At 60.0% G+C, this 57,671-nt stretch carries 37 protein-coding genes (1 of these 37 running past the window's edge); 17 read left to right on the forward strand and 20 right to left on the reverse strand.

The features are described 5' to 3' along the window. Positions 1–178 precede the first annotated feature (178 nt). From L6R21_20555 to L6R21_20575, 5 genes are all read left to right on the forward strand, one after another. A complete protein-coding gene (locus L6R21_20555) occupies positions 179–2,959 on the forward strand; it encodes a T9SS type A sorting domain-containing protein (protein MCK6561596.1) in 2,781 nt (926 codons plus the stop codon). Positions 2,960–3,173: 214 nt separating this feature from the next. Next, positions 3,174–5,501: a discoidin domain-containing protein gene (locus L6R21_20560; protein MCK6561597.1), complete on the forward strand. Its 2,328-nt coding sequence runs from the start codon at positions 3,174–3,176 to the stop codon at positions 5,499–5,501. A 584-nt stretch (positions 5,502–6,085) separates the two neighbouring features. Beyond that, positions 6,086–7,381, forward strand: a complete 1,296-nt coding sequence (locus tag L6R21_20565) for a hypothetical protein (GenBank protein MCK6561598.1) — start codon at positions 6,086–6,088, stop codon at positions 7,379–7,381. A gap of 20 nt (positions 7,382–7,401) precedes the next feature. After that, entirely contained in the window at positions 7,402–8,616 is a 1,215-nt protein-coding gene (locus L6R21_20570) for a cytochrome c3 family protein (protein MCK6561599.1), read from the forward strand. 278 nt (positions 8,617–8,894) lie between these two features. Then, the gene (locus tag L6R21_20575; protein ID MCK6561600.1) at positions 8,895–10,577 is read left to right on the forward strand and encodes a hypothetical protein; all 1,683 of its coding nucleotides are present in this window, start codon (positions 8,895–8,897) and stop codon (positions 10,575–10,577) included. 229 nt (positions 10,578–10,806) lie between these two features. Here the strand turns inward: L6R21_20575 and L6R21_20580 are convergent, their stop codons facing one another. The 6 genes from L6R21_20580 to L6R21_20605 form a co-directional block, all read right to left on the reverse strand. Further along, a complete protein-coding gene (locus L6R21_20580) occupies positions 10,807–11,355 on the reverse strand; it encodes a protocatechuate 3,4-dioxygenase (GenBank protein ID MCK6561601.1) in 549 nt (182 codons plus the stop codon). A gap of 182 nt (positions 11,356–11,537) precedes the next feature. Then, positions 11,538–13,001 carry a pyridoxal-dependent decarboxylase gene (locus L6R21_20585; GenBank protein MCK6561602.1) on the reverse strand — a complete coding sequence of 488 codons (1,464 nt, stop codon included), beginning with the start codon at positions 12,999–13,001 and terminating at the stop codon, positions 11,538–11,540. Between the two features lie 18 nt (positions 13,002–13,019). Next, positions 13,020–13,655 (reverse strand): FMN-binding negative transcriptional regulator, encoded by a 636-nt coding sequence (locus L6R21_20590; protein MCK6561603.1) that lies wholly within the window; start codon positions 13,653–13,655, stop codon positions 13,020–13,022. A 54-nt stretch (positions 13,656–13,709) separates the two neighbouring features. Continuing rightward, positions 13,710–14,240, reverse strand: coding sequence for a DinB family protein (locus L6R21_20595; protein MCK6561604.1), 531 nt, complete (start codon positions 14,238–14,240; stop codon positions 13,710–13,712). Between the two features lie 315 nt (positions 14,241–14,555). Beyond that, positions 14,556–15,119 (reverse strand): hypothetical protein, encoded by a 564-nt coding sequence (locus tag L6R21_20600; protein ID MCK6561605.1) that lies wholly within the window; start codon positions 15,117–15,119, stop codon positions 14,556–14,558. A 49-nt stretch (positions 15,120–15,168) separates the two neighbouring features. Next, entirely contained in the window at positions 15,169–18,639 is a 3,471-nt protein-coding gene (locus L6R21_20605; protein ID MCK6561606.1) for an FG-GAP-like repeat-containing protein, read from the reverse strand. 291 nt (positions 18,640–18,930) lie between these two features. Here L6R21_20605 and L6R21_20610 point away from each other — a divergent pair, with 291 nt between their 5' ends. The 4 genes from L6R21_20610 to L6R21_20625 all read left to right on the forward strand — a co-directional run bounded on the left by L6R21_20610 (position 18,931) and on the right by L6R21_20625 (position 23,413). Beyond that, positions 18,931–20,118: a dipeptidase gene (locus L6R21_20610; protein ID MCK6561607.1), complete on the forward strand. Its 1,188-nt coding sequence runs from the start codon at positions 18,931–18,933 to the stop codon at positions 20,116–20,118. A gap of 217 nt (positions 20,119–20,335) precedes the next feature. Further along, positions 20,336–20,827, forward strand: coding sequence for a response regulator transcription factor (locus L6R21_20615; protein ID MCK6561608.1), 492 nt, complete (start codon positions 20,336–20,338; stop codon positions 20,825–20,827). Between the two features lie 502 nt (positions 20,828–21,329). After that, positions 21,330–22,271: an outer membrane beta-barrel protein gene (locus tag L6R21_20620; protein ID MCK6561609.1), complete on the forward strand. Its 942-nt coding sequence runs from the start codon at positions 21,330–21,332 to the stop codon at positions 22,269–22,271. A 284-nt stretch (positions 22,272–22,555) separates the two neighbouring features. Continuing rightward, positions 22,556–23,413 carry a DUF4394 domain-containing protein gene (locus L6R21_20625; GenBank protein ID MCK6561610.1) on the forward strand — a complete coding sequence of 286 codons (858 nt, stop codon included), beginning with the start codon at positions 22,556–22,558 and terminating at the stop codon, positions 23,411–23,413. Positions 23,414–23,745: 332 nt separating this feature from the next. Here the strand turns inward: L6R21_20625 and L6R21_20630 are convergent, their stop codons facing one another. From L6R21_20630 to L6R21_20665, 8 genes are all read right to left on the reverse strand, one after another. Further along, entirely contained in the window at positions 23,746–24,012 is a 267-nt protein-coding gene (locus L6R21_20630; GenBank protein MCK6561611.1) for a DUF2442 domain-containing protein, read from the reverse strand. Continuing rightward, entirely contained in the window at positions 24,012–24,719 is a 708-nt protein-coding gene (locus L6R21_20635; GenBank protein MCK6561612.1) for a response regulator, read from the reverse strand. Before L6R21_20635 ends, L6R21_20630 begins: the two co-directional genes overlap by 1 nt. Positions 24,720–24,987: 268 nt before the next feature. Continuing rightward, the gene (locus tag L6R21_20640; GenBank protein MCK6561613.1) at positions 24,988–27,642 is read right to left on the reverse strand and encodes a sensor histidine kinase KdpD; all 2,655 of its coding nucleotides are present in this window, start codon (positions 27,640–27,642) and stop codon (positions 24,988–24,990) included. A 37-nt stretch (positions 27,643–27,679) separates the two neighbouring features. Beyond that, a complete protein-coding gene (gene kdpC, locus L6R21_20645; protein ID MCK6561614.1) occupies positions 27,680–28,249 on the reverse strand; it encodes a potassium-transporting ATPase subunit KdpC in 570 nt (189 codons plus the stop codon). 113 nt (positions 28,250–28,362) lie between these two features. After that, positions 28,363–30,435 (reverse strand): potassium-transporting ATPase subunit KdpB, encoded by a 2,073-nt coding sequence (gene kdpB, locus L6R21_20650; protein MCK6561615.1) that lies wholly within the window; start codon positions 30,433–30,435, stop codon positions 28,363–28,365. Between the two features lie 170 nt (positions 30,436–30,605). Further along, on the reverse strand, positions 30,606–32,342 hold the full coding sequence (gene kdpA, locus L6R21_20655; protein MCK6561616.1) for a potassium-transporting ATPase subunit KdpA: 1,737 nt from the start codon (positions 32,340–32,342) through the stop codon (positions 30,606–30,608). Further along, positions 32,342–32,431 (reverse strand): K(+)-transporting ATPase subunit F, encoded by a 90-nt coding sequence (gene kdpF / locus L6R21_20660; GenBank protein MCK6561617.1) that lies wholly within the window; start codon positions 32,429–32,431, stop codon positions 32,342–32,344. Before kdpF ends, kdpA begins: the two co-directional genes overlap by 1 nt. 488 nt (positions 32,432–32,919) lie before the next feature. Next, positions 32,920–33,873 (reverse strand): pyridoxal-phosphate dependent enzyme, encoded by a 954-nt coding sequence (locus L6R21_20665; GenBank protein MCK6561618.1) that lies wholly within the window; start codon positions 33,871–33,873, stop codon positions 32,920–32,922. Between the two features lie 246 nt (positions 33,874–34,119). Here L6R21_20665 and L6R21_20670 point away from each other — a divergent pair, with 246 nt between their 5' ends. Together L6R21_20670 and L6R21_20675 are read left to right on the forward strand one after the other, a co-directional pair. Continuing rightward, positions 34,120–36,504 carry a DUF5110 domain-containing protein gene (locus tag L6R21_20670; protein MCK6561619.1) on the forward strand — a complete coding sequence of 795 codons (2,385 nt, stop codon included), beginning with the start codon at positions 34,120–34,122 and terminating at the stop codon, positions 36,502–36,504. Positions 36,505–36,987: 483 nt separating this feature from the next. After that, positions 36,988–37,284 carry a hypothetical protein gene (locus tag L6R21_20675; GenBank protein ID MCK6561620.1) on the forward strand — a complete coding sequence of 99 codons (297 nt, stop codon included), beginning with the start codon at positions 36,988–36,990 and terminating at the stop codon, positions 37,282–37,284. A 694-nt stretch (positions 37,285–37,978) separates the two neighbouring features. Here the strand turns inward: L6R21_20675 and L6R21_20680 are convergent. The 4 genes from L6R21_20680 to L6R21_20695 all read right to left on the reverse strand — a co-directional run bounded on the left by L6R21_20680 (position 37,979) and on the right by L6R21_20695 (position 49,303). Continuing rightward, on the reverse strand, positions 37,979–38,746 hold the full coding sequence (locus tag L6R21_20680; GenBank protein MCK6561621.1) for a response regulator: 768 nt from the start codon (positions 38,744–38,746) through the stop codon (positions 37,979–37,981). Next, complete coding sequence (locus L6R21_20685) at positions 38,712–43,850, reverse strand: PAS domain S-box protein (protein ID MCK6561622.1); 5,139 nt, start codon at positions 43,848–43,850, stop codon at positions 38,712–38,714. Before L6R21_20685 ends, L6R21_20680 begins: the two co-directional genes overlap by 35 nt. A 521-nt stretch (positions 43,851–44,371) precedes the next feature. Further along, positions 44,372–45,166: a carbon-nitrogen hydrolase family protein gene (locus tag L6R21_20690; GenBank protein ID MCK6561623.1), complete on the reverse strand. Its 795-nt coding sequence runs from the start codon at positions 45,164–45,166 to the stop codon at positions 44,372–44,374. A gap of 90 nt (positions 45,167–45,256) precedes the next feature. Beyond that, positions 45,257–49,303, reverse strand: a complete 4,047-nt coding sequence (locus L6R21_20695) for an ATP-binding protein (protein MCK6561624.1) — start codon at positions 49,301–49,303, stop codon at positions 45,257–45,259. Between the two features lie 219 nt (positions 49,304–49,522). On the opposite strand from L6R21_20695, the gene L6R21_20700 reads away from it, so the two are divergent. The 5 genes from L6R21_20700 to L6R21_20720 all read left to right on the forward strand — a co-directional run bounded on the left by L6R21_20700 (position 49,523) and on the right by L6R21_20720 (position 54,382). Next, positions 49,523–50,026, forward strand: a complete 504-nt coding sequence (locus L6R21_20700) for a hypothetical protein (protein ID MCK6561625.1) — start codon at positions 49,523–49,525, stop codon at positions 50,024–50,026. Next, positions 50,023–51,354, forward strand: a complete 1,332-nt coding sequence (locus tag L6R21_20705) for a DUF4115 domain-containing protein (GenBank protein MCK6561626.1) — start codon at positions 50,023–50,025, stop codon at positions 51,352–51,354. Before L6R21_20700 ends, L6R21_20705 begins: the two co-directional genes overlap by 4 nt. A 593-nt stretch (positions 51,355–51,947) precedes the next feature. Beyond that, positions 51,948–53,399 carry an OmpA family protein gene (locus L6R21_20710; GenBank protein ID MCK6561627.1) on the forward strand — a complete coding sequence of 484 codons (1,452 nt, stop codon included), beginning with the start codon at positions 51,948–51,950 and terminating at the stop codon, positions 53,397–53,399. 131 nt (positions 53,400–53,530) lie between these two features. After that, entirely contained in the window at positions 53,531–53,776 is a 246-nt protein-coding gene (locus L6R21_20715) for a GlsB/YeaQ/YmgE family stress response membrane protein (protein ID MCK6561628.1), read from the forward strand. A 159-nt stretch (positions 53,777–53,935) separates the two neighbouring features. Further along, entirely contained in the window at positions 53,936–54,382 is a 447-nt protein-coding gene (locus L6R21_20720; GenBank protein MCK6561629.1) for a DUF6524 family protein, read from the forward strand. Between the two features lie 126 nt (positions 54,383–54,508). Here L6R21_20720 and L6R21_20725 read toward each other — a convergent pair whose 3' ends face one another. Together L6R21_20725 and L6R21_20730 are read right to left on the reverse strand one after the other, a co-directional pair. Next, positions 54,509–55,102, reverse strand: a complete 594-nt coding sequence (locus L6R21_20725) for a DUF937 domain-containing protein (protein ID MCK6561630.1) — start codon at positions 55,100–55,102, stop codon at positions 54,509–54,511. Positions 55,103–55,321: 219 nt separating this feature from the next. Then, complete coding sequence (locus tag L6R21_20730; GenBank protein MCK6561631.1) at positions 55,322–55,708, reverse strand: hypothetical protein; 387 nt, start codon at positions 55,706–55,708, stop codon at positions 55,322–55,324. A gap of 797 nt (positions 55,709–56,505) precedes the next feature. On the opposite strand from L6R21_20730, the gene L6R21_20735 reads away from it, so the two are divergent. Next, positions 56,506–57,671: the 5' end (the start) of a CHAT domain-containing protein gene (locus L6R21_20735; protein MCK6561632.1), read on the forward strand. 1,918 nt of this gene lie beyond the right edge of the window; 1,166 of the gene's 3,084 nt are visible here — the first part of the coding sequence; its start codon is at positions 56,506–56,508; its stop codon lies off the right edge, out of view.

Below are 57,671 nucleotides of genomic sequence, written 5' to 3' on the forward strand. Positions count from 1 at the left end.
GGTTCAGATACATTTGCGGGCACAAGTGTTGCCTATATGTCAACGTCAAATCGTCTAGAATCCAGGTCAAACCATCTCTGAAAGGAGGTGTGCGGCTCGCACATATATTCCCCAACCACAGTCGTGGTGCATGGTTTCTAACCGAAGGTGTAGTGAGATGTTTTAACTGGAGGTGGTTATGAGAAGAGTGCTAAAGATTAGCGCCGAACTCTCAGTCGTCCTGATGATATTGGCCCAGGTTGCCTTTGGACAGGCGCCGACGGCAACCATCAAGGTCGAAGGCTACAGCCTGCAGGAGATTCAAAATCTGGGCTGGACCTCGCCGCGCTCGACCGGCCTCTCGGTCGTGGGAGTGGGGCAGGTTGTCTATTTGCTGGGTAACGCCGAGGCGACCACCTGGGCCTGGACGTTGAAGTCCAAGCCGGCAGGATCTGCCGCGACGCTCGACAGCACCAACAAGCGGCAAACCACATTCAAACCGGATGTGGTTGGGAAGTTTACCGTTGAGCTGGTGATCACGACCTCGGCCGGCACGAGCGCGCCCGCCAGCAAAACGATTACCTCCGCCAAGTTTGTCGGCGTGGGTGCGATGGATGGGCTGCCGCGCGAGTTCCCGCAGTGCGCCCTCTGCCACAACGACAATTTCATGGCGTGGAGCAAGACCGGCCATGCCTCCTCGCTGAAAGACGGCTTGGACGGCCTGTACGGCACGCATTTCAACGAATCTTGCTTGGAATGCCACAGCACGGGTTATGACAATACCGCCTCTGCCGTGAATGACGGCTTTGATGACGTGCAAAAAGAACTCGGCTGGGTTTTCCCGAGTACTTTGCAGGCCGGCAACTACGATGCGCTGAAGGCCAACTATCCGAAACTGGCGGCCCGCGCCAATACGCAATGCGAAAGCTGCCATGGCCCGGGCAGCGAGCACAAGGGTGACAAGACCGGCACGGCCATGACTCTTGATGAAGCCTCGTGTGGCTATTGCCATGAGCAGGAGCCGTTCAATATCGTCACCATCCAGTGGAAAAACTCGGTGCACGGCATCTTCAGCGAGGAATTCGAGTCGGTGGCGAACCGTCCCGCTTCTTCGGGCTGCGCCAAGTGTCACTCGGGCTGGGGCTTCATTCGCCGCATCGACCCCAAGTCGCCGGACACCCGTCCGGAGATCGGCGCCTCGCAGATAAGCTGTGCGGTCTGCCATGATCCGCATCGCTCGGAGGTACTGCCGCACATGGTGCGCAGCCTGAGCGACGTGCAGCTTGGCGACACCACGACTGTGGTCAATTACGGCGGCATGGGCAAGGTTTGTATGCAGTGCCATATTGCCCGCCGCGATGCCAATGACTACGTAAGCGACCCGAACAACCTGTCCACGCGTTTTGGCCCGCATTACAGCAACCAGGCTGACATGCTGGATGGCTCCAATGCCATCGAGTACGGTCTCCCGATCGGCAGCTCGGGCCACAAGTTTGCGCTCACCGACGCTTGTGTGACTTGCCATATGGCGGAGACGCCGGCCGTGGGTCAACCCGGGCACAATAAGATCGGCGCCCATACTTTTGCGATGGAAGCCGAGGGCGTTCAGAGTGTGGCCGTGTGCTCGCAATGCCATGGCCCGATCACGTCCTTCGACGACATCATGGCCAAGGCTGACTATGACGAAGACGGCACCATCGAAAGCACCCGCCATGAGATCGAGGGCCTGGTTCACAAGCTGGATACACTGCTGCCGCCGCGAGCCACCACCGCGCAAGTCAACGCCAACTACAAGTGGGATGCCAGCATGACGCCGGCAGAGATTCTCAGACGGCAGAACCTGGCCAAAGCCTGGTACAACTTCCTGTTTGTCGAGGAAGACCGCAGCTTCGGCGCGCACAATGCGGCTTACTCCATCGCCATCTTGCGGCGTTCGATTGAAACGCTGACCACGGGCGATATTGGGGCCGGCAAGATCGTGTCGATCAAAGACATCCCGCAAGATCAAGGCAAGCAAGTGCGCGTGTCCTGGTCGAAGTTTGCCGCGGATGCCGCTTCCGCCAACAATGCAGTTGCGAACTACTCGGTCTGGCGGCGGGTGGACAACCCGGGCAATGCGCTGGGCACGAAGGTTGGCTCCAAGCAGGATATGATTGCCGCGGCCTCGGCGGGCACGCTGGGCAGCCGCTACACCGTCAACCAATTCGGCACCTGGGATTTTGTGGCGTGGCTGCCGGCCACCGGCTACGAGATGTACAGTGTGGTGGCGCCGACGCTGTATGACAGCACCGCCGCGGGCATGCACTGGTCCGTGTTCTTCATCTCCGGCCAGGCCCGCAATATCGTCTATGAAACCGCGCCCGACAGCGGCTATTCCATCGACAACCTGGCGCCGTTCGCGCCCGGCAATGTGATGGCCAACGTGGTGGATCGGAAAGTCAACCTGAAGTGGGACGATCCCATCGACGCCGATTTCAAGTATTTTGCGATCTATCGCAGCACCCTTCCGGGCTTTGACCCGAAGGGCACCGCGCCGATCAAGACGCTGACCACTGCCAGCTATCTCGATACCGAAGTCACCGGCGGCCAGAACTACTACTATCGCCTCTCCGCCTACGACTTCTCCGGCAACGAGAGCGCTTTCTCCGCGGAGCTGCCGGTGTCGATCACCGATGTCAACGATCGCAGCGGTGGCATTCCCACGGTGTTTGCGCTGCAGCAGAATTATCCCAACCCGTTCAATCCCGAGACCTCGATCCAGTATCAACTGCCGACGCCCGGCCACGTGACGTTGGTCATCTACTCCTCGCTGGGCCAGGAGGTGCGGCGCTTGGTGGATCGTTCCCAACCGGCGGCCTACCACGTCGTCGTGTGGGACGGCCGGGATGACAGCGGGAACCTGCTGCCTTCCGGTGTCTACTTCTATCGCATTGAATCCGGCAAATTCACGGCGATGAAGAAGCTGGTCATGATGAAGTAACCCTGCCTCCAAATTGATCGCCGGCATGGGCGCCATGGCCGGGAAGAGTCGCGCCGCCGGCTGATCAGTGGTAGTTTGATCCAGTGGCTGCGTTCTTGTGGCAAACAAGGGCGCAGCCATTTTGTTCTGGCCACTTGCCGTGCAGTATGCCAAGGTGACATTTGCATAGGACCCACAAAGACCTTGCGTGCATGGCATTACTGGGGAATACCTCATGAATACGAAACACTCCACCTGCCAGTGTGCAGCCGCAATCAGACTCAGCGTAGTTTTGGTGTTACTGCCCTTGTTTTCGCTGCTCGCGCAATCCAACACTCAAACACCACCGAATTTCAAGATCGCGATCATGGCAGATGGCGGCCTGGGAGAGAGTGACCGGGCTGTCCTGCAAATGATCAAGAACGAAGGCGCACAGGCTGTGATCCATTCCGGCGACATCGACCAGAAGGGCAGTGTCGCGGAATGGGATGCCCAAGTCACGGAGATACTCGGCCTCAATTTTCCCTACTTCGCGGCCATTGGCGACGATGATGGCGACTACTGGGACGGCGCCGGCGGCCTGCAGCAAGCCCTCATCAACCGCCTCAATCGCGCCGGTATCACGTGGAGCGGCGACTTGGGCGTCAAATCTTCACTGAATTTTCAAGGCCTGTTCATCCTGCTGGTGGCGCCGGGCATTCGCGGCACCGGCCATGATGTTTTCATTCGCGAACAGTTGGCCGCCGACAATTCCATTTGGAGCATTTGCAGTTGGCACAAGAACATGCACGCGCTGCAAGTTTGCGAAAAACCCAACGGCACGGGCTATGGCGTGTATGAAGAAGCGCGGCTGGGCGGCTCCTTGATCGCCAATGGCCATTGTCACTCTTATGCCCGTACCCATTTGCTCAGCAGCATGACGAATCAAACCATCGCCAGCACCTCGAACACACTGCAGCTCGAAAAAGCCAAATCTTTCGTGATGATTTCGGGATTGGGAGGAGAGGGCAAAGGCGTGAGCCAGTCAGTTTTTGGGGACTACTGGGCCAAGGTCTACACGCAATCACAAAACTCGCAATACGGCGCGCTGTTCGCCACTTTCAACGTTGACGGCCAGCCCAATAAGGCCACTTTCTATTTCAAGAACATCAACGGCCAGATCATCGAGAGCTTCACGGTTGTCAGCAACATCGCGCCCACTTCGCCAACTTTGACAGTGACCTCGCCCAACGGTAACGAGGCCTGGCCCGCCGGTTCGATGCAGAACCTCACGTGGAACAGCTTCAGTTTTGCCGATCCCGTGAGAATCGAATACTCTGGTGACGCAGGCGCGAGTTGGCAGGAACTGGCAGGCAGCGTGCCCAATTCCGGTTCCTTTGCCTGGACGATCAACGTGCCCGCCACGACCCAGGGTCGCATTCGCGTTTCAGATGCGGCTGACGGCAATCCAACCGATGTCAGTGATGGCAATTTCAAGATCATCGGACCGGCGACGCACTTGGTCAAGGTTTCGGGAGATGGGCAAACCGGCACGGTGAACACCGCCCTGGCAGCGCCGTTTGTCGTGCGCACAACCGATGCGGCTGGCAATCCGGTCAGCGGCGTCGCGGTATCGTTTGAAGTTACAGCCGGCGGTGGTTCTCTTTCCAATAGTCAGCCGCAATTCACCAACAGCAATGGCGAGGCTGCCACTGTGTTGACGCTCGGTGCCAGCGCCGGCGCCAACACCGTTACCGCCACTGCCGCCGGCCTGAGCGGCTCTCCGCAAACGTTTGCTGCCACGGCTTCGAGTCAGCCGCCTGCCAGTGGCAATCTTGCGCGCAATCACCCGGCGACCGCCTCGAGCACGAATGGGTCCTACGCTCCCAGCCGCGCGGTGGATGGCAACACCAGCACCTACTGGCGCAGCGCCAGCGTGAGCAAGACCAGTCCCAATACCTGGCTGCGCGTGGATTTGGATGCGGCCTACATGCTCACCCGCGGCGTGGTGAAATGGCGGGAGAACTATTACGCGCGGCGGTTTCGGTTTCAGATCTCCAACACCGGCGGCAGCAATGACAGTGAATGGACCACAGTCGCGACGATTACGACTGGCGCAGTTGGCACACAGGATGTTCCGCTGAGCGGCGCGTTTGCGGCGCGCTATTTTCGCATTCGCATGGATCAAAACAACAAGGACAACAACCGCATCACTGAGCTGGAGTGTTACGCCGGCGCTGGTGCGGCCTCGCCCCCGGTCACCGAATCGAGTTCAGCGGGACAGCCCGGCAGCTTGCGGCTGCGGCAGAATTATCCGAATCCGTTCAATCCCAGCACAACCATCTCCTTTGATCTGCCGCAAGCCGGCAGCGTGACCGTGCAGGTCTATTCTGAAACCGGCGCTTTGGTGCGCACGCTACTGGATCAGCAAATGCCAGCGGGCGGACAAACCGTGAGTTGGAACGGCCGGGATGATGCCGGCCTGCTCGTGGCCGGTGGCGTGTATTTCTATCGCATCGTCATGAGGGCGGAAGATGGCAGCGCGGTCTTCACCGAAGCCAGGCGGATGACGTACTTGAAGTGATCGATTGCGTCACCTTGAGCTATGACTGTGGAGTTGGAGAAAGGGGACAGGAGGGAGAGTCCCAGGGCGCTCCGGAGAACCGCGGGGCGAGGGGCATTGTCTTGCCCGGCATGGCCTGGATCGCCAGCAAGCACTTGCTTTCGGCGGGAAAATTTGTTATCATTCGCCCGAATTCTTGGCTGTCGGCCTGCAATGTAACAATCAGTTCCTGCGTGCACGTCTCTGCGCTGCAGGCACTGATTGCCCACCCACGAGTCAGGAAGGCGAGGTGCTGATGCGTCAAGGCATAAGCAGCGTACGGTGTGCGGCTGAGGTTCGCCACGGTCCCGCGACCTGCGTGGCACGGCAGGGAAGTGCAAAACTTGCCGGGAGCCGCAAGTCACACCGCCCGGAGGCACTCGTTCCGCCGGGAGTCACTGCTGGAGTGCCTGCCGTCTCTGCTTTCGCATTCGCCGGTGCAGTCAACGCTTTCCCCCAAGGTTGTTCCCAGACACTTCGTATTTCTCACACTGCAGTTTTCACCGCTCGCGCACCGCGGGCGGCTGGGCGATTTTGAAGTCTCACCAGACGAGAAAGGCGGCTTCATGATTCGACGAAAACAGTTGTGGAGGTTGATGCTGGCCGCAATTTTACCCGCCGCGCTGAGCGCGCAGTCCCTCTCCGGGCGCCTGACCAGTTCATTCTATGCCTATGAGCGCAGCGATTCGCTGGCGGTGGACTCCGGACACGCGCGGGCCTATCAAGCGTTTCAGTTTGATCTGGGCGGGAAGAATGTGGCGTTGCGCACCTTCGGCCAGCTCGACCGGGATTTCAACACGCGCCTGGCCGGTGACGGCAAGGTGCGGATGTACAACCTCGCGCTGGAATTCAAGAACCTGGGCAAGCGCGTCGATGTGCAGTTGGGACGGCAGCCGGTGTTCAGCGGCGTGGCCGTGGGTACCATCGACGGCGCTCAAATCAAAGTGCGCGCCGGCCGCCAGTTGCGCTTCAAAGCCTTTGGCGGCGGCTTGTTGCCGGCTGATCAGCGCCTGCAACTCAGCGATGATCTCGACAAGAACTACATGGCCGGCGGCCAGGCCGTGTGGCAGCCCAAAGCCGATCTCAACCTGGGCCTGAGCTTTTTCGAGAAGCGGCAACTGCGGCCCGGCTACGATGCCCTGCGCGCCGACTCGATCGGCAATGTTTTCACGCAATACATCTCCCCGGCTGACCGCGCCTATCGCATGGCCTCGCTCGACGGCTCCTGGTTCGTCGATGCCAAGACCTCACTTTGTGCCCGCAGCGATTTCGATTTTCACGGCAAGGAAGTCACCCGCGCCGAACTCTCCGGCCGCTCGCAGGTCACACCCAAGCTGTCGATCACGGGGAATTACATCTTTCGCTCACCGCATCTGCCGTGGAACTCGCTGTTCGCGGTTTTCAATGTCAAAGACAATCATGAACTCGAAGGCGGGTTCTATTATCAGCATCAGCCGGCGTTGCGGTTCTATGGCAATCTTGCCGGCATCTTCTATGATGGCGATCAATCCTTCCGCGTGACGGCCGGCACAGATTTAAAATACGGCGGCCTGAATTACGTGCATCGCAGCGGTTATGCCGGCAATCTCGACGGGCTGAATGCCTCGTTGTACTATCCCACCCGCACCGGCCTGTTCCTGCCCAGCCTGCAGCTTTCTTGGGCCTCCTACAAGGTGGATGCCGGCGCCGGCGCGCGCGAATCGCTGTATTCCGGCGCGGCCGGACTGTTGGTGCGGCCCTGGAATCGCCTGACGCTCGACAGCCAGGTGCAGATGCTGCACAATCGCTACTATTCCAACGACGTCCGTTTTCTGTTTCGCATGCAATATTGGTTCTTTACCAAGCTGGGGGCGTCATCATGAGGAGGAAGGAGAATTCACTTATGCGCGGGCGCACGTTTCCTATTTTGCTGTTGTCGCTGGCGGGAGCCTTGGGCGGGTTGACGCTGGCATGGGCCTGGGGTGGGCCGTCTTCATCATGGGATGATCCCGTCGAGCAATGGGGCAAGATCAAATTCTCGCACAAGAAACACGTCGAAGAAGCGGGCGCGGAATGCAGCGCCTGCCATGCCGCGGCCACCACCAGCGAGAAAGCCGCTGACCTGCTGTTTCCGAAACACGCGGAATGCGGCGCCTGTCACGCCGAGGTGGAAAGCGAGAACACCGAAGACTGCAAATTCTGCCATACCGATATCGACAACCTCGAAGCCTATGCCGCACCGCAGCGGCTCGACCTCGTTTTCAGCCACCAGCAACACGTTACCGGCCAAAAGCTCGAATGTGCTGCCTGTCATGCCGGCATTGAAAAATCCGAGAAACCGAGTGTCGCCTACCTGCCGGCCATGGCCTCCTGCTACTCCTGCCACAACGACGTGACCGCGAGCAATGCCTGCGAGTCATGTCATCCGCGGGTGGAAACGATGCTGCCGCTGACCCATCGCGCGCCGGATTGGGCCAAGCAACACAAACGCTTGATCCGCGCCGATCACACCAGCAGCGATTGCGCGGTTTGCCACACCGACAATTTCTGCCAGACCTGCCACGCCGAGGCCACGCTGCAGCTCACGCGCGGCGATCTGCGCCGCAGCCTGGCGGAGAATCGTCCGGCGCCTTCCGGCAAGAACCCGCAGGTCAAGCAGAACGTGCACGAGCTGAATTACCTCTTCGTGCACAGTCTCGATCTGCGCGCGAAGCAATCCGATTGCTATTCGTGCCACAATCAGCAAACCTTCTGTGCCGACTGTCACAGCCGCAATCAAGACGCGGGCTTTGCCGCGCCGTTTCCGCTCTCCCACCGCTCGCCTGACTTTGCGCGCATCGGCGTGGGCAGCGGCGGCGGCCAGCACGCCACCCTGGCGCGCCGAGATATCGAGTCCTGCGCCGCCTGTCATGATCTCGAAGGCCGCGATCCGGTTTGCCTCACCTGCCACGTCGACCGCACCCCGGGCCGCGGCAATGATCCCAAAACGCATCCGGCCAATTTTCGCAACGAGAATGGCGAGTGGCATTCCAATGCCGGTTCCACCTGCTACAACTGCCACACCAACACCCAGAAGGCGGGAATTGGTTTCTGTGGTTATTGTCATGGCATGAAGTGAAACGCCGCGAGCGACCGCAGCGCCGGCCGCGTTGAGCTGGCTATCGGTGTCTGTCCCAACATGTTCCAGCCACGGCTGAGCCGGGGTCTCCGGAATCTCGAGTATCGTGACAACTCCGAGGAGATTGATGCAACGGCCAAGCCGTCGCAGGAACATTCTTTCAGCAGTTCTCGCTTTCGCGCGGACGTTATTCAGCGGCCCTCTGTGGCTGGCCGGCGAGGCGCCCGAGGGAAACAAGTTGGTCATTTGAAAAAAGCCTGATGACTATGAAAGCCAAGATGAAGCAACTTCTCTTACCGCTCTTGGGAATGTCACTGCTGCTGCTCAATGCCTGCAGTGATCCGCAAGAGGCGCCGACGGCGGCGCAAAACGAAGTCGACGTTCATGGCGAAGGCTGGCGCGATCCGACCTCCCCGAATTTTCACGGCAAGGTGCTGGCAGCGCAGAGCTATGATGCCAAATCCTGCCGGCCCTGCCACGGCAGCCAATTCGACGGCGGTCTGGCGGAATCCTCCTGCCGGAAATGCCACGTCACTTATCCGCACCCGCCGGGCTGGGTGAATGCCTCCTCGCCGAACTTTCACGGCGAAACGCTGGCAGGCGTGAACTACAATCTCAACCTGTGCAACAGTTGCCACGGCAACCAGTTCGACGGCGGCACCTCCGGCGTCTCGTGTCGTTCTTGCCATGCGACTTATCCGCATCTGGCGGGCTGGGTGAATCCCACTGCCGCGGAATTTCACGGCAAGGCGCTGGCGGCGCAAAATTACGACGCGACCGCCTGTCAGGCTTGTCACGGCGCACAATATGATGGCGGCACTTCCGGCGTGTCCTGCAAAGGCTGCCACGCCACTTATCCGCATCCGCAGGGTTGGGTGAATGCCTCCTCGCCCAGCTTTCACGGCGAAACGCTGGCCGGCACCAACTACGATCTCAACCTCTGCAGCAGTTGCCACGGCAGCCAGTTCGACGGCGGCACCTCCGGCGTCTCATGCCGCACGTGCCATGCGACCTACCCGCATCTGGCGGACTGGATGAATCCCGCGGCCGCGGCATTTCACGGCAAGGCGCTGGCGGCGCAGAATTACGACGCGACCGCCTGCCAGGCTTGTCACGGCGCACAATATGACGGCGGCAGCTCCGGCGTGTCCTGCAAAGGTTGTCACGCCAGTTATCCGCACCCGCAGAATTGGATTGCCGGAGCGGCCTCGCATTATACCTTCTTGAAAAGCAACAGCTATGACCTCAATTCCTGCCAAATCTGTCACGGCCAGGATTATGCGCTGGTGAAAGTCAATAACTCGTGCTTGACCTGCCATACCCAGCAAAACGGTCCCGAGGCCTGCAACACCTGCCACGGCAATCCTGCTGCCAGCGCGGCCGATTTGAAGAATTCTGCGCCGCCCAAAGGCCTGGATGATGAAACCGAGGCCACCACGCCGGCAGTGGGCGCGCACCAGGCGCATCTCGGGTATTTCACCCAATTGACCACGGCCGCGGTGTGCCAGGAATGCCATGCGGTGCCCACCAGCTTTGCGCTTCCCAATCACATCGATGACAATACCCGCGCCGAAGCGGTTTTTGTCGGCCCGCTGGGCGCGCGCCAAACCGAAGGCGGGGCGCGTGTGCCGCAGGTGGTGTATGATTTCAACACCAACACCTGCAGCAACAGTTACTGTCACGGCAATTGGGCCTTGCGCAAGGCGCAGTCACCGAATGATTTCGGTTTTGCCGCCGAGGTGATGACCGGCAGCAACGCAGCGCCCAGTTGGGTCAATAGCGGCTCTGCGCCTTGTGGTTCCTGCCATGGCTTGCCGCCGACCGGTCACACGCCGTTTGCCCTCACCGCCTGCACCATTTGCCATCAGGGGGTGGTGGATGGTTTCGGCAACATCACCGACAGGACCAAGCACATCAACGGCAAAGTGAATGTGCTCGGCCTGGAGTACGACATGTATTGATCTGCGCGGCGCCAGGCCGAGTTGCCGGCGCAATGCCAGAGGAGTTTTGTTCGGCAGTCTGAGTTTCGTTGCGAGAATACCTCGCCGCAAAACACAAAAGCCCAAACCGGAGTTTGGGCTTTTGTGTTTGAGAGTGCAAAGAACCACCGCATTGAGACTGCGGCAGAGCGACCGCGGGCCGTAGCAACTGGGCCGCGACCCCCTCCTGCGCGCCGCGTGCTGGCGGGGATCACTCCTTTTGCAGCGTCACGTCCTGCACGCAGGTCCAGAGGTTGTGCGCGTCCTTCTGCAAATGCTGCAACGAGTAGATGCTGCCCGGCCGGCGCGCTTGCGCCTCGATATTGGGCGTCACGAAGGGATCGCCGGCAAACACGATCTCGAACACGCGGCGCTGGTGGCCGGGCGCCGTCACCACGTAGTGAATGTGCGCCGGCACGCGGCTGCCGGGATAAGGCCCGGGTTTGATCGTGCGATATTCATACCGGCCGTTGGAATCGGTGCTCATCGTCCCTTGCAGCCGAGGATCTTGATTGCTGTTGCGCTGGTCGCGCGAATAATTGCCGTGTCTGTCCGTGTGATAAACGTAGACCGTGGCGCCGGCCACCGGAGTCTTGCCGTCTTCACTGAAAACGGTTCCGGAAACGCGCAGAGGCTCGCCTGGTTCATCCGGCGGCGCGAGCACAGCCTGCCAGGAGGGACGGGAAGCGGCTTGATCGTCCGGCTGCGCCCAGGCGAGCGCGGCAAGCAACAGCAGCAGGGGGAATTGCAATCGTCTCACGAATCTCTCTCCACGGAAATGAAAAACGCCGATGAACATTGATTGCGGCTGCAGCCAGGATTTGAGGCTGAGGACAGGATAGCCGGCAGCGGCGTTCAAGCCATTCGGTCCAATGGCAAATCCGCCGATGCGGAGCAGGCTGCCGGAATCGAGCAGAGATGGTGAAAACTGGCGGAAGGAAATCAGCTCAACGCCCGCAGCTGTTGCCGTAAAACTTCCCACACCCGCTGAATGTCCGCCGCGGTGACGCGCAGATGGCTGATCACCAGCCGGATCACGAAGCGGCCGTCGAGCTTGGTATGTGAGAGAAAGGCCTCGCCGGTTTGGTTGACCGCGTGCATCAGCCTTTCGTTGAGTTGATTGAGCCGGCTCTCCTCGTTCAGGCCGGCGGGATGGGCGCGAAAACAGATCGTGCTCATCGGCACCGGCGCCAGGCGCTCGAAATCCGGGTGTTGATCGATCCAATTTGCAAACTCGCGGGCGAGGCGCAGATGTTCGCGAATGCGCGCCTGCAATCCCACCACGCCGAAATAGCGCAGCACGAACCACAGCTTGAGCGCGCGAAAACGCCGCCCCAGCGGAATGCCGTAATCCATGTAGTTGATCACCTCGCCGCCCGGTGCCGTGCGCAGATATTCGGGCACCAGGCTGAAGGCGCGGCGCAACACTTCCGGCTTGCGCGTGTAAAGCACGCTCAGGCCCATCGGCACGAACAGCCATTTGTGGGGATTGACCACGAAAGAATCCGCGAATTCGCAGCCGGAGAGCACGTGCCGCATTTCCGGAACGATTGCCGCGGTGCCGCCGTGCGCCGCATCGACGTGCAGCCAGAGGTTTTCGGCGGCGCACACGCGCGCGATGCCGGCCACGGGGTCGATGCTGGTACAGGAGGTGGTGCCCACCGTTGCCACGACACAAAACGGCCGCCAGCCTGCGCGACGATCGTCTTGAATCGCCTGCGCCAAAGCCGCGGGCTGCATGCGAAATTCCTCATCCACCGGAATGCGGCGAATGCCCTCCTGGCCCACGCCGATCAACAGCGCGGCCTTGTCGATGGAAGAATGGGTATAGTCCGACACGTAGAGCCGCAGCCGCGGCAGCTCATGCCGGCCAGCCATGCCGCGTTCGCGAATCTGCAGGTCGCTGAGTTGCTCGCGCGCGGCGGCCAGCCCATGCAGCGTGCTGTTGGAGGCGCCGTCAAAGATGATGCCCCAGAAATCAGTGGGCAGCCCCAGCATTTGCCGCAGCCAATCGAGCGTCACGGTTTCGAGTTCGGTGGCGGCGGGGCCGGATTGCCACAGCATGTTGTTGTTGTTGAAAGCCGCGGCCAGCACTTCGGCGAGAATGCCGGGCCCGCTGGCGGAGGAAGTGAAGTAGGCAAAGAAGCGCGGGTGATTCCAGTGCGTCATGCCGGGCATGATGACCCGGTCGAGATCGGCCAGAATGGCGGCCATGTCTTCGCCGTGTTGTGGCGGTGTTGCCGGCAGGCCACGGCGCACCTCACCGGGCTGCACCGCGGCCAGCGCCGGAAGACGCCCAACTTCATGCAAGTAGTCCGCAATCCAATCGATCACTTGATGGCCAACGCGGCGAAACTCTTCAACCGGCATGTCGCCGCATGCGAGTTCTGTTCTGTCGGTGTTCATGTGCTCTCTCATTTGAACTCATCGCCAAGCGGGCCGCTGCTCGCGCATGGCCGCGGCCACGGCCCGGGCATTCTGCTCCTGCGTTTTCTCCAATTCAACTATCACGCTGTCATAGTCCTGCTGCTCGCGATTTTGGCTCAGTTTGAACTTCGCCTCCAGGCGCGTGATCCGCATCTCCACGCCCACCACGCCTCGCATTTCGCGAGCCACGAAATCCGGCGGTAAATGCTCCAGGCGATAGGGCCGCTCAGCCGCATGGCCGGATTCGTATTTGTCCACTTGCCTTTTCAGCAGTGCATACAACTCCTCACCGGCCTCGATCACCCGCAGCCGGCCATAGGCATGCACCGCAATGTAGTTCCACGTCGGCACATTGAGCTCATGATACCAGCGTGGTGAAATGTAGGCGTGCGGGCCGCTGAAGATCGCCAGCGCCTCTGCTTCCGGTTGCAAGGTGCGCCACTGGGAATTGGCGCGGGCAAGATGGCCGCGCAGATATTTTTCGTCCGCCGCGCCCGTTTCCAGCTCCAGCGGCAGATGCGTCGCCACCGGCGTTCCGCCTTCCACGCTGACGAGCACGGCAAAGCTGTTCTGCTGCATGAAGCGCTCGATCCGGCCGCGGTCGGTTTCTTGAAAGCGCTTGGGAAGGTACATGGCGTTATTCATCCGGTTGGTTGCGAAACTCGTGCAGGGCAGGGGACTTCGCTTTCATGGCCGCTCTTTCAGGATCGAGAGATACTCGATCCACGGGCCGACGGCGTGCGCGTATTGCTTGGCGAGCACGCGCGCGATCTGCCCGAGATGATCCAAGTCATGCACCACCCAGGTGGCGAGGAGCTGGCGCAACGTGACCGCGCCGAAAGCAGGGTGGGTGCCCCGGCGGTCGAGATGCTGCTCCGTCAACTGCCACTGCTGCAGCGTGGCGAGACTCTGCTGCCGCAGCAGCGTGAAAGTATCGAGCAGCTCGGCCAGCGTTTTGCCTTTGCTTTCGGAGAATTGCGCCAGGCGGTCGAACGGATCGAATGGCCGGGCCTCGCCCTGTTCGAGAATGATGCGGGCGCGCGGAATCCAATCGGTGCGTTCGCCGTGAAGCAGATGGCCGACCACATCGAACGGGCTCCAGGTGCTTCCGCCTTCATTGTGGTTGATCCAGGGCTCTGGCAAATCCTGCAGCAGAGTGTGCAGAACCGCGGGCGTGCGGCGCAGCAGCGTCACCGCATGAGGGAGTGAAAATTCCATGGCAAGATCCATCTCGAGTTGAGTCACGGCAATGCGCAGCGCCTTGAGGGGCAGCCGTGGCATATGATATCACACACAACTGTGATTGTCCAGGTCAACTTTGGGTATGACGATTCGAGGTGGGCAGTTGTTCAACCGCGGCGGAGACCACGGCAGGAAGGCAACGAGTAGCAAAATGAAAAACTTCTTGACTGTGCTTGCCGCCAACGCCGAAGGCGGTGCAGAAGAAAACCCAGTGTGCCCGGCTTCCGGGCACACTGGGTAAATCTGATCAGCATGGATCCAGAGTGATTCGCGGCATTGCTTTGGCGCAGGTCAACTTTTGCGGCGATAGTGAATTTGCCATTTGAGCTGCCAGGTTTTCCCCTCATCATGTGAAGCCTCCCAGTTCCAATCCAATTCCGTGGGCGTGAGGTTGTGCCACACCATACGCTGCAGGAATTCGCTGCCCTCCGGCGTCGTGGCCTGGCGCACGAGAATCATCTTGCCGTCGCGGAAACCGCCGGTGAAATCGAGATAACTGCCTTCATTGTCAACCCAGGTTTGCTGCCACTCGCCGGTGTGCCGGTTGTAAACGGAGAAACTGAGGCCGCGCAGCGAAACCGGTGATTCAGCGCTGAAACTTTCCTCGATCACACAACTGTCGAGAATCGCGCGGATCCGGTTGGTGCCGCGGCCGGTTTGCCCGGCAGGCAGACCGGTGTGTTCGCCCGGCCAGGTCAGTTCCCATTCTCCCAGCCAAAAGTCAAACTGCCGCGCTGCAGGAATTGCCGCGCCACAGCGGGTTTCTTGCCACACACAATCCGGCACCAGGGCAGCGCTTGCCAGACTGCTGCTCACCAGCACGCAGGTCAACGAAAACATCAAACCAGCTTGCATATGCTCTCCCGATTTTGAGGTTGCCATGCCAGCCCTGCACCGTGCGATTTCACTTCAGCAACAACAGCCGCTTCGTTTGCATCTCAGCACCGGCCGTGAGGCGGTAGAAATAAACGCCGGCCGGCAGCAGGCGGCCATTGGCATCCCTGCCCTCCCAGGCCACGCGGTAGCTGCCGGCGTCTTGCACATGATCCACCAGCGTCGCGACTTTTTCACCGAGAAGGTTGTAGAGACTCAGGTTCACTTTCACGCTTCCGCGCAACTGGTAGCCGATGGTCGTGGCCGGATTGAAGGGATTGGGATAATTCTGCTGCAGCGCGAACGCTGCGGGCCGATCGGCGGAATTGTCCTCCACGCGCGTGAGGCCTCCGGTTTCGTCAATGGTCACGAACTGATTCGCCGCGAGCTGGTGCAGCCGCGTGCGCTTGCCGGAGGGCCAAAATACCTGCAGTGAATCCACCTGCGTTGCGCCGCCCAGACCAAAATGCGCCACCAGCCCGGTTTGACTGCCAAACCCGGTCTGCCCGGAAATCTCGCGGGTTTGCAGAACCGCCTTGCCGTTGATGGTCGCGAATGCCCTGAGCTTGGCGCCGATGGCCGTCGTGTTCGAGGTGGTGCCGATCAATTTGACCTGCAGCCAGTGCTTGTCGTTGCCGGCATTGAAGTAGAGCAAGCTGTTCAAGTTGTTGACGGTCACGAACAGATCCAAATCGCCGTCGCGATCATAATCGACCCAGGAGGCGCTGGTGGCGAAGTTGTTGTCCGCGGCAAAGGGATTGTCGGCGAGCCGCGCGAAAGTGCCGTCGCCTTCGTTGCGATACAACGCGCTGGGCCGGTCGGTGTTGGTAACGAACAAATCGAGATCGCCGTCATTGTCGAAATCGCCCCAGCTCGAGCCTTGCGAAGACTCGGCCTCGGTCACGAGCGCGCCGCTGGTGACTTTCACAAAAGCGCCGTTGCCCTGGTTTTGATAGAGAGAATTCGCCTGTTGCTGGCCATTGGCGACGAACAAGTCAAAGTCGCCGTCGTTGTCATAGTCGGCCCAGCTCGCGCCACGCGACTCGCCGTGGTCATTGACGAGATCGCCGCTGGTGATGCGGGTGAAGCTGCCGTTGCCGGCATTGACATAGAGAAAGTTGTTCTCGTTGCGGCTGTTGGCGACGAACAGATCGAGATCGCCGTCGTTGTCGAAATCCGACCAGGCGGCAGCTTGCGAAAAGCCGCGATCGTTCACCGGCGCGCCGTCCGTCTGTTTGGTGAAAGAATCGCCCGCATTCACATAAAGTGAGTTGTTGGTGCCGACATTGGCCACGAACATGTCCAGGTCGCCGTCATTTTCAATATCGACCCAACTGCAGCTCGAGGAAAGCTCGCGGTCGGTCACGAGCGCGCCGCTGGTGATTTTTTCGAATGTGCCGCCGCCCTGGTTTTGGTAAAGGGCGTTGGCCTGGTTGAAATTGACCACATACAGATCGAGATCGCCATCGTGGTCGTAATCGCCCCAACTCGCGCTCTGCGAATTGCCGCCGTCCGTGACCGGCGCGCCTGCGGTGATCCGGGCAAAACTGCCGTTGCCGAGATTGGCGAACAGCGCGTTGTTCTGGCTTTGGGCGTTGGCGAGGAAGACATCGAGATCGCCATCGGCATCGAAATCCGCCCAGCTCGCAGCCAGCGCGGCACTGGTCACGTTCGCCAGCTCGCCGGTGCTCGCGCGGCCGAATTGCAGCGCGCGAATCAAATCCGGCTGGGTGATGGTCTTTGTCGCAACGCCGTTGGCGACGGTGAGGCTTACAGTGTAGCGGCCGGCGGCGGTAAAGGTCCAAACCGGATTCGGCTCGCGGCTGTCGATGGCGCCGTCATTGTTGAAATCCCACGCCCAGCTCGTGACCGGCGCCTGTGGGTCTGCCAGCGACAAATCCGTGAACTGCACGGTAAAAGGCACGACGGCCTCGATGACATCCGTATTGAAAGCGGGCCGCAACGTTCCGGCGCTGACTTGCTCGGTCACCGGCAGAATCTGATTCGCGGCCACCTCAGTTAGATATTCGACATTGCCCGACGGCCAGATGATAATCAGCGAATCGATGCGGGTGGCCTCAGCCAGACCGAAATGCACCCGCAGGCTGTTGTGGCCGTTGAAGGCGTTCTGCGCCGAGATTTCTCGTCGTTGCCAGACGCTGCGGCCGTGCACGGTCGCCTTGATCTGCACCTTTGCGCCGATGGCCGCGCGATTGGATTGCGTGCCGGCGCAGACCACTTGCAGCCAGTTGTTGCCGTTGGCGAGATCGTTGCGATACAGCGCCTGGGCCGTGCCGGTGCCGGCGATGAAGAGATCAAGATCACCATCATCGTCGTAGTCGCCGGCAGAGGCGCCGGCGGCATTGCTGTTCACGGGTTTGTCGAGAATGGCCAGGCCGGTAACGCGGGTGAAAGTGCCGTCGCCCTCGTTGCGATAATAGCGATTGGGGAAGCCGCTCTCGTTGGTCACGAAGCAATCGAGATCGCCGTCATTGTCGAAGTCCGCCCAGATGTTGCCCAGGGAGATATCGCTGTCCGTCACGATCGCGCCCGAGGTGATTTTGGTGAAGGTGCCGCCGTCGTTGCGATAGAGTTGATTCACCAAGCCGTTGGTGTTGCCGCGGTAGTTGGTGACAAAGGCATCAAGGTCGCGATCATTGTCATAATCGATCCAGTTGAAGTTCTGGCCGTCCCGCGCATCGCTGGCCAGCGGGCCGGTGCTGAGGCGGATCAAATCCGCAGTTCCGGTCTCGCTGAGCCGGTTTTGGTAGAGAAAATCCGGGGCCGTCGAGCCGTTGGCGGGGCCGGCGCCGATGAAGAGATCACTGTCGCCATCGTCGTCATAGTCCGACCAGATGGCAATCGTGTAAGGCGCCTGGCCGGTGGTGACGTCGCTGTCGGTGATGCGGCTGAAAATGCCGGCCCCCTGATTGCGAAAGAGGTGGTTGGTGAGCGGTGCACCGACGAAATTGGCGGGGTGGGTGATGACCAGATCGACCCAGCCGTCGTTGTCATAGTCCGACCAGGCACACGACCAGCCGCGATTCTCGAAGGCTTTGCCGATCTCGCCGGCAGTGACGGCGGTGAAGCGGCCATTGCCCTCGTTGCGATAGAGAACGGAACGCGCGTCGGAGAAGAAGCAATCGAGGTCGCCGTCGTTGTCGTAGTCTGCCCAGCTCGTGCCGCTGCCCAAGCCGCGCACCAGGCCGGCGCCGAGGCCGTGATCGTTGACCCGCGTGAACTGGCCATTGCCCTCATTGCGATAGAGCTTGTCGCGATTCGCAAACAAGTCGAGATCACCGTCATTGTCGAAGTCGATCCAACTGCATCCGTTGTAGCCATTGGCACCCTGATCCACGGCAATGGGGTTGGCGGGATCGGTGAGGCGCACGAAGTTTTGTGACCAAACCGGGTGGGTGCAAACGATGGTGAGCAGCACGGCCAGCAGTTGCGTGCCATGACGCTGCGACCAAGCCGGCAGCAAGGGTAGACGTGAGTGCATGTTTGTCTCCTAAGAATTGACCTGCGCAGAGAATTTCGACTGGGGCAGAGGATACTGAGATTCGTCACGGCTTGCAATCACCCGATCAGGTGGTTTTGGGGTAGGCGGGAGCAGGACATGCCGGCGAAGTGTCGCCTCGTTTTCCACACCAGAAATGCTGTTGCATCTCGTGGGCAAATGGAATACTTTCGGCGAGCTTTTTGTCCCGGTGCCGGCGCCGGCCGTGCGAAGATTGCGGCGCCATGCTGCGTTCGCTTCTTCACCTGATGCCAGAGAGAACAGACTTCCGAAATGAAACGCAACCGGCCGCACTCGCCACGCCCGCGAGCTGCTCGTGATCACAAAACCAGGCTGTGGGAAAAAGCCCTGACGCTGCATCGCGAGATCCTGACCCTAGATACGCACGCCGACACACCGCTGGTCTTCCTGAAACAGCCGTTTGATTTGGCCGAGCGCCAAGCTGCAGGCCATGTCGATCTGCCGCGGTTGCGCGCTGGCATGTTGCGGGCGCAGTTTTTCGCCGCCTACACGCCTCCCCGTTTTCGCATGGGCGAAGGCGCCCTGAACTTCGGCATGCGCATGCTCGATGCCATTCATCAAATGATCGAACGCCATCCCGCGGACCTGGAGCTGGCGCGGCATTCCTCCGACTTCAGCCGCATTGCGGCGCAGGGCAAAATCGCGATTGCCATCGGCATGGAAAACGGCGAACCCATCGAGCGCAATCTGGCCAACCTGCGCAACTTCCACCGGCTGGGTGTGCGCTATCTCACGCTCACGCATTGGTTCAACAATCATCTCGGCGACAGCTCGACCGATGAGGCGCCGTTGTGGCACGGCCTGAGCGATTTCGGCAGGGAGGTGGTGCGGGAGTGCAACCGGCTGGGCATCATGATCGATGTTTCCCACGTGCACGACGAGGTGGTGAAGGAGTGTTTGGAACTCAGCACGGCACCGCTGGTGGCGACGCACTCGAATGCGCGCGCGTTGTGTGATCATCCCCGCAATCTCAGCGACGAACTGTTGCGGCAAATCGCCGAGGCCGGCGGCGTGATTCAGGTCAATTTCTGCAATGACTTTCTCAGTCAGCCGCATTGCGACAACAGCCGCGCCTATGAGGCGGAAGACCGGCGGCTGCGTCACCTGCTCCACGATGAGGCTGAAATCGCCGAGCGCATGCAGGCCTGGCGGGCGGCCTGGCCACCACCGCCGCGGCCACCGCTCTCCGTGGTCGGCGATCACATTGCGCACATCGTGCGGATCACCGGCAGCGTCGAGCATGTGGGAATCGGCTCCGACTTTGACGGCGTCAAATCCACGCCGCAGGGTCTCGACGACGTGAGCGCCATGCCGAAGTTGACCTGCCATCTGCTCGAGCGCGGCTTTGCGGCAGACGATTTGCGCAAGATTTGGGGCGAAAATCTGCTGCGGGTGATGGCCGCCGCCGAGAGGACGGCCGGCGTCCGCGCAGACGGATAAGCGCGCGCGTCTTTCGCCGGCAGACCTGCCATTTCCAAAACTATCACTTTCGATAGGTTTATCCGTTGCTGCAAAGCCTTAAATTTGACCGCGTAAAGTGCCGCCCGGCGAGGGCCGGCCATGCCACCCGGCGCGCCGCCCTTGTGCGTTTACGGCCACCCCGCGCGGCACGGGTGTGCGCCAAAATTGACAGCGTGCTTCAGTATGAGAAGAGCAAATGGTTGACGCCGAAACGAAAGACAAAAGCATCCGCATTGCCGTGGTCGATGATGATGCTCATGTGCGCCAGGGCCTGTGGTGGTTGCTGAACAATGTGATGGGGTTGAGCTGCGCCGGCACGTACGCAAGCTGGGGCGAGTTGCTGGCGGCCAATGCACCGCCGCCGGACGTTCTGCTGTTGGATGTCAATTTGCCCGAGGCCTCCGGCCTCAGCGGCATTCCGCCGCTACGGGCGAAGTTCCCCGGCCTCAAGATCATCATGCATTCCAATTTTGATGACGAGGACAAGATTCTGGCGGCGCAAGCGGCCGGTGCGAATGGGTACGTCTTGAAGAACGCCTCCGCGCCTCAGTTGTATCAATCCGTCATGCAGATCTATCGCGGCGAGGCTGTCTGGCCGCCGGGCTTCGAGCCGAACGGCAATTCCGCCGCCGGGCACGGACACGGCTCGCTGTTCAAAGCGCTGGCGCGAAAATTCCGCCGCCATTGAATTGCCGCAACGCGTGTGATCCGGGGAAAAGGTACGGCGCAGAATCGCCGACGTCGTGGCTGCGCCGGCCGGTTCAGCACACGCTGCCAGGCATACCCGACTGGCGGTTCCGCTGCAAAAGTGCAGGGTATCGCTACTCTGACTTGTTTGGGTGGCTCATTTGACTTGTGCCCGCTTCGGGATCAAGCGCCTGGGCGGTTTTTCCAGTTCCGGACAGACACACCGTCATTGTACAAAAGCTTGACTGCCCACCTGGCTTTCTGACACTTCCCGCGTTTCTCTTCCGCAATTCCTCCCTCAACCTATCATATCTCACAGGCGGCCGCGCGATTTTGACACGCAAAACCACTAGTTCTGATAGGCGAAATCGCCGGCGCGATTTCGTAGATTATGGCCGTGCACCGCGCAATTTCTGCTGCGCGCGAGCGCAGCCCGCGGGCACGAGAGTACGGCAAATCCTGTGGTCCGGTCTCATTCAATTTTCAAGCAAAGGAGAGTTCTCATGAAGAAAACGATGGTGTTGTTGGCGCTGCCCGTTGCCCTGGCGGTGAGTCAGCCGGCGCAGTCGCAAACCCGAGTCGGTGGGCTGTTCGGCGTCAACTTCGCCGGCCAGAGCATCGCGGCCACCTACGACGCCTCCGAGCTTTCCAGCCGCACGGTTTTCGGTTTGGGCGCGGTGGTGGATGTGCCGCTGCGCGAGAAAATGACGCTGCATCTGGAGCCGATGTATCTGCAAAAAGGCGCGAAGGCCGAGCATGATGACTACGAAACCAGAACCGAAATGACCTACCTTGAAATCCCGGTGCTGGCGAAGTACACCCTGGGCAACAGCCTCTATCAGCCGTATGTCATGGCCGGCCCCTCCCTCGGCTTTCGCCTGGGCGCCAATTACGTGCGCGATTGGCAGGAGGGCGAGGATGACAAAACCGACATCAAGGATCGAACCACCGGCATGGATTTCGGCCTGGCCCTGGGCGGCGGCGTGAGCTATCCGCTCGGCGACAAGTCGCTCTTCGCCGAAGCGCGTTACAGCATGGGCCTGAAGGATATCGACACTTCTGAGCGCTCCAGCTTGAAGAATAAGGGCCTGCAGTTCATGGTCGGCGCCACCGTGCCGTTCGGCAACAAGGGCGGCAACGCCAAAGGCGCAATCGGTGCGAAGAAGTCCGAGCCTTTGCCGCGCGCCGCGGTGGAGCAGAAGCCCCAAGTCGCGGAAAAATCCGCCGTGGCAGAAGCCGCAGCGCCCCGGCCTGCGCAAGTGACGGCTGCTTCCGGCAATGCCGGCACCAACGCAGCTCCCGCGAAAACCGCCACCACCAAGAAATCGGCGGCTGCGAAGAAGACCACGAGCACCGCGAAACCTGCCGCCGCGTCGACTTCCACGAACTCGAAGCCGGCAACGACGGCTGCGACCAGCACGCAGAAGACGGCACCGAAGAAGTAACACCTGCGGCACAGATTCCTCTCCAAAAACTGCAGGGGCAGCGCGCCGGCGCGCTGCCCCTGTTTGTTTTGTGTGGCAGCCATTTTGTCCAGTGAATCCCTGCGCTCGCGGACAATGGCACCTGAATTGCCGTTTGGGCACCACCACGCCCCGATGTTTTCCCGGCGTGACGCGTAACCAGTTGTGATCAGTGAATTGGCGCGGCGCTCGGCGCCGCACGTCATGCTGCGATTTCGAATTACAGGATCGTAAAGAACGCAAACTTTCAGGCGCAGGAGAAGACAATGTTTGCAGCAGCAGAAGCAAGGGCAGGGAGGAGCGCGAGCAATCCGGTGGTCCGCTGGGGCATTGCCATGCTGGCCTTGTTGGCCGTCGCTTGCGAAGAGCAGGTGATGCAACCGCAAGTAAAAGGCCGGCCGCTCTACGCGGTGGACAGCGGAAACAACTTGATCCGGTTCGGCAGCCTCAGCCCGGACACGGTGAGCAGCAAAGCCCTTTCCGGCCTGCAGCCCGGCGAGGTAATTCTCGGTATTGATTTCCGGCCGGTTGACGGCAGGCTGTATGGCATCAGCAACCTCAGCCGCGTTTACACCATCGACACGGTCTCGGCCGCGGCGCTGCCGGTGCGCTCGACCCCGCTCAGCGCTGCACTCACCGGTTCGTTCTTCGGATTCGGCTTCAATCCCGTTCCCGACAAAATGCGCGTGCACAGCAATGCCGAACAGGATTTGCGGGTGGATCCGGTGACCGGCGCGCTCGCCCGGGATTCAACGCTCGCCTATGATAACGGCGATCTCTATTTTGGCGCCAATCCCAACATCGTCGGTACCGCCTACACCAACAGCGTTGCCGGCGCGACCACGACTGTCCTCTACGCGATCGATTCCAATTGGGACGTGCTGGTCTATTTGCCCAGTCCGAACAACGGCAGGATGCTCACCATCGGCGCTCTCGGCGTCAACACCAATGACTTTGTGGGCTTTGACATTTCGGCGCCGGACGGCCTGGCCTACGCCGCGCTGACGCCTTCTGTCAACGGCAATTCAGGCTTGTACCTCGTCAATCTCTCGACCGGCGTGGCCAGCTTTCAGGGCAATATCGGCGGCAGTTTTCCCGTGCACACGCTGGCGATCGCGCCCTAGTGCGAGGACCGAGAATCGGGTTACAATTTGTGTATCCCAATTACACGAGTGATTTCGAAAATGTACTTCTGCTTGCAGGTGATACAGATTCTTCCACGCCGCGTCTTGGAGGTTGGGTAGTTACGAGCAGAGCAAAAGCAATGAAGTCAACAGCTTGTTGCGGGGAGGCGCGGGCGGGGTATTGATCCGCGGCTGCATAACGCACGCGGCACGGCGATTGCTAATGATTCGGGCAGAGTGAATTTAGGAATGTACTGACACGGAATGTCGGTTCACAGACTGTGGCTCCCCCTCACAGCCAAGAGGCTCGGGTCGAATGACTCGGGCCTTTTTTATTGGGAATTTACCTCCAAAATCCCCATTCCCAAAGTTTCGGCATGTTGGAGTAATGGCGAAATTGCCAGGTCTTCGTCGATCTCCGGCCAGTGAATGCCATAGCCGGAGGGTGCAACCTCAAAACGCTTTCGTTGAGCCAGGTTAGCATTTGCCAGTCTCAACGAACAATCTTCCCATCGGATGCGATACGATTTGCCGTCAACGTCGAGGTACAAAAAATTCTCGTCCGCTTCAATCGACTGGATGTCATGGATTCTGGCCATTATTTCACTCCTTCATCTCTTAGTCTGTAACCCACCCCCGGCTCGGTGAGCAAATAGCGCGGCCGCGCCGTGTCGGCCTCGAGTTTGCGCCGTAACTGCGCAACATGAACGCGCAGATTGTGGCTTTCCTGGCTGTAGGTTTGTCCCCACACTTCTTTGAGCAATTGTTGATGCGTCAAAACTCTGCCGGCGTGTTTTGCCAGCGTTGCCAGCAGTTTGAATTCGATGGGCGTGAGGTGAATTTCGTTTTCCGCCAGCAATACTTGCCGCCGCGCGAGATCGACGCGCAATTCGCCCAGCGCAATCAAAGGATCTTCAGGCTCGCCGGCCGCGCGCGCGGCATGGCGCAGCGCCACCCGCAGCCGCGCCAGCAACTCGCCCACGCCGAACGGTTTGGTGAGATAGTCATCCGCGCCGGCATCGAGCGCGGCGATCTTGTCCTGCTCCTGGCCGCGCGCGGAGAGCACAAGAATCGGCATCTTCGCCCACTCGCGCAGGCGCTTCGTCACCTCGAGACCGTCAATGTCGGGCAATCCCAAATCGAGAATGATGACTTCCGGCTGCTGCGAGGCGGCGAGCTGCAAGCCTTCGTTCCCGGTGGTCGCTTCGAGCAGACGAAATTGATGCGCCGTCAGCGTTGCGCGCAGAAAGCGCCGGATTTGCTCTTCATCTTCAATCAGAAGGATGAGGGTGCTTGATTGGGGCATGATTAAAGCGCAATCTTTGCTTTTTCAGCAAACATCTTCAACCGCGAATCTACGCGAATGAACGCTAATATTCTATTCGCGTTCATTCGCGGTTGTTCCCACGTTTGGTTGTGGCTTGTTCATGTTGGGGAATTAGCTTTCAAAGTTAGGATAAAATTTTGAAAGTGTTTCGCCTATTGAAATGAAATCCCACTGAAAAGGCTTTTTTTCTGTGGCAGTTCTCCTTTTGTGGGCGAAGTCCTCAAAGCTGCTCGAAGAACTCCCATTTTCAGCCTTTCAGCGGCAGCGTAAAGCGAAACGCGGCGCCGCCCTCCGGCCGATTCTCCGCCCAGATGCGGCCGTTGTGCGCTTCGATGATGCTTTTGCAGATCGTCAATCCCAAGCCCACGCCGCCCCGGCCTTCGGCGGCGCGGCTGCGATAGAATTTATCGAACACGCGCTCGATCTCCGCCGGCGGCAAGCCCGGGCCGCGATCCGCAATTTCTATCACGACATTTTCATTCATGACGCGCGCAGAAATTGCGATGGAACTTGCGGCCGGCGTGTATTTGATGGCGTTTTCCAGAAGATTGATGAAAACTTGCTCGAGCAAAACGCTGTCAAAAGCGACGAAAGGCAAATCTGGCGGTAAATGAGTTGTCACTTGCCGTCCAGTTAACTGTTCGTCCAAACGCGTGAGCGCCGCGCCGATGACTTCTTCCAGCGGCTGCCATTCTTTGTTCAATTTGACGGCGCCGGATTCCAGGCGCGTCATGTCCAACAAATTTCTCACCAGGCGATTCAAGCGCGCCGCCTCGTCATGAATCGTTTGCGTCAATTCGCGCCGCGTTACGGCCGGCAGCGCGTTCTCCGGTTCCAGCAGGCTGCTGGCCGCGCCGGTGATGGAAGCGAGCGGCGTGCGTAAATCATGCGAAACCGAGCTGAGCAGGGTGTTGCGCAGTTTCTCCGTTTCGATCATGATCTGAGTGCGCTGCGCTTCCTCCGACAAACGTGCACTTTCCACGGCCAGTGCAATTTGATTGGCAAAGGTCTCCAGCAGTTGCAGAAGTTCGGGGTTCTGCATGTTGCCGGCGTTCTGCGGGCGCACACCCAGCACGCCGACAATGCCGCGCGAGGCAAACAGTGGCAGATACAAGGCATTCGCGCCCGGCAGGGTCGCCGTGCCGAGTCCGGCCTTTTGGCGAAGATCATAAACCCATTGCGCCACGCTTTGCTCTTTCGCTTCCGCAGCGAAGTTCGCGCCCGCCGGCGTAGTCAAACGGCCGTTTTCATCCGGCAACAACAAGGCGATTTCGCTTTCGAAAACTTCCTGCATGTGCCGCAAAACGATTTCGCGCACCTGGTCGAGGCTTTTAGCGGTGACCAGCTCGCGGCTCATGTCGTAGAGCTCGGCGGTGCGCTGCTCGCGTCGGCGCGCCGCCTCCGCGGCATGGCGCAAACGCAGCGTCAGCGTGCTGATGATCAACGCCACGACGAACATCACGCCAAAGGTAATGAAATATTCGGGATCGGCAACATTGAAAGTGAGAATCGGCGGGACGAAAAAGAAATTGAAGGCGATGACGCTGAGCAGCGAAGCAAGCAGCGCCGGCCCGCGCCCAAAGCGCGCCGCGATAAAAACGACGCCGAGCAGATAAATCATGATCAAATTCGGCGGCGAGAGGTAAGACGACAAGAGCTTACCCACGCCGCTGCACAAAGCAACGATGAGCAGGCTCAAGAGATAAGACCACCCGCTCTGCGCGCTGCGAAAGGCAAGCGGCAGAGCAGAAGTTTCTTCCTCCGTTTCGCCGCGAATGACGTAGACATCGATGTCGCCGCTGTGCCGTACGATGTCGCCGACCAGCGAACCGAAGAACGCCTCGCGCCAGCGCGCATCCGTTGGTTTGCCGACCACGATCTTGCTGATGTTGCGGCGGCGCGCGAAATTAATGATTTCTTCACTCATGCGCTGCCCGCTGAGCATGAGGGTTTTCGCGCCCAGGCTTTCGGCCAGTCGCAGATTTTGGTGCAAACGGTCGCGATCCGTTTGCGAGAGCCGGGCATGTTGCGGCGTTTCCACATGCACCGCGATCCACTCGGCTCGCAGACTGTGCGCCAGCCGCCGCGCCGCGCGCACCAATCGCGCCGAAGACGGACTTGGTCCCACGCACACCAGAATGCGCTCCGCGGTCGGCCAGGTGGTGATGATGTCGTGTTCATGCCGGTAGGTTTGCATTTGCGCATGCACGCGCTCGGCCGTGCGCCGCAACGCCAAATCGCGCAGCGCGATGAGATTGCCTTTGCGGAAGAAATTCTCGATGGCAGCCGCGGCCTGCTTCGGCACGTAGACTTTGCCCTCTTTCAAACGCAGCAAGAGATCATCCGGCGGCAAATCGACCAACTCGACTTCAGCGGCAGCCTCGAAGATCGCATCCGGCACCGTCTCGCGTACGCGCACCCCGGTGATTTGCGCGATAATGTCGTTCAGGCTTTCGAGGTGTTGGACGTTGACGGTGGTGTAGACATCAATGCCCAGACTGAGCAGTTCTTCCACGTCTTGCCAGCGCTTGGCGTGACGCATTCCTTGGGCGTTGGTGTGCGCCAATTCATCCACCAAGATGAGCGCCGGCTTGCGCGCGAGCGCTGCGTCGAGATCGAATTCACGCAGTTTTGCGCCGCGATAATCGATCACGCGCGCGGGCAGAACCTCCAGGCCGAGCAACAACACTTCGGTTTCTTTGCGGCCGTGCGGCTCGACGTATCCCACCACTAAATCGATGCCTTCTGCCGCGGCTTTGCGCGCGGCTTCGAGCATGGCATAGGTTTTACCGACGCCGGCGCTGGCGCCAAAAAAGATTTTGAGTTTCCCGCGCGCTGCCTGCGCTTCTTGTGATTTGAGGTGGGCAAGCAGCTTGTCGGGATCAGGGCGAGGTTCGATCATGGCGGAATATACGAAAAAGTCGTCGGAATATCAGGGTTCAATACTGCCGCAGCGCCAAATTCAAGCGCAAGACATTTACTCGCGGCTCACCGAGAAACCCCAGTTGCCGTCCTTTAATGTGTTTTTCGACGAGTTGACGAACGAAATTTTCATCAAGATGGCGCGCGTGTGCAACGCGGGAAACTTGATAGTAAGCCGCCGTGGGGCTGATATGCGGATCGAGTCCGCTGCCCGAGGCTGTCACCAAATCAACCGGAATGGGTTGGGTATTGCTCGAATCAGCTTGCTGCAAGGCTTGCACACGCGCTGCGACTGCTTGTAGCAAGGCCTCGTTCGTCGGGCCAAGATTCGAGCCGGCAGAAGCCGCAGCATTGTAGGCAAATGGGCCGGTGGCTGATGGGCGGCTCCAAAAATACTTGGGATCATCGAACGGCTGGCCGATGAGTTCGGAGCCGACGAGTTTTCCATCTTCATAGAGCAAGCTGCCGTTCGCTTGTTGGGGAAAAATGAGCTGGGCGATGCCTGTGACGAGCAGGGGATACGCCACGCCGGTGATGAGTGTCAGCGTGAGCAGAATGAGTAATGAAGTTTTGATCAATGGGCGCATATTATGTCCCGTAGTTTTTATGAAAATTGAAATCATGCTTGTAGTCGCTCCTTCAGGAGCCGGCGTACATGAGCTGCGAGCGCCTAAAGGCGCTACTACGAACCACGAACTTTTTACGCCAGCCCCAGCGCCACCAAAATCAAATCAATCAGTTTGATCCCAACAAAAGGCACGATCAACCCGCCCAATCCGTAGATCAACAGGTTATTGCGCAATAGCGTTGCGGCGCTCATTGGCCGGTATTTGATGCCGCGCAATGCCAGTGGAATGAGAAAGATGATGATCAACGCATTGAAAATTACCGCCGAGAGAATGGCGCTGGCCGGCGTGGCCAGCTTCATGAGATTGAGCGCTGCGAGCGCAGGGTACGTACTCACGAATGCCGCGGGTATGATCGCGAAATATTTCGCGACGTCGTTGGCAATGCTGAACGCCGTCAGCGCGCCGCGCGTCATCAATAATTGCTTGCCGATCTCGACGATCTCGATGAGCTTGGTTGGATTCGAATCGAGATCGACCATGTTGCCCGCTTCTTTCGCGGCTTGCGTCCCGGTGTTCATCGCCACTGCCACGTCGGCTTGCGCCAGCGCGGGCGCATCGTTGGTGCCGTCGCCCGTCATCGCCACCAATCGCCCGCCGCTTTGATGTTCGCGAATGAGTTTCAATTTTGCCTCGGGCGTCGCCTGCGCGAGAAAATCATCGACGCCTGCCTCGGCGGCAATGCTCGCAGCGGTGAGCGGATTGTCGCCGGTGATCATCACCGTCTTGATGCCCATCTTGCGCAATTCCGCAAAGCGTTCTTTGATGCCGCGTTTCACGATGTCCTTCAACTCGATCACACCGAGAACTTTCGCCGCGTCGGCAACCACCAACGGCGTGCCGCCATTTTTCGCGATACTCTCCACCGTGGTCTTAACTTCCATGGGAAATTCTCCGCCACGACTTTGCACGTATTGTTCAATCGCTTCTGCTGCGCCTTTGCGAATCTGACGCCCGTCAAGATTCACGCCGCTCATGCGCGTTTGCGCCGTGAACGGAACAAATGTCGCGCCCAGAGCATGAATGTCACGCTCGCGGAGCCGGTATTTTTCCTTTGCCAAAACCATGATCGACCGTCCCTCCGGCGTCTCGTCAGAAAGCGAAGCAAGTTGCGCCGCGTCCGCCAGAGTTTCCGCGCTCACGCCTGCCGCGGGAAGGAATGCCGTTGCCTGGCGATTGCCCAGCGTGATCGTGCCGGTTTTGTCGAGCAGCAAAACGTCCACATCACCCGCGGCCTCCACGGCGCGGCCGGAGGTGGCAATGACATTGGCTTGAATCATGCGATCCATGCCCGCAATGCCAATGGCCGAGAGCAGGCCGCCAATCGTGGTGGGAATCAGGCACACCAGCAAAGCCACCAGCACGGTCACGGTGATTGGCGACCCTTGTCCGGCCGATTCTACGCTGTAAATCGAAAACGGCAACAACGTCACGGTTGCGAGCAAAAAGACGATGGTCAATGCTGCGAGTAAAATGTTGAGCGCGATTTCGTTGGGCGTTTTTTGGCGTTTCGCGCCTTCGACCAGCGCGATCATGCGATCCAGAAACGCCTCGCCCGGGTTGGCGGTGATGCGCACGATCAGCCAATCGGACAACACTTTGGTGCCGCCGGTAACGGCGCTGCGGTCGCCGCCGCTTTCGCGGATCACTGGCGCGCTTTCGCCGGTGATGGCGCTTTCATCCACCGAGGCAATGCCTGCGACAACCTCGCCATCAGCGGGAATCGCCTCGCCGGCTTCCACCAAAACCACATCGCCTTTGCGCAGCGCGGTCGCACTCACGAGAGAGAAATCTGCCTCGCGGCGAGCTTCTGCAAGTTTTTTGGCTTTGATGTCGCGGCGCGCGCGGCGCAACGAATCTGCCTGGGCTTTGCCGCGGCCTTCGGCCATCGCTTCGGCAAAATTTGCGAATAACACGGTGAACCACAGCCAGAGCGAGATCGCCAGAATGAAGCCAGCCGGCGCTTCACCTTTTCCCAACCAGGCTTGCAGGAATAACATCGTGGTCAACACGCTGCCAACCAGTACGACGAACATCACCGGATTGCGAATCTGCACGCGCGGATCGAGTTTCTTGAATGAAGCGACGATTGCCTGGTTGACAATTTGTACGTCAAACAAAGGACGGGATTGGGGTTTGACTGACATGGTTGAGTTTTCCTATATCTACCTTTTTTTGCTCCTACTCCTACTCCTACTCTTACTCTTACTCTTACTCTTACTCGCTTTCGAGTTTTCTGAACGGCGAGCAAGAGTAGGAGTATGAGTAGGAGTATGAGTAGGAGCAGGAGCAGGAGATATGATGGTTATGATAGTTGCTACGATATCATCATCAAGTGTTCCACAATCGGCCCGAGCGCCAGCGCGGGAATGAACGTGAGCGCGCCGACGATGATCACCACGCCGATAAGGATGATGATGAAGAGCGCGTTGTGTGTCGGCAAGGTGCCGGGGCCGGCGGGCACGATCTTTTTGCGCGCCAACGATCCGGCAATGGCCAAGGTGGGAATCGCCAGCCAATAGCGCGCGATCAGCATCGCCAACCCGCCAACGGTATTGTGAAAGGGAATGTTAGCGCCGAATCCCGCAAACGCGCTGCCGTTGTTGTTGCCCATCGACGAGTAGGCATACAGCAACTCGCTGAAGCCATGCGGCCCGGGATCTTGCGAACCGCCGGCATTGCAGATGATGCTCAACGCCGCGCCGCCCAACACGGCGATCGGCGGAAAGAGAATGACCAGCGAGGCCATTTTCATTTCATACGCTTCGATCTTTTTGCCCAAATATTCCGGCGTGCGGCCGACCATCAATCCCGCAACGAATACCGCGATGATCGCGAAGATCAGCATGCCGTAGAGTCCCGAGCCGACGCCGCCGAAAATCACTTCACCGAGTTGCATCAGCCACATCAGCACCAATCCACCGAGCGGCGTGTAAGAATCGTGCATCGAGTTGACCGAGCCGTTCGAAGCAGCAGTGGTCGCGGTGGCCCACAACGCCGAGTTGGCAATGCCGAAACGGACTTCTTTGCCCTCCATATTGCCGCCGGATTGCAGCGCGCTGGCATTTTGATCGATGCCCATCTTCGTGAAAGCGGGATTGCCGTTCTGTTCCGCGCCAACGCATAACGCGAGCAGCGCGACGAAAACGATCGTCATCGCCGCCAGCACGGCCCAGCCTTGTCGCGTGTCACCGACCATCTTGCCGAAGGTATAGCACAAGCTCGCTGGAATCAGCAGAATGGCCAGCATTTCCAGGAAATTCGATAGCGGGGTGGGATTCTCGAAGGGATGCGCCGCATTGACGTTGAAAAATCCGCCGCCATTGGTCCCGAGTTGTTTGATGGCAATTTGCGAGGCTGCTGGTCCCATCGGCAGTAATTGCTCGGTGACAACAGTGCCATTCGCATCGACCGCCGGCTGCAGCAACGGCACACTGTGATAGGCGTCAAAGTTTTGAATCACGCCTTGCGAGACTTGCAGCAAGGCGAGCAAGAGAGCAAGTGGCAACAAGATGTAAAGCGTGGTGCGCACGAGATCGACCCAGAAGTTGCCAATGGTCTCTGCCGAGCGACGCGCGAGGCCACGAATGAACCCGGCGAGTGTCGCCATGCCGGTCGCCGCCGAAAGAAAATTCTGTACGGTGAGGCCGAGTATTTGCGTCAAGTAGCTCATTGTGGTTTCGCCGCCATAGCCCTGCCAGTTGGTGTTGCTTGCAAAACTGACCGCGGTGTTGAAGGATGAATCCGGTGCGACCGGGGCAAAACCCTGTGGATTTAGCGGCAGCCACTGTTGCAGGCGTTGCAGGGCATAGACCACGAATAATCCGGCGAAATTGAACAGCAGCATCGCCAGCGCGTAAGTTTTCCAATTCATCTCCTCGTTGCTGCGCACGCCGGATAGGCGATAAATCAAGCGCTCGACCGGGGCGAGTACGCGATCGAGTCCGAATGATTTGCCTGTGTAGACGCGCGCCATGTAGGCTCCCAGCGGCCTGGCCAGCGCGAGCAGCACGACGAGATAGAACCCAATTTGGAGATAGCCATTCAGCGTCATCAGAACTTCTCCGGTTTCAAGAGTGCAATGAACAAATAAACGAACAAAACCAGCGCCACCAGACCGCTGATGAAGTAGAATGTGTTCATCTCATTCTCCTGAGAGTTTTTCACAAAGCTTGATCAATCCGAGCGAAGCAGCAAGAAACAGGAGCAGCAACAGCACATAGAGAATATCCATGTTGAAGCCTCCGGAATTGTTGCCGCAATATAACTTCGTGGAGCGTCAAGCCGCCATCAAGGTTGGGGTCAAGAAGGTCAAGAAAGTGTAAAGGAGGAGGGGAGAGGATGCTGCGTGTCATTCGAAGAAGGAACCCTGTGAAGCACACGGTACCGTACTCCAATCTTCACAGGATCCTTGCAGGATGACACATTGGTTGGAGTTCGACTTCAGTGGGCGAAGAATTTGGTTCCTTTAATGCGAAATCGGTGCCCTAAAAGCAAAGAATTCTTCCAACGGATTGAAACAACCCAGCGGATAACAAACATTCGCTGGGTTGTTTTAATCCGTTGGCGTTCTTCTTCACGTTGCATTCTATCCGCGCTGGGGTTCATATTTCGTCGAATAGGCTGCAACCTCATTGTGCCAACCACGGCAGTTTTTCCAAATCACAATTGCCGCCGGAGAGAATCAAGCCCAGGCGCTTGCCGCTGCAATCGAATTTGTGCTCCAGCAGCGCGCCCAGCACAACTGCCGCTGACGGTTCGACGATGATCTTCATGCGTTCCCAGATGTGCCGCATCGCGGTGATGATGTTTTGCTCGCTGACGGTCACGATCTGCTGCACGTGGCTGCGAATGATGCCAAAAGTCAATTCGCACAGCGAAGTGAGCAAGCCATCGGCAATCGTTTGGGGATTGGTGGAAGGCATGATCTTGCCTTCTTGCAACGAACGATAGGCATCATCCGCGCCGGCCGGTTCAGCGGCAATTACTTTTGTTTGCGGTGAAATTCCGGCAACCGTGAGCGCCGTGCCGCTCAACAACCCGCCCCCGCCGACCGGCGCCAGCACAAAGTCGAGATCATTCACTTCTTGCAGCAATTCCAGCGCAGCCGTGCCCTGGCCGCAAATGACGCGGCGATCATTGAACGGATGTACGACAGTCGCGCCGGTTTCCGCCACCACTTGCGCCAGCGTCGCTTCACGCGCCGCCAGCGTCGGCTCGCAGAAAACGATTTCGCCGCCATAACCTTCGACTGCCAACTTCTTGATGCGGGGCGCGGTTTTGGGCATGACGATGAATGCCGGCGCGCCGCGCAAACGCGCTGCCAGTGACAAGGCTGCCGCATGATTGCCGGAGGAATGTGTCGCAACTCCTCGCGCCAGTTCTGATTCACTCAACGAGAACACCGCATTGCAGGCGCCGCGAAATTTGAACGCCCCGACTTTTTGCAAATTCTCACATTTAAAAAATAGTTGAGCATTGACCATGCGATTGATGCTCTCGCAGGTCAGCACCGGCGTGCGATGTGCATGCGGCTTGATGCGCTCGGCCGCTGCGCGAATATCGGCTAAAGTGGGGAAGTCCATGAGCATTCGGTCTCCGTGCTGTCACGACACCGGCCGGCTGCGCTCCAGTCGTGGCTGCCGCTTTGGCAGCAGGGGCCGTCCGGGGGTGGCCGTACGATAAAGAAACGCTGCTGCGAAAGCAAGCGCAAAGTCCCGCCTCTCTGCCTGGCCGGCTTGACATTCCCAAAAGAAATCTCTATCGTTGCGGGTGCATTTTTGAAACGCGCCGGCATTGCCGATCAAACCAGCCGACCAGGAAACCTGTCCATGGCCAAGCCCTTCCCCCCGAGTGACTGGAAGAAACCCGCTTCAATCTCACAGTTTCTGATGTCTCTGCTCGTGCCCGCATGCCTGCATGCCGGCGTGGGCAACATTACCGAGATTCAAGTGCAGGAGGAGATTCTCACCCTGCATGCCGGTGCCGAGACCGTCGTGTTGCAAGTGTGCCGGCCCAACATTCTCAGGATCAGCTTTCGCCCGCCGGGCGCCACGGAGCCGGATACGCTGATCGCGCCGCGGAGAAACTGGCCAAAGGTGAGCGTGCGAATCGACACCAGCGGGGATCCCTTGGTGATCACCAGCGCGGCATTGCGCCTGGCTATTGCGCGCCGGCCGCTGCGCTTTACGCTCTACGATGCCAACGGCCGGCAACTGCTGCAGGAAACGCCAGCCGTGGGTCTGCATGAAAACGGCGTTCGTTTGCGCGTGACTGGTGAGCACTTCTACGGCATTCACAACAACTTCACCGGCAAATTGAGCAAGAACCACGGCGGCACGATCAGCGCCGGCATGCAGGGCCACGCCGGCGCGCCGTTCGTGTGGACCACGGCGGGCTACGGCGTGCTGATGAACAGCGACAGCGGCCACATCAAAATCGCCGACGGTCAGTTGGATTTCACGGTGGAACGCGCGCGGCGATTCCGCGGGGCGGCAAAGGACAGTGTGCCAGCTCCCGCCAAGCCTGCGCTCGAGCTTTATTTTTTGCTCGGGACGCCGCGCGAGATTTTCACCAGCATGACCGCGATTTCCGGAGCCGCGCCACTCTTTCCCAAGTTCGCCTTCGGCTTCATGAACACCGAGTGGGGCCTGGATCAAACCGAGCTGCTGGGCGATATCAAAACCTACCGCGCCAAGGGCATTCCGCTGGATGCCTACATTCTCGACTTCGATTGGATGGCGTACGGCGAGGACAACTACGGTGAATTCCGCTGGGGGCCCAAATTTCCCGACGGCCCGAGCGGCCGCCTCAAACAGATCACCGATTCGTTGGGCGTGAAGCTGTTCGGCATTCGCAAACCGCGCGTGCATCTCAACACCGAGCAGGGCCGATTCTGCCAGCGCGAGGGGTATTTCCTCGACAGCGAGAAGGATTATTTCAGCAAGCAGCAAGTGGGCCGGTTGAATTTTCATTTGCCGGCGGTGCGGCAGTGGTACTTCGATTCGTTCTGCGAGCGCCAGCGCAGTTTTGCGACCGGCATCATCGGTTACTGGAACGACGAGGCGGACAGCTACGGCGGCAATCTGATGTTTCTGCAAATGCAGCGGGCGAATTATGAAGGCCAGCGCCGCCGCAACAATCTGCGCGTGTGGTCGATCAACCGCAATTTTTTTCTCGGCGCACAACGCTATGCCTACGGCCACTGGTCGGGCGACATTCCCACTGGTTTTGAATCCCTGGCGCGCCAGCGGCTCTTCATGCTGAGTAGCGTGGCTTTGGGATCGGCATGGTGGGGAATGGACATCGGCGGCTTCAACGGCCGGCCCGAGCCGGAGAATTACATACGCTGGCTGCAATTCGGCGCGTTTGTACCGATTTTTCGCGTGCACGGCTCATTTGACCAGGAACGTGAGCCGTGGCAATACGGCCCCGAAGCCGAGGCCATTGCGAAGAAGTACATTCGCCTGCGCTATGCCCTGCTGCCTTACATCTACTCCCATGCCTGGGAGAATCATTTGACTGGACTCGCGCTGGTGCGGCCGCTGGTGTGGGAATATCCAAACGATCCCCAGGTTGCGGAGCTTTATTCGCAATGGCTGTTTGGGGAGTACCTGCTGGTTACACCCGTGGTTCAGCCGCAGGCTGACACCGTTTCCGTTTATCTGCCGGCGGGCAATTGGTTCGATTTTTGGACGGGGCAGATGCAAACGGGCGGCCGGCGTGTGACCGTGCCGGTCAGCTTGCGCGACATTCCCATCTTCGTCAAGGCCGGCGCGATTGTGCCAATGGCACCGGTGGGGCGATTCGTGGATGATCCACAGACGCCGCCGACCCCGCTCACGCTGCATTGTTACCCCCAGGGCGCAGGCGCATTCACGCTGTATGAAGACGATGGACTGACCTATGACTACGAGCAGGGCCTCTATGCGTTGACGGCCATGACTTTCGCGGATCACGGTGATCATTTGCTTCTGCAGCTCAACGCACGCACGGGCAAGTTTCAGCCGCCGGCACGAGACTTCGTGGTTGTGATTCATGCGCTGCCCAAAGCGCCGGCAGCGGTTGAGCGCGACGGTGAGCGATTGCGCAAGGAAAAACTGGAGAACGTCCTGACTGGCGCAGCGCCGGGCTGGGCCTATGATGGCCGCAATCAGATGCTCCATGTTCGTTGGCAGGATCACGGCGGGCCGCAATCACTGCGGGTGGTGCGCTAACCGCGCCGCCGCCCTGCAAGGACCTTGTGAAGACTCCGGCACAGCCGTGGTCTTGGTGGCTTGCTTCAATTCATTGCGCCGGCCTCGCCTGGTGTAATGTTTCGTTGCAGTCTTCATTTCCCTCCTGATCTCACTTTTCTCATTTCGCACTATACGCTTTAGAGATTCCAGTACTTTTGCCCTGAGCTGACACGCTCACGCGCCGCCGGGGTTTGGCATGGCCGTTGCTCTAACCGGGGTTGTCGATTCATCTTGATCGCAACGTATGTTGACTGACCTGCAGCGGCAGAGAAAACCGAAATTGCTTCGGAGGCACAAGTGGTGCGGCACCAAATCAACACGCTCCGCAACCGGCTGGTGAGGCGGATCGCAGAAGTCAGGATGCGGGCAGGCACGTCATTTGTGAAGAAGTGGGAGACACTGCGCGCGCATGCGAGGGCGGGTTTCTCATTTCGGCCAGCAGCGTGTCATGCCGTTCCCGGCATGCTGTGGCTGGGAATTGCGCTGGGTGTTTTCGCACGCGTGTTGCGGGAGAGCTGGACGCGGCAGGCGTTTCTTGTGAGCCGTGAATACGGCACGCCGGCTGCGCTCTTCTCCGCTCTTGAAACGACCTACCGCGACATGCCCGACGTCTTCATTGCGGGCGGTATCTGTCTGCTGTTGGCGTTTTTGTCTTTTGGTGCGGGATTCATGGTACGGTACCGCCGGCGCACTTCCCCTGCGCGTGCGCGGGAGTTGCGGCGAAACAACGCTCTGGTGGGAGAATCGCATTCGGTGTGAGGCCGGTTCGCGGGTAGAGCCTGCGACAGCAACGCTGGGACTCCGCCGTTAACCTTCCGCCCGAAGGCGGAAGGTTGGACTATCACGGCGGTATCATGGGCGCAGCTTCTGGCCGTAGTGAGGTTTGCCAGCGATTGAAATGGGGAGACGGAACTCCCCAGTGGCAAGCGTGCGGGCGCTCGCCTAGCGCTGCAGGCGGCAGCGTCGGCGAGGCCCACGCTTGTGAGGAACAACTCCCACCGCATCACATCAGCCCGGAATTCAAAGCTCGCAGGGGATAGCCAATTTGAAACCGGCGCTGCTGTGTTCATGGAATGCAGCCGTCGCAATGGCGCCATTCAGCCACCAGTGCGGCCAGACTGCGGTGCTCACCCAAGCCCAAGAGGCAGGGAGAATGGCTTGAGGTGGTTGGACAGCTCTGCGCGAGGCCGTGACAAACAAAAAGGCGCCGGCAAGTCCGCTTGGGAAAGAAGGGGACTTGCGGGCGCCTTCGACTTACAAGCCCGGAGCTTGTCTGGCAAGGCTGGCGACAGTCTCATTTGAGCGCTGGCCCCAATGAGCCTGCTCGCACCTGTCGTTCAATCGACTCGCTTTGGCCGCCTGCGAGGAGAAGTTCAAAAACTCGCATTAAAGTACGCCAGTTCCACCAGCGTGCGGAAAATTCGGTTGGTGAAATTCTGCCGGCGCAGCCGCCTCATGCGCCCCTGGCACTGCCGCCAATCGGCTGATGATTGGCCGCGAGCAGTTCTTCCAAACGGTGACGCAACGCCGCCAGTTCCTTCGATTTGAAGGATCCCTTGGTGCGCTCCAGCACGGTTACCGCATGCGCAATGGCCTGGCATAACTCGGCATGGCGCGGGCAATTGATGATGTGGCAGGCGTGTGCTTGGGGCTGGCTGTTGCTCAAGGAATGCGCCAGGTTCTTCAAATCCGCGACGCTCGCCAGGATGTTGCGAATGGCATAGTGCAGGAAAATGTCCACGCCGGAGGAGGGCGAGCCCAGCGGCAGGCCGGCCTGCGCCACCAGGGCACTCATTTCCTGCTGCACCTCCTGCATTTGTTCGCGCGCGTGTTCGAACATTCGCATGGTTTGTGAGCGAATGACGGCTTCCCGCACCAGGCGCAGAAAATCCTCGATGGGCGTGGGTTTGACCATGTAGCCCACCACCGACAAACGCGTCGATTTGATGGCAGTCTCCAGCGAAGGGTAGCCGGTGACAAGAATGACCGGCAGGCCCGCGGCGAGGGTGGGCAGCATTTCGATGAATTCCAGATCATCATTGCCGGGCATTTTGATATCCGCCACCAGCAAATCATAGCGCTGCCCGGCGAGCAGGCGGCGCGCGTCATGGGCATCGACCGCGCAGTCGCAAGCGTAGCCCTCATCACGCAGCAAATCCGCGGTCACTTCCGCGAAACCAACTTCATCATCGGCAATCAGTATTCGGCCCAATTCGTTCATGTGTTTCTCCACGGGAAGGAAGCGGCACGGAGACCCTGAAGGTCGTGCCTTGTCCACTGCGGCTGTCGAATGCAATCACACCATTCATGCTTTCCACCAAGCTTTTGCAGATTGCCAAACCCAACCCCAGTCCGCCGGTCGCGGACTTGTTCTTGGTCGTGAAAAACGGCTCGAACACGCGCGAGCCGATCTCCTCCGGAATGCCGGCACCCCGATCTCTCACCGCGAGCAGCAGTCTGTTTGCGGCGATTTCCACCTGCACGCACACTTCGCCCCCGGCTGGCGAAGCTTCGACGGCATTCAACAGGAGATTGTACAACACCTGCCGCAACTGGTTCTCCGGCAGAGTGATCGGCGCGCCGGTGTGCGGCACGTCAAGCCGGAGCTGGACGCGGCTTTCCTGGGCCTTGGGTTGCATGAGCGCGACGATTTCTCCGATGGTTTCTTCGACGTGAAAGGCGCGCGGCGCTTCGCGATGCGGCCGGTGCAAGTCGAGCATCTGGCGCACGATTTGGGCAATGCGGTCGATTTCCTTGTGGATGGTGCCGAGGTGATGATAATGGCGGTGGCCCGGCGGCACCGCGCGGCTCACCAGTTGGCAGGCTGTTTGAATGATGCCGAGCGGATTGTTGATCTCGTGCGCGATGCGCGCCGCCATGCGGCCGGTGGCGGCGAGTTTTTCGGTTTCGATGCGCTGCCGCTCCAGCTCTTTGATGCGGACCGTGCGCTGTTCGACCAGCCGCTCCAAATCTTCCATGTAATCGTGCAGTTGTTCTTCCAGGCGTTTGCGGTCGGTGATATCCAGCGCGGTGCCCAGCACGGCGGCCTCGCCCTGATAGTCGATCGGGCTGGTGGTGAAGTCAATCCACTTCGCGTGGCCGTCTTTGGCGAGGATTCGCAGCTCATGGCGTGCCTGCGGCAATTCGCCGTTGCCGTGGGCCGAGCACTCGACTTGAAAATCAGGATGCATGAGGTGCCGGAAATTCATTTGCAGCAGTTCCTCGTGCGCATAGCCGGTGATTCTTTCCGCCGCCGGGTTGACATAGCGCACCTGCTCTCCGCGGAAGATGAAAATGCCCGCGGTCGCCATTTCCGCGAGCGTGCGGAATTTGGTCTCGCTCTCCTGCAAGGCCCGCGTGCGCGCCGCCACACGATGTTCCAATTCTTCGTTGAGGCGGCGAATCTCACGCTCCGCCTGTTTGCGTCCGGTGATGTCTTCACACACAATCAAAATCAACCATTCGCCGGCGGGACTCTGCAGGGCGCGCGCGAATTCTCCCACCCAAAGCAGGCTGCCGTCCTTGCGAATCTTGCGCAGCTCCCAATAGCTCGTGCGCGGTGAGGTCTGCAGACAGAGCTGCACCTGCTGGAGCACCGCCTGCCGGTCCTCGGGATGAAAGACCTGCAGCACCGAGCTGCCCACTAATTCCTCCGCCCGGTATCCCAGTTCTTCCGCGCCGTAGCGGTTGACAGACAGCACCGTGCCCTGTGCATCGATGGTGAAGTACATCGAGGGATTGTCGTCGAACAGCGCGCGGTAGCGTTCCTCCGAGGCCAGCACCTGCCGGTGGAGACGGGCGTTGTCGATGGCGAGTGCCGCCTGGCCGGCAAAGGCCACCAACAGCTCCAAATCGCTCTCATGAAACACCGCCGGCCGCGTCGCCTCCAGGCTGAGCACGCCCAGCACCTCCTCGCGCAGAATCAGGGGCGCCACCACGGCACTGCGCAGCGCGCGGACTTCTGCGATTTCGCCCGCAGAGCGCAAGGCCGCGTCGGCATGATTATCCACGATGATCATCGGCTGCCGTGAGCCGGCCACATACGCGGCATGGCCCTCCGCCGCGGCGAAAGTCAATTGCGCGACGCGCGGATCCTGGTAGCCAAACGTGCTGCGCACTTTCAACCTCCGGCGGTTGGCCTCCCACAGTAAAATGGCGCCTTTTTCCGCGGCCGGCACCGCCTCTTGCGCCGCGCGCAGAATTTGGCGCAACAGCCCGTCCAAGTCGAGTGTTCGCAACAACGCTTTGTTGGCCAGCACCAGTGCCGTTTGGGTGCGGGCGTAGCGCTCCAGCAGCTCTTCCGCCTGCTTGCGCGCCGAGATGTCATAGTATCCGCTCAGCAAAGCCGGTTCGCCGTTGAATTCGAGGCGTTGGCAGGAAGCCAGCACCCAGAAGGAAGTGCCGTCAGGCCTGCGGAGCTTCACTTCCTGGTTGTGAATGCTGCCGGCTCGGGCGATGATTTCAAGAAGCTTGGTACGCTCTTGCGGGTTGTCATACAAACTCAGGCTGTGCAACGCCGTCATCTTCTCGCGCGGCACAGCCAACAGGCGGGCAACGTGTTGGTTGGCGAAGAGAATGGCGCCATCCGACCAGCGGGTCACCGTCATGGCGATGGGAGAGGCCTCGGCAATCAGGCGGAAGGCCTCGAATTCGCGCACGGTCTTTTCCGCGAGCTTGCGCGCGGTGATGTCGCGCACGATGGCCAGGGTTTCTTCATTCTCGCTGCTCACCAGGTAGGCTTCAAAATGGAGAACCTGGCCGGCGGTGGGCAGCTCGTAATCCACCACCTGCATTTGCCCGGTTTGGCGGGCGCGGTCGATGGCCTGGTTGATCATGCGCGCGATCGGCGCGGGGAGAATGTCCGTGATGCTTTTGCCGAGAAATTCCTGCGGTGAAGTGTACGTCTTGAAATGTGGCGCGGCGAAGAACTCAAGAAAGGTCCGTTGGCGGCTGAGGCGAAAAATGGCATCGGGCAGCGCCTGCAGGATGGCCTTGTTCTTGGCATCGCTGGCGCGCAGTTGTGCCGTACGCTCGGTGATCAGTTGCTCCAGTCTCGTTTGTTTGACTTCCAGGTGATGCAGGCGCCAGCGATAGCCGCCATACACCATCAGGCTCAGCACCAGGCCGGCGAGCAGTGCGAACCAGCCAGTTTGATAGAAGTGCGGCGCAATCGCAAAGCGCAAGCTCGCACCGGCTTCGTTCCACACGTTGTTTTCGTTGCAGGCGATCACACGAAAGCGATAGTTGCCGGGGGCGAGATTGGTGTAGTAGGCTGTCCGCCGCGTGCCGGCTTCGATCCAACCGGCATCGTAGCCTTCCAGCCGGTAGCGGAATTGCACGTTTTGCGGCTGGCGCAGACTGGCGGCGGTATAGTTGATCGAGATATTCTTGCTGTTCGGCGACAACTGCAGGTGATCCCGCCAAACCACCGCCACCGTGTCGACCAACACGTCCTCGATGTGCACCGGCGGCGGCAGGGGGTTGATGATCTGCTGCTGGGGATCAACGATGGCCACGCCTTTCATGGTGGGAAACCACAAGCGCCCGGCGCGGTCTTTCCAGCCTTTGGGAAAGCCCATGGCATTGCCCTCTTTGACGCGCAGGCCTTCACTCCGGCCGTAAGCCACGCACGGCAGTTTGACGATCCGGCCGGCCTCCAGATCCGCGAAATCGTTCTTGTGCACCTGCCAGATGCCGCGGTCGCTGCTCATCCAAAGATAGCCTGCGTCATCTTCCAGGATGGCCCAGACGTAGTTGTCGAACAACCCGTGCTTGGTCGTGAAATTCCGGGAAACGCCCGCCTTGCGGCGAATGACACCGTTGCCCAGCGTGCCCAGCCAGAGCGTGCCGTCAGCCTCTTCGTAGCAGCAGCGTGTGTCGAGGCTTTCGCTTTCGACCGGCCCGGTGTGCAGAGGGGCACCGGACTTCACGCGCAGTAGGCTTCCCCATTTGCCGATCCAAAAGTTGCCGGCGCGATCGCGATGAAACCAATAGATGCAGTCGCCATCGCGCAAATTCGGGCGCCACAGGCGGAAGACGCCGTTCGCATTGATGGAAACGTCACCGTTGAGGGTGCCGGCCCACAGGTGGCCGACGCCATCGTCATAGAGGACGCGGATTCTGCTGCGCTCCGGCGCGGTGGGCGGGGAATGAAAGCGGCTGCCGTCGAAGCGGGCGAGGCCTGCCTCGGTGCCCACCCAGAGCGTTCCGCGCTCGTCAGGGCCAACAGCAAAAACATCGTTGCAGGGCAGCCCGTCTGCGGTTGTAAAGGTGGTGATATTTTCACGCTGCAGCCGGTTCAAGCCGGAGTTGGAGCCGATCCAGATGCTGCCGGCCGAATCCTGGAACACGCAACGCGCCGGTCCGGGAGAGAGCCCTTCTGATTTGCCCAGCATCGTCACGCGGCCGGCTTTGAAGCGGTAAAGCCGGCTGTAGCTGCCCACCCACAGGCAACCTTCGCGATCTTCATAGAGCGAACGGCAGCGGCCATCCGGCAGGCCCTGCGGCACGGTGAAGCTGTCGAAACGGCCATGACGCCAGCGGCTCAAGCCTTCTTCCGTTGCGGCCCAAATGGTGCCGGCGCGATCTTCGTATACCCTCCAAACGCGGTCATGCGCCAGGCCGGCGGCAGTGGTGTAGGTGCTGATCCGGCCCTCGTGATGGCGCAGCAAACCGGCATCGTGTGTGCCGATCCAGACGGCGCCGTTGCGATCGGCCAGGAGGCAGAGTACCCGGCTGCCCTCTTTGCTGAGGAAGGGCGCGGCGGGTTGCTGCTCTGCCGGCCGCCAGCGAAACACTTTCTGATTGATCGCTAACCAAACGTATCCGGCTTGGTCAACCGAAAGCGCCTGCGAGCGGATTCTGGCGATGCTGTCGGGCAGGGCAAAGGATTCGAGTTTGCCGGCCTGCCAGCGATGCAGCCCCTGCGTCACGTGAATCCAGAGGGCGCCATCTGGCGCCGCGCAGACGGACCAAACGGAGTTGCTGGCCAAGCCGTCGGCGGTGGTCAGGGCGGTGAACTGTCCGTTCTTCCAGCGCACCAGGCCGCTTTCACCGGTGGCGATCCACAGACTGCTGTCGGCAGCGGTGAGCAACGTGCGCAGGACATTGTTCTGGAAAACCGGCGTGTTTTCGAAATTGTAGACCACGAAGCGCACGCCGTCAAAGCGCACCAGGCCGCCCGCGGTGGCCAGCCAGAGATAGCCGTCCGGTGTTTGCGTGATGCTGGTGATATTGCCATGCGGCAGGCCGTTCTCATCACCCCAAGCATCAAGCACGAATTGCGTGAGCGATTTGTTCGGGTCAAGCGAGGGTAAGGCCGGCATTTGTGCCAGTGCAGCCGGCGCCAGCAAGAGGAGAGTACAAATGAGCAGGTGGCAGGCGACCCCCGGCGCCGACGCGGAATGAGACAGCGGATTTGTTTGTTTCTGCGTGGGCGCGGGCATGGCTGTGGGAGCAAGAAGAGATTCCGGGTCGGTGACCAATTCGACGGTCTGGCCGCAATTGCCTGCAGCCGGAACGGTTCGAGGTCGCGGTGGTCTTGCGGGTGCGCACCTGCCGTGCGAGGTCGAGCCGTGGAGAATTCGACGGCGGGCCTGTAATCGCCGAAAACCATGCAGCGCGCGAGCGGTTGTCCACTCCAACCGGCAATCATACCAGCAAAGCGGCATAAATGCAGACCAGCGGCGGCGAGCTGGTGAACTTGGCAGTGAGCAAGTCAGCCGATTTTTTCGTGGAGATTGGAATTCGGCGGCACGGGTAGGGGAGGTCTCTTCACACAACCAAATACGGCAACCGACTGGTTTTTCGCGAGCGGCGAGGCAGAAGCGAGGGCGGACAAAGGGTTCTATTTGTCTGCAACGGCATAAAGCTCCGGCCGGCGCTGCTGCAGCAACGGCAAGTCTTGCCGGCGCGCGGCAATCGCGGCGGTATCGATTTCCGCGACGATTATGCTTTCTTCGCGATAGTGCGCCAGCGCCATTATTTCACCGGCCGGACCGGCGATCAGGCTGCCGCCGGCGCAATTGAAATGATCGGCGTTGAGAATGGCATCGCTGCCGGCGACAAAAATGCCGTTGTCAAGCGCGCGGGCGCGGGCGCAGAAGCGCCATTCTTCCACGTGACTGGAACGCCACGCGCTCGCCACCAGCAGGACTTCCGCGCCGCGCAGCGCCAGGACGCGGCTCGCTTCGGGGAAGCGAGTGTCATAGCAAAGCATCAGGCCAAAGTGCGCCAGCTCAGTCCGGCAGGTCACCAGGTGGTTGCCGGGTGTGGCCCACTTGCTCTCTGCGGCCCACAAATGCGTTTTGCGATAGCGCGCCAGGGTATCGCCTTGGGGGCCGACGAGGATGAGTGAATTGTAGATTTCGTTGCCGTCGCGCTCCGGCATGCCAAAAGCCAGCAGGAGACGGTTGGCGGCCGCGATCGCGGCCACGCGCTCGGCCAGCGCGCCGGCAAACGGCAGGGCGGCTCGCCTCATGTCGCGCGGCCGGCAATAGCCGGTCAGACACGCTTCCGGAAAAAGCGCAACCGCTGCGCCCATGCTGCCGGCTTTTTCACACCAGCGCGCCATTTCCGCCAAGTTGTGATCCACTTCTCCCAGCCGGGAGCGAAACTGCACGCAGGCCAACTGGAATTTCATGTGTTCATCCCAAGCAACAAGCGCGAGCGCAGAATCTGCCGGCGCAGAATGAGGGAGAGGCCACAGCGATTTCGCGCAAGTCTCGCCGTTTCATTCCGCCGGTTCCTTCGCGGCCGGAAAGAGCGCAGCAATCGACTGCTGCAGTTCGGTCGCCTGAATCGGTTTGATCAAATAACCCGCCATGCCCGCTTGCAAGCAGCGTTCGCGCTCACTCGGCGTGGGGCGCGCGCTCATTGCGATGACGGGTGTGGTGGCGCCGGTTTCGCTCTGCCGCCGGTGAAGCTGCTCGACCAGCTCCAGCGCGTTCATCTCCGGAAGATTTACTTCGAGCAGGGCCAGATCAAAGCGTTCGCCCGCCAGCACGGAGAGCGCATCTTTGCCGGATCCTGAAACCACCACGCGGTGGCCCAGTTTGCGCAGCAGCCGGGCCGTGGACTCCTGCGCGGTGGTGTCGTCATCGGCGAGCAGCAGGCGCAGCGGCTGGGCAGTGGGCGTGACCGTCCAACTCGGCTCCCCCAGTATCAAGTCGTCCTCCGCCTCGACGACTGTAGGTTCCGTGGGAAAGACAAACGGCCGCAGGCTCGCCTGCTCCGGCACACCGAAGCCGGCGGTGAAGTGAAACGCACTGCCTTTGTCGGGCACGCTTTCCACCCACATCCGGCCGCCCATCAACTCCACCAATTGTGCGGCAATGCTGAGGCCCAAGCCGATGCCGCCATACTTGCGTGCGGGTGAGCTGTCCGCTTGCGCAAAGGGTGCGAAGATGATGCTCTGCTTCTCGAGCGGGATGCCGATGCCGGTATCCGCCACGGTGAAATGCAGACGAATCTCGGCGGGAGCGTTGGGCGCGGCGGCCGGGCGAGGGGTCAGGTCGCGGCGGGCTTCCACCACCACTTCGCCGCGCTCGGTGAACTTGACGGCATTGTCGACCAGGATGGCCAAAACCTGTTTCAGTCGCGCCTCATCGCCGACCAGATCATCCGGTGTGCCCGGCGCGATGCGAAAGGTGAATTGCAAACCCTGCTCGAGCGCGCGCCGTTCGTAAGCCTGCAGCGCCGCCGCCAAGCAAGGCCGCAGTCGGAAATTGGCGGGCTCCAAAGCCAGCCGGCCCGATTGAATATTGGAAAAGTCGAGCACTGCATTGATCACGCCGAGCAGGTCTTCCGCGGATTTTTCCACCACCTGGAGATATTTGCGCTGTTGCGTTGTGAGATCGGTATCGAGCACGAGCTCGGTCATTCCCAAAATGCTGCTCATCGGCGTGCGAATCTCATGGCTGATGTTGGCGAGAAATTCGCTCTTGGCCACGTTGGCCGCCTCGGCGGCAACCGCCATCTGCCGGGCGTGCTCGCTCGATTGCTGGAGCTGTTGATTCGTTTTTTTGAGCTCGAGCAGGACCGCCTCGGAGGCCTCTTTGGCCTTTTGCAGATCCGCTTCGGCGCGCTTCAAGTCGGAAATGTCCACGGCGACCGCAATCATGCCGGCAATCTCGCGATTGGCATGGCGCAGCGGCGCATACCAGAATTCAAAGAAGTCCTGATTGATTTCCGTCACCGCGGAGGAAGCCTTGCCGGCCAGCGCCTGTTTGACGTGGTCTGCCAGCTCGGGAATCTCGGGAAAGAGATCGAACACGCGACGGCCCACCATTTCACCCGGCCGAAAGCCCAATGCCGCCAACCCGCGGCCCTCGGAGAGCGTCACCACGCCGTCCTGATTCATCGCGAGCAGGGCAATCGGCGTGTTCGCCACAACCGTGCGCAGCCGCTCCTCGCTTTCCCGCAAGGCCCGTTCCGCTTGCGTGCGTTCCCGAATCGCGACGCGCAGATTCGCGAGAAACGCCACCACCACCGAAAACGTGAGGACGTAAAGCAGGAACGCCCACCAGGTGAGATAACGCGGCGGCTGAATCACAAATCGAAAAGAAAGCGGCGCGCTCCACAAATAGCCGCTCTGCTGCGCACGCACTTCGAGCGTGTGTTCGCCCTGGCCGATCTTGGGGATGATGATCTTGCCCTCCGGCGTGGGCGGCGACCAGGTTTCCTGCCGGCCGAGCAGGCGGGTTTGGTATTGGATTTTCTCAGCGGGATAGAAGAGCGAGGCGAACGCCGCTTCGAGATAGGAATTGTGCGGAAACGTCAGCCCGCCGGGCGCCTCACCCAACACGTTTCTTTCGTTGAGGCGCAGCGCCAGGAAGATCGGCGCGGGTGTCGGCATTTGCCGGTGCACCGCGCCCTGCCAGTAGCTCAGACCCAACGAAGAACCGATCCACAACCGCTGCTCGCTGTCAATCACGGCGGCACGAAAGCTCATGGTCAGGCTGGGAAAGCCATCCGTGCGATCGAAGCGCGTCACCTGGTTGCCGGTGTAGAGCGTCAGCCCGTGGTTGGTGCCGGCCCAAACTCTGCCGGAGTCGTCGACCGCGAGGGACTTGATCATGTTGTCGCGGAAACCCTGCCAGCCCGCCGCCGGCTGCAGCGCGCTGTCGCGATATTGCCACAAGCCCTGGTTGCTTCCCAAAAAGATGGTGCCGTCGGCCGCGAACGCGAGATCATTGACGGCAAACACCGGCGTCAGGCCGGTTGCGGCCACGCTGAGATTGACGAAGCGATCGCGCGCCGGGTCATAGCGAAACAGATAACTCCCCGCGCCCGCGCCGCCGCCGTACACCTCGCCTTGCGGGCTGACCTTGACCACCAGCAGCGGCGCGTTCAAACCTTCGGTGGCCCCGTAGTGCTTCACCCGGCGCTCGTGATCCACCCGCAGCACGCCCGCCGTCGGATCCTGACAAACCCAGAGATTTTGCTGGGCATCTGCCATCAGATACGAGATGATGTGGTTGCCATTTTGCGGCAGAACGACTTTTTCGACCCGGCCGTTGTCATGCCGGGTCAGAAAACCGTCGCGGTAGCCCGCCCAAATCGTCCGGCCTGCGCAGGCCAGAGCAAGAATCCAACTCGCCGATTCTCGGAAAATCGTCTTGCTGGTGAAACCGCTGGCGCTGGGGCTGATGCGGAAAATGGCATCGCCGTTGGTGGTCAGCACGTTGCCGTCGCAGTCCACCGTGACCGCGTGAATGTACGGACTCTCGGCCTCCAGCTCGAACTCCGCAAAGAAGGTTTCGTGCATCACCGCCATGCCGTCGTCAGCACTCACCCACAGCCGGCCTTCTGGTCCGGCAAAAATGTCGTTGATGACGACCAGAGGCAGCTTGGTGACCGGCTGCGGCCTGCTTTCACCGTCCGCCAGGCGCCAGCGGTAGAGGCCTTCGCGCCAAGTGCCGATATAGAGGTTGCCGTCGGTATGCTCGGCAAAGGAGGAGACGCCTGCGTTGATGAATGCCAGTGGCTGCCAGGAGAGACCCTTCCCCTCAGGCGTGAGAGCCAGCTCGAACAGGCCATTGTTGCTGCCGATCCACAGCCGGTTGCCGGGCCGCATCATCATGGCGTCGATGGAAAAGGTGGCTTCCGGCCGGCGGTCGGCGATCTTGTGAAAGGTTTCCGTGGCGGCATCAAAGCGGAACAAATAGCCGCGCTGCGAGGAGACCAGCAGGCGGCCCTGGCCGTCTTCCACAAAGATGAACGAGCGGGAGTAGCTGCCCGCGCGATAGACTTCCTCGAAGAGAAAGCGTCGTAACCTGCCGTTTTGAAAACGCACCACGGCGTCAGGCTCGCTGATCCACAAAGCGCCGTTTTTGTCTTCGAACATGGCTTTGGGATAATGCAGGGTGGAATCCGTGTGGGTTCGGCTGCCGGCCAGCAACAGCTTGAACAAGGTCGTGTCGCCGCGGGAGTCGATCTGGCTGATCCCCAAATCGGTAATCACGAACGCGCGGCGGTCGCGCGTTTTGGCGAAGCCCTTGATGAAAAGGTCGGGCAGATTCTCTGTGTAGGTTTTGAAGTTCCGCCCATCGAAGCGCACCAGGCCGGCATCGGTGGCGATCCACATGAAGCCCAACGTATCCTGGAAAATCGCTTTGGTGAGATTGGTGGGCAGGCCCTGCTCGATGCTGTACGTCACGGCATTCAGATGCTGCGCGGGGAGGGAGAGGGGGAAGGCAAGCGCAATCGGCAGCAGCAAGCCGGCAAGCCGCGGCCGCCGGCAGGGGCGGCGTGTTTTGATGGCGGTGTGTGATTTCATGCGGGCATGGGTTGGTATTGCAGTTCGCACGTACAGCAGCGTTACGATGGCTCTCCCTCATCCGGCCGCAAAATTATCAAAATGGCGTTGAAATGCAATGCCATTCTTTGCGCGGCAACGGTGTGATTGCGGCGCGCCTCTCCCGATAAACTGCTTGCATTTGGCAGGATTCCAGGCTACTTTAAAGCGCCAGTTAGTGGCCAGAAAAGTGAGTGAGGGATGGCAGACCAGAAGTTGTTTGGCATGGATGGCAAGCAGGCGGATCAGCTCGACGCCATTCGCGAGATCGTGCTGGGACCGCCACTGCGTGATCTCGATCGCCGGCTGCAAAAATTGGCGCGCTCGATCGAGCGCCTCAGCGAGCAACAAGAGCAGTGGCGGGCGGAATATGAAACGAAACTCGCGCAGGTGCAGGCGCGTGCCGACGCGCGTCTCGACCGCATGGCGCGCCGCCTGTTGCGACATCGTAAGCAACTGCAGCGCATGCTCGCGGCGATCGAGGCGGAATGGCAACGCGTGCAGGGACGCGTCAAGAGGGAGCGCAGCAGCCGCCTCAAACTCGCCGAGCTTCTCACCCGGCTGGCGCAGCAAGTGCGCACCGGGCGGGCACCCGCCAATGGCAAAAAGAATTCTCGCCCCGCCGCAACGCGCCCCCGCCGCCCGACCACCAGCCGCCGTCAAAAAATCCCGTCTGCCAAAAGTCGCGAACGCAAATCACCATGAACGCGGAATCAGAAAAAACCGCCGACGTCGAGCGTTTGCGCGAGCTGTTGTTGGGCACCGACCGTGCGCGCGTGCGACACCTCGAAAGCGAAGTGAGTGAACTTCGCCGCCAGCTTGCGGATCGTGAGTCGCTGATCGCCGCGCTCAACCCCGTCATCGGTGATTTGCTCGAGCGCAAGATTGCCGGCTCCGGCCCGGAGATGGCGGAAATCGTGGCGCCGCTGATGGGTCCGGCGATCAAGCAGCAGGTGGCGGAATCCAAAGACGAGATGGTCGAGGCGCTCTATCCGGTGATCGGCCAGACCGTGCGCCGCGCCGTCGCCGAGGCGATGCGCAAACTCGTCGCCCAAATCAACCAGCGGCTGGACAAAGCCTTCAACCTGCAGGCCACCTGGGCGCGCATGAAAGCGCGCATGCTGGGCCTGCCTGAGCCGCTTGCCGTCATTCCGCAAGTCTTCCCCTTCACCATCGAACAGCTTTTTCTCATCGATCAACGCTCGGGCTTGTTGATAGCGCATGTGCCCGCCGAAACCGGCGCGCAGAGCAACGGCAAGCTGCAGATGGTGAGCGGCATGCTCACGGCGATTCAAGATTTCACCAAGGACGCTTTTGGACCGGATCATGAGGGCGACCTGCATGAAGTCCGCTACGGCGACAAGACCATTTTCGTCGTCGCCAATCCGCCGGCGTTTCTTGCGGCCGTGACCGCCGGAACGCCGCCGATGCAATTTGCCGACAAGCTGCGCGGCTTGCTGCGCCGGATTCACAACACCTGGCACCGCGAGCTGCGCGAGTTTTCCGGCGACGCCTCCGCGTTGTTGTCGGCGCGCCAGCCCATGCACAAGTTCATCACCGCCTTCTCGCTGCCGGCGCCGCCCAAGCAGGCACGCCTGCCGGCCGGGCGCCTGCCATGGTATCGCACCACTCCAGCAAGAGCAGCATTTGCTGCGGCAGCAGGATTGGCATTGCTCACTACGGTGTGGCTCGCCTGGCAACCGGCAGGCACGTCCGCTCCGCCGCAAACGCAAAGCACGGCGCAGGTGGCGGCGCCGCAGATTTTGCCGCTCCCGCCGCCGCTGCGCCTGGAAGCGCGGCTGCACGGCCGCGTGTGGATGAAGGTGATTGCCGACGGCCGCGACTCAACGGATTTCATTTTTCGGCGCGGAGAAATCTATGCCTGGCAGGGCGAGCAGCAATTTCGCGTGCAAGTCGGCAACGCCGGGCAGACCGAACTTTTTTTGAATGGCAGCCACCTCGGCAGTTTGGGAGAGGTGCAGCAGGCGGTCACGCTGCAGATCACGTCTCAGGGCATCGTCGCGAGAGAGTAAGTGCCGCGCGCGGGTGATTGGTGAAATCCCCCACTTGGTGGGCATGACCGGGGCAAATGCCCCAAGTGCCGGCAGCGCTGCGAGATGGCGGTTGCCGAATGGCCAACTTTGAATGAGTAGCATCAGTGTTTGTTTGGGAAACATTCGGCCTGGATTAGACAGGGGCTGGGGCGGGATTCTTCTAACTTTAACTCTATCATCCGGATAGCCCACGGCTCTGCCGTGGGGGAGTTGGCTCGGTAAATATCCAAGTTTCGGAGAGACATCAATTCGGAGACCATCGCACCGTCAGTCAGAATCAGATTCATTGGCACGAGGGTTGTAAGTGAAACAGGGACGAGTCGTGCAATACTGTCAGAGCCCGGCGCACAGGCGCCGACTTTACTTCACTGCTTCTCTCATGCTCCGTGAGCTGCAGTATTGATGGGATGTCGTCTTGCACGAGAGGCTCACGACTGGCTGTGAATCTGGCTGGCGGTCAAGCGGAATCGCATCACCTGAGTTGCATCCGACCGCCGGCCTTATTGTTTGGATGAGACCGAAGCGTGTCAGGCGAATTAACGGAAAGAGGGTGTGAACCAAGAGAGGAGTTGATGATGTCCAAAAAAATTCTATCGGGTATCCTGGCGGTGTTGGTGCTCAGCTCGTTTGCGATTGGCCAGGATCGCGCGGGTTCCGTCGCCTTTGGTGTGCGGGGCGGCATCACAAACTACCAAGGCGATGATTATGATTCCGCCAAGCAGCGTCCCTATGGCAGCGTGCTGGCGGAGTACTACCTCACCAATCGTTTCTCGCAAGAAACAGCGCTGAACATCGGGGAATTGGCCGGCGAGACCGGTGCCAACGATTTCAAGTCGGTTGCGAGCAGCTTGAGCCTGATGGGCCGTTTCGCGCTGCTCGGCGGCGGTTTTCGCCCCTATCTGGCGGCAGGCGCAGAATTGGTCGGCATTGATCCCGAAGGCGAGAACAATGACAATCACGATCGCACCTCGTTCGCCTTTCCGGTGGGCGGCGGTGTGAGCCTGGGGCTCGGAGAGAATGTGACGTTCGACGTGCGCGGCTTGTATCATTACTCCCTTGACGATCGCTACGACGGCCTCGACACCGAAAGCGCGAACGACGCTTTTCTCACCGGCACGGCCGGCCTGACCTGGATCACCGGCGGCAACCCCGACAAAGACGGTGACGGCCTGAGCAAGAAGGAGGAAAAAGCACGCGGTACCAATCCCAATCTCGCCGATACCGATGGCGACGGCTTGAGCGACGGCGAGGAAGTCAATGTTTACAAGACTGATCCCCTCAAGGCCGACTCGGACGGCGATGGCTTGAGCGACAGCGATGAGCTCAAAAAGTACAATACCAACGCCAACAAAGCCGACAGCGATGGCGACGGCCTGAGCGACGGCGACGAAGTGCTGAAGCATCGCACCAACGCCAGCAACGCCGACAGTGACGGCGACGGCCTCAATGACGGCGCGGAGATCAACACGCACAAAACCGACGCCCTGAAAGCAGACACCGACGGTGACGGCCTGAGCGATGGCCGCGAAGTGACGCAAACCAAGAGTGACCCGCTCAAGGCTGATACCGACGGCGGCAGCGTGAATGACGGCGCCGAGGTGACGCGCGGCAGCGATCCCCTGAATGCCGAAGATGACGTGCCGAAAGTCGCCAAAGTCGAAGAGACGTTGCAGGTGGAAGTCGGCAAGGCCATCGTGCTGGAAGGTGTGGTGTTCAAGAGCGGCAGCGCCGAGATTTCGCCGGAATCCGAGGCGATTTTGGTGAAGGCGTTCAACACGCTCAATGAGAATGCCGAGATCGCCGTGGAGATTCAGGGTCATACCGACAATCGCGGCGGCCGGGCGCTGAACACCAGACTGTCGTTGGCGCGTGCCGAGGCCGTGAAGGCGTACTTGGTGAGAAAAGGCATTGCCGCCAACCGCATCACCACCAAGGGCTTTGGCCCGGACAAGCCGGTGGCTTCCAATGACACCGCTGAAGGACGGCAGCAAAACCGGCGCATTGAGTTCTTCCGTGTGAAGTAGGTTCTGAAAGCTCCGTGTAATCCCAGCCGCGAAAGCGCAGCGCCTGAACCGCCGGCAGGTTTGTCGAGGCTGTTGGTGCGCCCTGCGCCTTCGCGGCTTTGTTGTGAACTTAGACCTGTGAGGGAGAAATCATGCTGTACACTATCCTGATTGGCCTGGTGGTTGGCGCGATCGCAAAATTCATCATGCCGGGCAAAGATCCCGGCGGCATTATCGTGACGATCCTGTTGGGCATCGGCGGGTCGGTGCTGGCCACTTACCTCGGACAGTGGCTCAAAATCTACGCCGAAGGCCAGACCGCACAGTTCGTCGGTTCGGTCGTTGGGGCCATCTTGATTCTGTTCGTGTATCGTCTCCTCACCAAGAAACGGAGTTGAGCGGTACCACGACCGGCGTGGGTGCTTCCCTGCGCCGGACTGGCGCGGATCACTGCCCTGAGGCTCCTGATGCGCTGAGGTCTTGACGTCCCCGCAGCCTGCTGCGGGGCATTTTTGTTTGGTTGAATTTCGTTGCGCTGGTCATTGAGGAAAAGCTGCATGAACAAAACCGAATTCGGCTGGGGCGGCTTTCTGCTGCGCTTTGTGATCGCGTTTGTCCTGGTGTATGCCACCTACAATCCCGAAGGATTCTCCTACTTTCATTGGGCGATTCAGCCGGTCACCCAAGTGCCGGTGACCACCTTGAGCGCCATCAATCCGCTCAAGGTGTTGGCGGGCCTCGGCCTGTTTGCTCTGTGGGTGATCTACTTGCAGGCGACGAATCGCGCCCTGGGTTTCAAAGGCGCAGTGCTCGCCGCCGCGCTGCTGGGCTGTCTCATTTGGGTGTTGATCTACTGGGACGTGTTCACGCCGCGCGGCACGCGCGCCATTTCCCATCTTGTGCTGGTGGTGTTGTCGCTGGTTTTGGCCATCGGCGTGTCCTGGTCGCATCTCACGCGGCGCTTCACCGGCCAGGTTGACATTGATGAAGTCGGCGGGAAATGAATCTGCCTTGGCCCGCAGAAAGGGTTTTACCGGAACCACCTGGTGCCCGGCGCATGCCGTAGAAATGAAAAATCCCAATCACCCTCACGGTGATTGGGATTTTTTGTTTGCAGAAGCAGGAATGCGCTAACGCCGGCCGCCGCCCAGCACTGCGCCCAGCAGATCGCCCAGGCCACCGCCGCCGCCCTGGTTGCTTTGTCCGCCGCCCAGACCACGCATGAAGAAATCGGCGACGTCATCGAGAATGTTGCCGTCACCGTCTTGATCGAGCAGCGCAGCCAAGCCCTGCGAGCCGGCACCGCCGGCATCGCGCTTTTGCGTGAGCAGGCCCAAAACCAGCGGCGCCAGCATGGGGATGATTTTCATCGCGGTTTCCATGTTCAAGCCAAAGCGCTGCGCGATTTGGCCGGCTGCCTGCACGCCGGATTCGCCGAGCAAGCCGCCCAGCCGCGGGTCGGCGTTTTGATTGCGCACTTGCATTCCGAACAGCCCACCGATGTCATTGAGCACATCGGGATTGCCATACTTGTTGAGAATGTGATCCACCCGCGGTGCGCCGCCGCGTTGCTCCATCTGGCGCTTCAATCCACCCAAAACCAGCGGCACCACTTGCGGCAGAATCTGTGCGGCGGTGTTGCGATCAATGCCGAGATGCGATGACATTTGCTGCGCCACCTGTGGACCCAGCGCTCCAATGATCTCTTCAACCAAACTTGGCATGTCCAATCCTTTCAATTCAAATCATAAGAAAAACGATGGGGATTATGCGGTTTCCTCGAGACGCTGATGGGTCAACGGGGACGAGAAGAAACTGAATGCGCGACGAATCCGCAAATTCTGCATGCAAATCACATTCCATGAGGCCCTTGCCCTCCTGTCTGCCATTGGATTCCGAAACGCTCAGGAGGGCAAAGGCACTACCCTGCGCCAGATTCCGGCTCAGCGAGCTGCCGCACCCGCGGATTTCTTGGCATAGGCCGAATACAGGCCCCAAGCACCGACGATCAAGTTGATGATGATGGCACCCCAACCGTTCGTCAATTGCAGGCCGCCCAGGCTATCGACCTTAAGTATGCCCAACAGGCCGACCAAGCCGTTCAAACCGCCGAGGACTTGAGCGCCAGTTCGTTGTGTGCTTTCCGTGCCCTTGAAGCCGAGATAACTCAAGGCCGCGCCAGAAATCACGTTAAAAAGGTTGCCTCCTCCGAGGATGTCGCCAGCTCCTGCTGTTGCCCCCAAGAGTGATCCGACGCCCGGAACAAACTGGCCGAGCAAACCGATGGCCGTTTGCACCAGACCGGCATACTTCGTGAAGTTTTGAAGCATGACTGTACCTCCTCGTTAGATCAAAGAACAAAGTGAAGTGCGCCTGAGATTTTGCAGGCTTGGCGTTCCCGCGGCAGGGTCAGGAAGGCAAGATCGGGCAGAATCAGGCTGTCACAAAATACCAAAATAGGTGAGATTGTCAAGGCGCCAATTTGCGAGCTGTGGCCGCACGGTGGCTGGACCGCAGCGAGCATACTCTTGTTTCGCAAAACTGAACTTGCTTTTGGAATGAGAATTTGATATGAACTCGTGGTTGCGCGACATCATAATCGATCGTCACGCACTCTGCCAGACTGCAACCGAAGCAACCTGGGGAAAATTTCGCGGGCGCGCCAGTCTTCCCAGAACAATATCCTGCGCCAAATTTCAGACAAGCTGAAACGTGAAGCCCGCGGACAGCAATAAGCCCGATTCGTACACTGTTATTTCGCACGACGTATCCACCACCACTGTCATTCGGTAGGGATCTTGTGAAGATTTGGGCACACTCCCGTGCCATTCACCTCAAAAGCTCACCGCCGAGACGCGGAGACCGCGGAGAAGGACTCCCTTGATTTTCAAACTCCGCGCTCCCCGCGTCTTGGCGGTTCAGAGATGTACTTTGTGGTTAAGAATTTTTCGGAATTTTGTTCTGACTGCGAGCGCCTGATGGCCATAACACTCCAGCTACTGCCACTTGAATTCACGAAATGGCTGTGCAGTCGCAACAAGTGCGGCATGCCGGTGCGGCCGTCGCAAATTGTGGTCGCCAGCCGCCGGCGCCGCTCGCGGGAAGTGAACTCCGCAGGAACCGGGCTGTGAATCTCGCTACCGCATCTTTGCTCAGCAACATCCGGCGACGTTGGCGCCGCTCGCCGCGGCTGCCGTTGGCGGCGGCGGCGGTGATTTGGCTGTCGCATGCTTTCTATCACACCGCTGCTTCTCCTTTCCCCTTGCAGCGCGAGGGCGTTGTTGCCTTGCTCAGCAAGACCCCCTTCGATTTCTACCAACTCGATTTGCAGCGGCGCCTGGCGGCATACGGCGCGCAGGGCCGGGTCGATTCCATCCGCCAGGTCGTGCAGCAATATCCCTATCATGCCGGCGTCATCTTTCACAACTTCCTCGAACGCAGCCTGTTTCTCACGTTCAATCAGCAGCCGGATTCCGCACGTTTGTTGGCAGCCGTTGCCCGCACTCTCGCCCAGGATCTGGCAGAGGTTCAAAGCGACAGCTTTTTCCAGCAGCGCTACGCGCGGCTGACGTCTTTGCAGCTTTCCCGCCCCACGGCGTTGCACGCCTGGGTGGCGGCGCAAGCCGTGTTCATGCGCGGCATCCGCCTGGATTCCACCAACGTTCCGTTCAATCTCCAGTGCCTGAATTACGCCCACACCCGTTTCCAGCGCCTCGATGATCACAAACAGGCGGCAGACAACCTGTGGTGGCTCTGCACTTACTATTTTCGCGTCATTCATGATGACGACCAGGCGCTGGCGATTGCGCACCAATGGCTTGCGCTGAGCCGCGCCATCGGCTATCGCGACGGCGAACTTCAGGCGGCCATGCTGCTGGCGGAGATCTATGACGCCCGCCAGGCAGCGGATTCCGCCAACGCCTGCTTCAATCTCGCGGCCGCACGCGCGCAACAGCTCGGCAATCCTTATGCGCTGGCGCGACTGCTGGATATTCGTGTTCTGCAGGCCATCGAGCGCAGTAAATTTCCCGAGGCCATCGCGCTGCTGCATCGCCTGCTGCAGTTCTCGCGGGAGATCAACTTCCGCGCGCTGGAGGGCATCACCCATGCCTCGGCTGCCCGCGTGTATCACCTGCTCGCGGATTATGACCAGGCGCTGGCGCATCTCGATTCCAGCATCGTGCGCGTGCGGCAATTGAATCATCGCGTGGATTTGCCGCCCTTGCTGCTGCACCAGGCTGACATTCTTGTGGAACTGGGTGAATGGCAACGCGCGCTCGCGCTGGCCGATTC

This window comes from bacterium, assembly GCA_023150945.1.
Classification (GTDB): Bacteria; Zhuqueibacterota; Zhuqueibacteria; order Zhuqueibacterales; family Zhuqueibacteraceae; genus Coneutiohabitans.

What these genes read in the sequence shown, in the direction of transcription:
- L6R21_20555 (MCK6561596.1), top strand. Translation starts at nt 179, where the DNA reads ATGAGAAGAGTGCTAAAGATTAGCGCCGAACTCTCAGTCGTCCTGATG.
- L6R21_20560 (MCK6561597.1), top strand. Translation starts at nt 3,174, where the DNA reads ATGAATACGAAACACTCCACCTGCCAGTGTGCAGCCGCAATCAGACTC.
- L6R21_20565 (MCK6561598.1), top strand. Translation starts at nt 6,086, where the DNA reads ATGATTCGACGAAAACAGTTGTGGAGGTTGATGCTGGCCGCAATTTTA.
- L6R21_20570 (MCK6561599.1), top strand. Translation starts at nt 7,402, where the DNA reads ATGCGCGGGCGCACGTTTCCTATTTTGCTGTTGTCGCTGGCGGGAGCC.
- L6R21_20575 (MCK6561600.1), top strand. Translation starts at nt 8,895, where the DNA reads ATGAAGCAACTTCTCTTACCGCTCTTGGGAATGTCACTGCTGCTGCTC.
- L6R21_20585 (MCK6561602.1), bottom strand. Translation starts at nt 13,001, where the DNA reads ATGAACACCGACAGAACAGAACTCGCATGCGGCGACATGCCGGTTGAA.
- L6R21_20590 (MCK6561603.1), bottom strand. Translation starts at nt 13,655, where the DNA reads ATGTACCTTCCCAAGCGCTTTCAAGAAACCGACCGCGGCCGGATCGAG.
- L6R21_20595 (MCK6561604.1), bottom strand. Translation starts at nt 14,240, where the DNA reads ATGGAATTTTCACTCCCTCATGCGGTGACGCTGCTGCGCCGCACGCCC.
- L6R21_20600 (MCK6561605.1), bottom strand. Translation starts at nt 15,119, where the DNA reads ATGCAAGCTGGTTTGATGTTTTCGTTGACCTGCGTGCTGGTGAGCAGC.
- L6R21_20605 (MCK6561606.1), bottom strand. Translation starts at nt 18,639, where the DNA reads ATGCACTCACGTCTACCCTTGCTGCCGGCTTGGTCGCAGCGTCATGGC.
- L6R21_20610 (MCK6561607.1), top strand. Translation starts at nt 18,931, where the DNA reads ATGAAACGCAACCGGCCGCACTCGCCACGCCCGCGAGCTGCTCGTGAT.
- L6R21_20615 (MCK6561608.1), top strand. Translation starts at nt 20,336, where the DNA reads ATGGTTGACGCCGAAACGAAAGACAAAAGCATCCGCATTGCCGTGGTC.
- L6R21_20620 (MCK6561609.1), top strand. Translation starts at nt 21,330, where the DNA reads ATGAAGAAAACGATGGTGTTGTTGGCGCTGCCCGTTGCCCTGGCGGTG.
- L6R21_20625 (MCK6561610.1), top strand. Translation starts at nt 22,556, where the DNA reads ATGTTTGCAGCAGCAGAAGCAAGGGCAGGGAGGAGCGCGAGCAATCCG.
- L6R21_20630 (MCK6561611.1), bottom strand. Translation starts at nt 24,012, where the DNA reads ATGGCCAGAATCCATGACATCCAGTCGATTGAAGCGGACGAGAATTTT.
- L6R21_20635 (MCK6561612.1), bottom strand. Translation starts at nt 24,719, where the DNA reads ATGCCCCAATCAAGCACCCTCATCCTTCTGATTGAAGATGAAGAGCAA.
- L6R21_20640 (MCK6561613.1), bottom strand. Translation starts at nt 27,642, where the DNA reads ATGATCGAACCTCGCCCTGATCCCGACAAGCTGCTTGCCCACCTCAAA.
- kdpC (MCK6561614.1), bottom strand. Translation starts at nt 28,249, where the DNA reads ATGCGCCCATTGATCAAAACTTCATTACTCATTCTGCTCACGCTGACA.
- kdpB (MCK6561615.1), bottom strand. Translation starts at nt 30,435, where the DNA reads ATGTCAGTCAAACCCCAATCCCGTCCTTTGTTTGACGTACAAATTGTC.
- kdpA (MCK6561616.1), bottom strand. Translation starts at nt 32,342, where the DNA reads ATGACGCTGAATGGCTATCTCCAAATTGGGTTCTATCTCGTCGTGCTG.
- kdpF (MCK6561617.1), bottom strand. Translation starts at nt 32,431, where the DNA reads ATGAACACATTCTACTTCATCAGCGGTCTGGTGGCGCTGGTTTTGTTC.
- L6R21_20665 (MCK6561618.1), bottom strand. Translation starts at nt 33,873, where the DNA reads ATGGACTTCCCCACTTTAGCCGATATTCGCGCAGCGGCCGAGCGCATC.
- L6R21_20670 (MCK6561619.1), top strand. Translation starts at nt 34,120, where the DNA reads ATGGCCAAGCCCTTCCCCCCGAGTGACTGGAAGAAACCCGCTTCAATC.
- L6R21_20675 (MCK6561620.1), top strand. Translation starts at nt 36,988, where the DNA reads ATGCTGTGGCTGGGAATTGCGCTGGGTGTTTTCGCACGCGTGTTGCGG.
- L6R21_20680 (MCK6561621.1), bottom strand. Translation starts at nt 38,746, where the DNA reads ATGAACGAATTGGGCCGAATACTGATTGCCGATGATGAAGTTGGTTTC.
- L6R21_20685 (MCK6561622.1), bottom strand. Translation starts at nt 43,850, where the DNA reads ATGCCGGCCTTACCCTCGCTTGACCCGAACAAATCGCTCACGCAATTC.
- L6R21_20690 (MCK6561623.1), bottom strand. Translation starts at nt 45,166, where the DNA reads ATGAAATTCCAGTTGGCCTGCGTGCAGTTTCGCTCCCGGCTGGGAGAA.
- L6R21_20695 (MCK6561624.1), bottom strand. Translation starts at nt 49,303, where the DNA reads ATGAAATCACACACCGCCATCAAAACACGCCGCCCCTGCCGGCGGCCG.
- L6R21_20700 (MCK6561625.1), top strand. Translation starts at nt 49,523, where the DNA reads ATGGCAGACCAGAAGTTGTTTGGCATGGATGGCAAGCAGGCGGATCAG.
- L6R21_20705 (MCK6561626.1), top strand. Translation starts at nt 50,023, where the DNA reads ATGAACGCGGAATCAGAAAAAACCGCCGACGTCGAGCGTTTGCGCGAG.
- L6R21_20710 (MCK6561627.1), top strand. Translation starts at nt 51,948, where the DNA reads ATGATGTCCAAAAAAATTCTATCGGGTATCCTGGCGGTGTTGGTGCTC.
- L6R21_20715 (MCK6561628.1), top strand. Translation starts at nt 53,531, where the DNA reads ATGCTGTACACTATCCTGATTGGCCTGGTGGTTGGCGCGATCGCAAAA.
- L6R21_20720 (MCK6561629.1), top strand. Translation starts at nt 53,936, where the DNA reads ATGAACAAAACCGAATTCGGCTGGGGCGGCTTTCTGCTGCGCTTTGTG.
- L6R21_20725 (MCK6561630.1), bottom strand. Translation starts at nt 55,102, where the DNA reads ATGCCAAGTTTGGTTGAAGAGATCATTGGAGCGCTGGGTCCACAGGTG.
- L6R21_20730 (MCK6561631.1), bottom strand. Translation starts at nt 55,708, where the DNA reads ATGCTTCAAAACTTCACGAAGTATGCCGGTCTGGTGCAAACGGCCATC.